Below are 55,904 nucleotides of genomic sequence, written 5' to 3'. Positions count from 1 at the left end.
CTGCCCTTCCCCGAGGAGTACGGCGGCATGGGCGGGGACTACCTCGCCCTCGGCATCGCCCTGGAGGAGCTGGCCCGGGTCGACTCCTCGGTCGCCATCACCCTGGAGGCGGGCGTCTCGCTGGGCGCGATGCCGCTCTACCTCTTCGGTACGGACGAGCAGAAGCAGCAGTGGCTGCCGAAGCTGTGCGCGGGCGAGATGCTGGGCGCGTTCGGCCTGACCGAGCCGGGCGCCGGCTCGGACGCCGGCGGCACCCGCACCACGGCCGTCCGCGACGGCGACGAGTGGGTCATCAACGGCTCGAAGTGCTTCATCACCAACTCGGGCACGGACATCACGGGCCTGGTCACGGTCACCGCGGTCACCGGCCGCAAGGCGGACGGCCGCCCGGAGATCTCCAGCATCATCGTGCCCTCCGGCACTCCCGGCTTCACCGTGGCGGCCCCGTACTCCAAGGTCGGGTGGAACGCCTCGGACACCCGTGAGCTGTCATTCGACAACGTGCGCGTGCCGGTGGCGAACCTGGTGGGCCAGGAGGGTCGCGGGTACGCCCAGTTCCTGCGCATCCTCGACGAGGGCCGCATCGCGATCGCGGCGCTGGCCACCGGTCTGGCGCAGGGCTGCGTGGACGAGTCGGTGAAGTACGCCAAGGAGCGGGAGGCCTTCGGCAGGCCGATCGGCTCCAACCAGGCCATCCAGTTCAAGCTGGCGGACATGGAGATGCGGGCGCACATGGCCCGGATCGGCTGGCGGGACGCGGCCTCGCGCCTGGTGGCGGGCGAGCCGTTCAAGAAGGAGGCGGCGATCGCGAAGCTGTACTCCTCCACGGTCGCGGTGGACAACGCCCGCGAGGCGACCCAGATCCACGGCGGGTACGGGTTCATGAACGAGTACCCGGTGGCCCGCATGTGGCGCGACTCGAAGATCCTGGAGATCGGCGAGGGCACGAGCGAGGTCCAGCGGATGCTGATCGCCCGGGAACTCGGCTTCACCGCTTAGACGTTGCCCTGGCGTTCAGGGGAAGTCGAAGCCCCCGCGACCTGACCGCGGGGGCTTCGGCGCTTTTTCGTCTCTGCAGCACGTCGATGCCGCGGGCGACCGTCCCATGCTCACCAATATGCCTATATCGCCTTTCCACCCATTCAGGAGTGTTGCGTGATTTGACCGTTTTTGCGGTGCTACGTTGCGGCCCCCAGCCCCCTTAGCAATGGAGCATCCGCAGTGATCAGATCCGTGCAGTCGCCCCGCTCGTCGCGCGGGCGCCGCCTGCGGGCCGCGCTCGCGACCGCCGTGCTCTCGGCGTCCTTCACCGCCCCCCTGGCACTGGCCACCGCGACGACGGCGGCCGCCCAGACGTGCACGACGGCGAACGTGCTGTCGGGCAGCCACTTCGAGATCGACGTCAACGCCAACCTCATCGTCAACGGCAACGCGGACTGCATCGACTGGCTCACCGGCGGCACCAACACCCCGTTCCGCGACCAGCAGGGCGTCAAGAACGACCGGCCGAGCGGCTCCAGCGACGACGCCTTCGGCCAGGGCTCGAAGGAGGACGACCCCAACCCGACGATCGTCTTCGGTTCGATCCCGCCGAACAAGAGCGACCTGCTGAACTTCGGCGTGTTCACGGAGACGAACACGACGCCGAAGTTCCTGGAGCTCTTCTGGCGCCGCAGGAACAACCCCTCGGGCACCACGAACATGGACTTCGAGCTGAACCAGAAGTTCTGCGACGTGACCGCGATCCCGACGAACTGCGCCAACAACGGCTCGAACGCCACGGAGACCCCGGTCCGCACCCCGGGCGACAAGCTGATCACGTACGACCTCTCCAACGGCGGCACCGTACCGATCATCTCCATCCGCACCTGGAGCGGCTCGGTCTGGGGCGGCCCGACGATCATCAGCGGCGGCGTGAACGCGCAGGCGCTGGGCTCGGTCAACACCAGCACGATCCCGGCCAACCAGGCCGGCTCCCTCGGCCCACTGGACCCGTTCACCTTCGGTGAGGCGGCGGTCTCGTTCAACGCGATCTTCCCGCCCGGCAGCGGCTGCCGTACCTTCGGCTCCGCCTACGTGAAGAGCCGCTCCTCGGACTCCTTCCCCGCCGAGCTGAAGGACTTCATCGCCCCGGAGCGCGTACAGATCACCAACTGCTCGTCCCTCATCACGACCGCCACGGACACGGTGACGATCGGCAGTCCGATCCATGACACCGCCACCCTCGGCGGCGCCACCTCCAACGCGGGCGGCACCATCAGCTTCCACCTGTTCAGCAACGCCACCTGCACGGCGGAGATCAACACCGGTCTCCCCCCGGTCGCGGTGAACGGCAACGGCACGTACACCTCGGGCGAGTACACCCCGACGACCGTGGGCTCGTACTACTGGACCGCCGTGTACAGCGGCGACGCCAACAACCAAGGAAGTTCGACCGCCTGCGGGGACGCCAACGAGACGTCTGTGGTCACTTTGGCGGGGACCACGACCACGACCGCCCAGAAGGTCCGCCCGCAGGACTCGGCCACGGTCAGCGCCGGCGACGGCGGCATCCCGCAGGGCAGCGTCCTGTTCCAGCTCTACGGGCCCGGCATCGGCTGCCCCGCCGGCAACCTGGTCTACAGCGAGACGGTGCAGCTCGTGAACGGCGCGGCCGCCACGAACAACACCACGTTCGCCGTCGACAAGGGCACCGAGGGCGACTACAAGTGGGTCGCGACCTACACGCCCGGCAACGGCGACACCACCCACACCGGCTCCGCCAGCCAGTGCGGCGCCGAGCACACGAACATCGACATCACGGAGTAACGACCCGGCGCAGGAACTGACGGCCGACCCTGAACGGCCGCCGGAGGAGAGGGCCTTCCGTCCCACGGAGGGCCCTCTCCGCATGCTGACGGGTAAAAAGTTAGGCCCTCCTTACCCGGAGGCAATGAGGTTAGGCTAACCTACGTTCCGAATCGGCCCGCGTGGCCGGACCGGATCGTACGAAAGCGGACACCGACATGCCCAAGTCCCGTGCTGCCCACCTCTCCCGCCGCGGCGTCCTCGCCGCCGGCGGCGTCCTCGGCCTCGGGGCCGTGCTCGCCGCCTGCGGGGACGGCGACACGAAAAAGGACTCCGGCAACGGATCCGCGGACAACGCCAAGAAGGGCCCCTGGACCTTCAAGGACGACCGCGGCACCACGGTGAGCACCAAGGCCGTCCCCAAGAACATCGTGGCCTTCACCGGAACCGCCGCCGCGCTCCACGACTTCGGCGTCCCGGTCAAGGGCGTGTTCGGCCCGACGAAGCTGCCCGACGGCAAGCCCGACGTCCAGGCCGGCTCGCTGGACATCTCCAAGGTGGAGATCCTGGGCAACGTCTGGGGCGAGTTCAACGTCGAGAAGTACGCGGCCCTCAGGCCCGAGGTGCTCATCACCAACATGTGGATCAAGGACCAGCTCTGGTTCGTGCCGGACGAGTCCAAGGACAAGATCCTCAAGCTGGCCCCGAGCGTCGCCCTGTGGGCCGCCGACACCACGATCCCCAAGGTGATCCAGCGTCACGCCGAGCTGGCCGAGTCCCTCGGCGCGGACCCCAAGGCCAAGAACGTCGCCGACGCCAAGGCCCGCTTCGAGAAGGCCGCCGCCCGGCTGCGCTCGGCCGCCAAGGCCAACCCGGGCCTGAAGGTGCTCATCGGTTCCGGCAGCGCCGACCTGTTCTACGTCTCGGCCGCCAAGCCCGGCGCGGACACCCGCTACTTCCAGGAGCTGGGCCTGACCTTCGTGGAGCCGAAGGTCAACGCGCAGGGCTTCTTCGAGGAGCTGTCCTGGGAGAACGTCGGCAAGTACAAGGCCGACATCATCATGCTCGACAACCGCACGGGCACCCTCCAGGCGAACGACCTCAAGGGGAAGCCGACCTGGAACCAGCTGCCCGCCGTCAAGGCCGGCCAGGTCATCCCGCGCGTGACCGAACCGATCTTCTCGTACGACAAGTGCGCCCCGATCCTCGAGGACCTCGCCGCCGCGGTCGAGAAGGCCAAGAAGGTCAGCTGACCACACGACCAGGGGGATCCACACCATGACCACGAGCACGAGCACTGGCACGACCACGACCACCGACGCCGACCAGGCGGCCCTGCACTTCGGCTTCTTCGAGCTGGAGGTGCTGCGCACCCGCCGCGTCGGACACTCCTTCCTGCGCGCCACGTTCGGCGGTGAGTCCCTCAAGGACTTCCGCTCCGGGGGCTTCGACCAGAGCCTGTCGCTGTTCCTGCCGCAGCCGCACGTCGAGCACACCGTGCTCCCGTCGACCGACGAGGACACCTGGTTCGCCGCCTGGCGCGGGATGCCGGCCGACGAGATGCCGGTGATGCGCTCCTACACCGTGCGCGAGCAACGCACCGCGCCCGGCGGCGCGGTCGAGGTCGACATCGACTTCGTGCTGCACGGGGACGCCTCGCCCGCCTCCCACTGGGCCGGCCGGGCCCGCGAGGGCAGCCGCATCATGGCGATCGGCCCGCGCGTGGCGGAGAACAAGTCGGTCCGCTTCCAGGTCCGCCCGGACGCCGACCTGCTCGTCATGTACGCCGACGAGACCGCGTTGCCGGCCGCGGCCGCGATCCTGGCGGCCCTGCCCGCGGGCCACCGCGTCCGGGCCGTCTTCGAGGTCCCGCACGAGGACGACCGGCTCACGCTGGAGACCGCGGCCGAGGCCGAGTTCACCTGGCTGGTCCGGGACCCGGGGACGGGTCCCGGGCGCGCCGACGCGGTGGTCGCGGCGCTGCGGGCCGCCGAGCTGTCCGGGATCGCGGACGGGGCGGCGTACGCCTGGCTCGCGGGCGAGGCCGGCACCGTACGGGCGGCCCGCCGCCACCTCGTCCAGGAGCGCGCCCTCGACCGCCGGGCGGTGCGCTTCACCGGCTACTGGCGGCTCGGCGCCAGCGAGGAGGAGCTCCTCGCCGAGGCGTACTCCGGCCGCGCCCCCAGCGAGGACCCCGAGTCCGCGCTCTAAGAGGGCCCCCGCTCTGAGGGCCCGCGCCCCGAAGGCGCGCTGACGCGTGCACCCCTCGCGTCAGCAGCCCCGGAAGACCTCCGCGCGCGGGTCCCCCGGCTCGCGCGCGGAGCCCCCAACTCCCTTGTTCTGTAAGTCAGTTATCGAGTCAGGCCCCACCCTCTCCGGCTGGGGCCTGACTTGTGTTTCGATTAACTTAGGTTAGGCTAACCTTATCTGGAATAGCCCCCTGCACTTCCCTGCCTGCCCCGGAGGACCACTGATGCGTTCGCATCTGCTCAACGAGACGACCGCGGACCACTACCGTCGATCCGTCACCGAGGGCGTCGAACGCGTGGCCGCCAAACTCGCCGCCACCACCCGCCCCCACACCGGAATCCCGGTCGACGAGCTCGCCCCGGTCATCGCGGGCATCGACCTCGACCAGCCGCTCGCGGACCCCGCCGCCGCGCTCGACGAGCTGGAGGAGGTCTACCTGCGCGACGCGGTGTACTTCCACTCCCCGCGCTACCTGGGCCACCTGAACTGCCCCGTGGTCATCCCCGCCGTACTCGGCGAGGCCGTCCTCTCCGCGGTCAACTCCTCCCTGGACACCTGGGACCAGTCCATCGGCGGCACGCTCATCGAGCGCCGCCTGGTCGACTGGACCGCCGGACGCATCGGCTTCGGGCCCGGCGCCGACGGCGTGTTCACCTCCGGCGGCAGCCAGTCCAACTTCCACGCCCTCCTGCTCGCCCGCGACGAGGCCTGCCGGCTCGTCATGAAGAACAGCGAGCGCGAGCTGTCGAAGGCCGAGCTGCTGCCGAAACTGCGCATCTTCACCTCGGAGTGCAGCCACTTCAGCGTGCAGAAGTCCGCCGCCATGCTCGGCCTGGGCTACGAGGCCGTCGTCTCGGTCCCCTGCGACCAGAACAAGCGCATGCAGACCCTGGCCCTGGCCCACGAGCTGGAGGAGTGCGAGCGCGAGGGGCTCTTCCCGATGGCGATCGTCGCCACCGCCGGCACCACCGACTTCGGGTCCATCGACCCGCTCCCCGAGATCGCCCGACTGGCCGCCGCGCACAGCGCCTGGATGCACGTGGACGCCGCCTACGGCTGCGGGCTGCTGGTCTCCCCCACCCGCCGGCAGCTGCTCGCCGGCATCGAGCTGGCCGACTCGGTCACCGTGGACTTCCACAAGTCCTTCTTCCAGCCCGTCAGTTCCAGCGCGGTACTGGTCCGCGACCGGGACACCCTCAAGCACGCCACCTACCACGCGGACTACCTCAACCCGCGCCGGATGGCCGAGGAGCGCATCCCCAACCAGGTCGACAAGTCCATCCAGACCACCCGCCGCTTCGACGCCCTCAAGCTGTGGATGACCCTGCGCGTCATGGGTGCCGACGGCGTCGGCCAGCTCTTCGACGAGGTCTGCGACCTCGCCGCGGCCGGCCACGCGCTGCTCACCGCCGACCCGCGCTTCGAGGTCGTGGTCGCACCGCAGCTGTCCACCCTCGTCTTCCGCTACGTGCCCGAGGGCGTGACCCACCCCGACCTCGTGGACCGCGCCAACCTGCACGCCCGCAAGGCGCTGTTCGCCTCGGGCGAGGCCGTGGTCGCCGGCACCAAGGTCGCCGGCTCCCACTACCTCAAGTTCACCCTCCTCAACCCGCAGACCACGACGGCCGACATCTCCGCCGTCCTCGACCTCCTCGCCGCACACGCCGAGCAGTACCTGGGAGAATCCCTTGTCCACGCCTCGTGAGACCCGCCAGCCGTACGACTTCATCGGGATCGGCCTGGGCCCCTTCAACCTGGGCCTGGCCTGCCTGACCGCTCCCATCGACGAGCTCAGCGGCCTGTTCATCGAGTCGAAGCCGCACTTCGAGTGGCACGCCGGGATGTTCCTCGACGGCGCCCACCTGCAGACGCCCTTCATGTCGGACCTGGTCACCCTCGCCGACCCCACCTCGCCCTTCTCCTTCCTCAACTACCTGAAGGACAAGGACCGGCTCTACTCCTTCTACATCCGCGAGAACTTCTACCCGCTGCGCGCCGAGTACAACGACTACTGCCGCTGGGCCGCCGACCGGCTCGACAGCGTCCTGTACTCGACCACGGTCACCGAGGTCAGCTACGACGCGGCCGCCGGGCTGTACGAGGTCACCACCGACGGCGGCGGGACGTACCGCGCCCGCACGCTCGTGCTCGGCACCGGCACCCCCGCGTACGTCCCCGAGGCCTGCGCCGACCTGGGCGGCGACTTCATCCACAACTCCACCTACATGGAAGCCAAGGCGGAGCTGCAGAAGAAGAGGTCCATCACCCTCGTCGGCTCCGGCCAGAGCGCGGCGGAGATCTACTACGACCTGCTGAGCGAGATCGACGTCCACGGCTACCGGCTCGACTGGGTCACCCGCTCGCCGCGGTTCTTCCCCCTGGAGTACACCAAGCTCACCCTGGAGATGACCTCGCCGGAGTACGTGGACTACTTCCACGGCCTGCCCGAGGACACCCGCTACCGCCTGGAGATGCAGCAGAAGGGCCTGTTCAAGGGCATCGACGGCGAGCTGATCAACGCCATCTTCGACCTGCTCTACCAGAAGGACGTCGAGGCCGGCGACCGCCCGGTCCCGACCTCCCTGCTGACCAACACCGCCCTGAACGCGGCCGCGTACGACACCACCACCGGTACGTACACCCTGGGCCTGCGCCAGGAGGAGCAGGAGCGCGACTTCACCCTCACCACCGAGGGGCTGGTCCTGGCCACCGGATACAAGTACGCCGAGCCGGCCTTCCTCGCGGGCATCCGCGACCGGCTGCGCTACGACGGCCGCGGCCGCTTCGACGTGGCCCGCAACTACTCCGTCGACACCACCGGCCGCGGGGTGTTCCTGCAGAACGCCGGCGTCCACACCCACTCGATCACCTCGCCCGACCTGGGCATGGGGCCGTACCGCAACGCGTACATCATCCGCGAGCTGCTCGGCCGCGAGTACTACAAGGTCGAGAAGTCCATCGCGTTCCAGCAGTTCGCCGCCCCGGAAGGCACCCTGGCATGAGCACCACCCTCTTCTCCCGCACCGACGCGGCCCTCGGCGCCTTCGCCGTCCGCCCGCTCGACCCGCTGACGGACGCCGAGCTGCTGCACGGCTGGGTCACCCACCCCAAGGCGTCCTTCTGGATGATGCAGGACCACTCGCTGACCGACGTCGAGCGCGAGTACATGGCGATCGCCGCGTCCCCGCACCACCACGCGTTCCTCGGCCTGCACGACGGCCGGCCGGCCTTCCTGATGGAGTCGTACGACCCGGCGCACGTCGAACTCGTGGACCTGTACGAGCCCGAGCCGGGCGACGTCGGCATGCACTTCCTCGTCGCCCCCACGGACACGCCGGTCAGCGGCTTCACCCGGGCCGTCATCACCACCGTGATGGCCGCCCTGTTCGCCGACCCGGCCGTCCGGCGGGTCGTCGTCGAGCCGGACGTGCGCAACACCGCGGTGCACGCGCTGAACGAGGCCGTGGGCTTCGTCCCGGAGCGGGAGATCGCGAAGCCGGAGAAGACCGCCCTGCTCAGCTTCTGCACCCGCGAGCAGTTCGAGGCGGCCGTGGCGGGCGCGGGGGTGTCGATATGAGCACCAGCACCAGCACGAGCGCCAGCACCAGCACCAGCACCAGCACCAGCACCAGCACCAGCCTGAGCACAAGCGGTACGAACGCCCCGCAGTCGCCCTACGCCGGGGACCCGGCCGGCGCCGTGGCACACCTGACCCCCGAGCTGTGGGCGCGCGCCAACCGGGCCCTGGTCCGCAAGGCCCTGGCCGAGTTCGCCCACGAGCGCCTGCTGACCCCGGCACCGGCCGAGGACGGCACGTGGTCCGTGCGCAGCGACGACGGCACGGTCGAGTACCGGTTCCGGGCCGTCCGCCGGGCCCTGGACCACTGGGCCGTGGACGAAGAAACGATCACTCGCCACCGGGACGGGGCGGAGCTCCCCCTGGACGCCGTCGACTTCCACATCGAGCTGCGCGAGTCCCTGGGCCTGAGCGCGGCGGTCCTGCCCGTGTACCTGGAGGAGATCTCCTCCACGCTGGCCGGTACGGCGTACAAGCACACCAAGGAGCAGGTGCCGGCGTCCGTCCTCGCGAAGGGCTCCTTCCAGGACATCGAGACCGGCATGACCGAGGGCCACCCCTGCTTCGTGGCCAACAACGGCCGGCTCGGCTTCGGCGTCCACGAGTACCGCGCCTTCGCCCCCGAGGCCGCGGCCCCGGTCCGCCTGGTGTGGGTGGCCGCGCACCGGGAGGTGGCGGCCTTCAGCGCGGGCGCGGACCTGTCGTACGACTCCTTCATCCGCGCGGAGCTGGGCGAGGCCGCCCTGGACCGGTTCGGGGCGGTGCTGTCCGGGCTGGGCCTGGACCCGGCGGACTACCTGCTGCTGCCGGTCCACCCCTGGCAGTGGTGGAACAAGACCACGGTCACCTTCGCCGCGGAGATCGCCGAACGGCGGCTGGTGCTGCTGGGCGAGGGCGACGACGCCTACCTCCCGCAGCAGTCCATCCGGACCTTCTTCAACACGACCGCGCCCGAGAAGCACTACGTGAAGACCGCCATCTCGGTCCTCAACATGGGCTTCATGCGGGGCCTGTCGGCCGCCTACATGGAGGCCACGCCGGCCATCAACGACTGGCTGCACCAGCTCATCGAGGGCGACGAGGTGCTGCGGTCGGTCGACTTCTCGATCATCCGCGAGCGCGCCGCGGTCGGCTACCGCCACCGCCAGTACGAGCGCGCCACCGACCGCTACTCCCCGTACCGCAAGATGCTGGCGGCCCTGTGGCGCGAGTCGCCGGTGCCCACGCTCCAGGACGGCGAGCGGCTGACGACGATGGCGGCCCTGCTGCACGTCGACGCGGAGGGGCGGTCGTTCGTCGGCGCCCTCGTCGAGGAGTCGGGCCTGCCGGTCGCGGAGTGGATGCGGGCCTACCTGCGGGCGTACCTGCTGCCCCTGCTGCACTGCTTCTACGCGTACGACCTGGCGTACATGCCGCACGGCGAGAACACCATCCTCGTCATCAAGGACGGCGTCGTACAGCGGGCGATCTTCAAGGACATCGCCGAGGAGATCGTCGTCATGGACCCGGACGCGGTGCTGCCGCCGGCGGTGGAGCGCATCCGTGCCGAGGTCCCGGAGGACATGAAGCTGCTGTCGGTCTTCACCGACGTCTTCGACTGCTTCTTCCGCTTCCTGGGCTCGATCCTGGAGGACGACGGGGTCTGCTCGGAGTCCGAGTTCTGGCGGGCCGTGGCGGACTGCGCGCACGAGTACCAGGAGTCGGTGCCGCAGCTCGCCGAGCGGTTCGCCCAGTACGACCTGTTCGCGCCGGAGTTCCAGCTCTCCTGCCTGAACCGCCTCCAGCTGCGCAACAACGAGCAGATGGTCGACCTCTCCGACCCGTCGGCCGCCCTCCAGCTGGTGGGCACCCTGGCGAACCCCCTGGCGCCCTTCGCGCGCCGCTGAGGACCGCCGGCCGGCGCGCGAACGAACGGCCCGCGCCGGCCGGCCCCGCCCGGGGCGGGCGCACCCTTCCGTACGACGGTCCCTCGGGAGGTGTGCCCGCCCCGGCGCCTTCCCGGGACGTCGGGCGCCGTGTCCCTGGGACGGGCGGGACACCCGTGGTGCCGGTGGGACGGCCTACGTTCGATCCGGGCCGACCCGGGGCGCCGACAGGACCCGGTGGACGGCCCGTCACCACAGCCACCGTCGAAACGGAAGGTCCCATGCGCAAGCCACTGGTCGCACTCGGCACCACGGCCCTGCTCCTCGCGTCGTCCCTGACCCTGACCCTCGGGTCGGCCTCCGACGCCGCGGCCGACGGCCGCGCGTACTGCAAGGCCATGTTCGGCAGCTACGAGCCGCTGCTCTACCAGGGCATCCAGGGCTACACCCTGGAGGTCCAGGAGCTCCAGTGCGAGCTGAACTACTGGAAGCCGAGCCTGAACCTCGCCGTGGACGGCAAGTTCGGCCCCGCCACGCTCGCCGCCGTCGTGACGTTCCAGAAGTTCGCCGGGCTGGAGCCGGACGGCAAGGTGGGCTGGTACACCTGGACCAAGCTCGACGCCTGGTGCAACTACCTGGAGACCTGACCGGGCCGAGGGCCTCCTGCCCTCAGGCTGCGGCCTTGGCGGTGCATTCGGCGCAGCGAGGTTCGGGGTCGTACGTGCGGAAGGCCTTCTCGCAGTCCTCGCAGGACCGCAGCGGGGCCGGGCGGGGCGGGGGCGGGGCGGCCGCCGGGAGCGGGGGCGGGAGCAGCGCGGTGAGCCGGTACTCCAGGAAGCGCGGCGGGTGGTGGATCGGCGTCGAGGCCGGTGGCAGGTTCGCCGTGAGGGTACGGAGCACCTGCTCGGGCGTCGCGTCCCGGGCCAGCCAGTCGTCGACCGCGGGCGCCAGCCGGTTCACGTCCCGTACGGACAGCAGCAGGCGGGGGTCCGCGACGCGCAGCCGGGCGAGGATCTCCGCCGCGAGCCCGGTGGCGGGCGGGCCACCGGGGGCCGCCGGAGTACGTGCGTGGCCGGGAGCCGCGGGTGTCGGGGGTGTCGGGAACTCGATCGCGGCCGGGGGCTCGACCACCGCGGGGGGCACGGCCGGGGGCTGCGGTTCCGCCGGGGTCGGCCGAGCCGGCGGCGGCGGAGCCGGTGCCGGGGCGGCCAGAGGCGGCTGGGCCGGCGGCGGCGGAGCCGGTGCCGGGGCGGCCGGAGGCGGCTGGGCCGCGTCACCGCAGCCGGGCTTCTCGTAGTAGATCGTTCGGGTGGCGAAGCGGCCGGCGCCCAGTGACACCCGGCGCCGCTCCAGGTACCCGGCCGCGACCAGCTCGTTCAGTGCCCGCCGGATGGCGATCTCGCCTTCTCGGTAGCGCCGGGTGAGGGCCTTGACGGACACGTCGGTCCCGTCCGGGACGGACTGGATGTACAGCGCCAGCCCCACCGCGGCCGCCGAGAGCTCGGCGTGCTGGGCCAGGTGGTTGCCGACCACGGTGAACCGGCTCTCGTGGCGGTGGGACCTGTGGATCACCCCGGCGCGGGGAGCGTCCTCGGGGAGCGGATTCACGGGGTGCGCGGACGCGGCCGCGCTAGACTGCGTGCAAGCCATCGGGAAGGTCTGCTTCCTGATCGGTCAGGCCCTCGCCGGGATTGCCGTCCTGCCGGGGGCCGAAGTCTTTTCGGGGTTGTTGCGGCAGACCGTATCCCACCCGGCCGTGCCGCTGTCATATCCGTCACCCGATCGTGTGAGCGGGTGAGTTGAGGACGGCGGAGGTCGGGTTCGGTGGGTAATTCCCCGGGCTTTTCCAGGACCACCCGCATCACCGCATCGCGCCCCACCACACCCCGGTGCGACCCGTCACCCCTTGAGGTGCGCCACGAACGCCGCCCACGCGGGCGCGGCAACGATGACCACCAGCCCAGCAACGTTCTTGCTGTCGCGTACCGGGACGACCCCGGGCACGCTGTCCGCAACCTCCACGCAGTCGCCACCTCCCGCTGAGCTGTAACTGCTCTTGCGCCAGTGGGCCCGGATCCGCAACTTGCGCAGCTTCGCCGACGACGAGGAGCGCGCAGCATGGGAACGGACGGGATCGGGGAGGCCGAGGCGGCCCGGGACGAGTTGCGGGCGGCCCTCGCGGGGGTGGACGTCGTACTGCCGTCCCTCGGAGTGGACCTCGTATCACTGACCAGCGCGTACCTGCCGCCGCTCGTCGAACTCGGCTGCTGCCGGGCGGACGTGGCGCGCAAGCTGGCCGCCGCGCTCCGCCGGTGCGCCGCCCCGTGAGGGACCGCGAGGAACTGGCTGCCCGGGTGCGGGAGGCGAACCGGCTGAGCGTCGCGTTCCACGTCGCGTCGTCGTCGGGCCTCATCCCCGCCGGCGTCACGCATATGCCGTTGGCAGGTGACGGAGTCAACTCCGCTGCATGGTTCACACGTGCGGTCGGCGTTCCGGTACTCCCCGGCGATGCGCCCGGCGCGCGGGTGAGGATGCGGGCCATGGGACCCTCCCCGACGCACGTCGCCCCCGAGCCGCCCGAGCCTGAACCCTGGTTCCGCTGGCCCGTCCCCCCTCCCGGCGGCTGGGCCGCCGACGACCTCGACCGGCTTCGGGGCCTTCCTCCGCACACCGAGTTGATCGACGGGCAGCTCGTCTTCGCGCGGACGCGGACGCTGTTCCACGTGCGGGCCGTCGACTTCCTCCGCGGCGGGCTCCAGTCCGCGGTCCTCACGGGGCTTGAGGTCGTCCGCGAGTTCACCGTCGACATCGACCGGCAGAACCGGCCCGAGCCCGACGTCGTCGTCGCCACCGGGGACGTCCTCGCCGATCCGGACCTGACCAGACTCCCCGCGTCCGCCGTCCGACTCGCCGTCGAGGTCGTCTCCCCCGAGTCCGTCGGCCCGGACCGGGACACCAAGCCCCTGAAGTACGCCCGCGCCCGCATCCCGCACTTCTGGCGGGTGGAGAACGCCGAGGGCCGGGCCGTCGTCTACGTCTACGAGCTCGACCCCGCCACCCGCGCCTACGTCGCCACCGGGATCTTCCACGACCGGCTGAAGGTCCCGGTGCCGTTCCCGATCGACCTCGACCTCGGGGCGATCACTCTCAGGCGGAGCTCCGCCGGGTAGCGCCGGGCAACACCGGCCCGCCGACAAGTCGGTGGAAGGGGCGCGCGGCGGCCGGTCCACGCCTACGATCACGGCATGCAGAAGCGCTGCGCGGCCTCGTCCCTGTCCCTCTGGTCACGGAACTCGATCCTGTCGATCGGGTCCGTGGACTCGGTCCTCTCCATCGGCTCGGCCGGATCCGTGCTGTCCGTCGGCTCGGTGGGCAGCGCGCTCTCGTTCGGTTCGATCGGCTCGGCCGCCTCCGCCCTCTCGGCCGGCTCGTGGCTGAGCCTCGGCTCGGTGCTGTCCGCCCAGTCGTGCTGGTCGACCCTCTCCTGGCGGTCCCGCGGCGGCATCATGGCCGCCGGCGCGGCGGCCGCGGCCGTCACCGTGGTGGCCGGCGCGGCCTTCGCGACCGGCCGACGCCCCGCCCACTGACGCCACCGCTGCAGGGGGCCCTCAGGCCGTAGGCGCGCCCCGTCCGTACCAGAGCTTGCCGCGCACGGCGACGCCGGGCGTACCAGCCCTCCCCCTACGCCCAAGGCACCTCCGGCGCCCGGTAGTACCCCACCCCCAGTGCCGTCAGCCGGGGCCCCTGCGCGGCCAGTCGCAGCCGGTACGCGTCCCACGACAGCGCCGAGGCGGGCGACCAGCCCAGCTCGGCGATGCCGAGCGCGCGCGGGAAGGCCATCAGGTCGGCGTCCGCCGTGGTCGCGACGGTCTCGGTCCACAGCGCGGCCTCCACGCCCAGCACCGCCGCCTCCTCGACGCCGGCCAGGTACGCGCCCGGGTCCCACTCGTACGCCCGCCGCACCGGCACGTACCCGGCCCAGCTCAGCCCCGGCCGGGTCGCCGCGTCGTACTTCATGTCGAGGTACGCCCGGTCCGCCGGGGACAGCACCACCTTCGCCCCCGCCCGCACCGCCCCGGCGACCTTCGCCTTCTCCGCGGCCGGCGTGCGGTCCAGGCCCCAGTACTGCAGTGCGGTGCCCGAGACCGGTCCGGCGCCCGCCAGCTGGTGCCAGGCCAGCACCGTCTTCCCCTGCGCCACCACCGCCTGCTGGGCCCGCCCCATGAAGGTGGCGTAGTCGGCGTGCGGGGTGGCGTACGCCTCGTCCCCGCCGATGTGGAGGTAGCGGCCGGGGGTCAGCTCCGCCACCTCCCGCAGCACGTCCGCCACGAACTCGTACGTCCGCTCCTTCGCGACGCACAGCGAGCTGAAGCCGACCTTGGTGCCGGTGTACCGGGCCGGGGCGACGCCGTCGCAGTTCAGCTCGGCGTACGAGGCCAGGGCCGCGTTCACGTGGCCCGGCATGTCGATCTCCGGGACCACCTCCACGTACCGCTCCCCCGCGTACCGCACCAGGTCCCGGTACTGCGCCTTCGTCCAGTACCCGCCGGGGCCGCCGCCGACCTCGGTGCCGCCGCCGTGCTCGGCCAGCCGCGGCCAGGAGTCGACCGCCAGGCGCCAGCCCTGGTCGTCGGTGAGGTGCAGGTGCAGGACGTTGACCTTGTAGAGGGCGAGCCGGTCGAGGTAGCGCTTGACCTGCTCGACGGTGAAGAAGTGGCGGGCGATGTCGATCATGGCGCCCCGGTACGGGAAGCGCGGGGCGTCCGCGACGGTGCCTCCCGCCACCACCGGCCGGCCGGTCACCGGCACCAGCTGCCGCAGCGTCTGCGCGCCCCGGAAGAGGCCGGCGGGACGGTACGCGGTGATCACGACTCCGGTGCCGTCGGCCCGGAGGCGGTAGCCCTCCTCCCCCTGGTCGGCCGCGCGCGCGTCCAGGCGCAGCCGGATCCCGTCGGCGGCGGACCCGCCCGCGTCCGTGCCGGACACCCGCAGCGCCAGCCCGGTCGCGGGGCGCAGCGCGCGGGCGAGCAGCTCCCCGACCCCGCGGGCCGCGGCCGACCCGGCGGTGGTGCGGATCACCGTGCGGGCGTCGAGCCGGTAGCCGGGGCCGCCGGGGGCGGTGTGCGCCGGGGCCGGCACGATCCGGTCGTACGCCGTCGGGTCCGCGGCCCGCGCCCGCTGGCCGGCACCCGCCGCCGACACCGGTACGAGCAGCGCCGCGCACACCGCCAGGGCCAGGAGCCCCAGCGGTCCGGACGGTCGCCGCGGGCCCCGCGGCCCGTTCAGCCCACTCAGCAGTCGCATTCCCTACATATAGGGGCGCTCCGGCGCCGGAACCGGCATGCGCAGCCGGGCGGGGCGGGAGTCCATCCGTAAGGGGGTCGTCACCAGGAGCCATCACGGAGGGGCGATTTGCCCGGACTTTAGCGGAATCTCGGATTCCATTGGTCCGTACCTTGTGATTCCTGCCCGGAATCGGGCAGGAATGTTGCATTCCACGGCGTCGAGACCTCAATATCTACGAGTGCTCGATCGCCGCCCGTCACATGACGACCTCGTCGACCACCTGGTGCGCAGCACCGCGCTACAGCGCGGCGAGGCCTCCCGGGTGGTGCTCGACGTGCTGGCGTACTTCGACGAGACGACCGAGGAGTTCGTCCGCCGTCGCCACCGGGAGCTCCAGGCCGGCGGCTCGGTGAACGCGGAGATCTTCGAGCGGATCGCGGCCGAGCTGCCGCACCGCGCCGTGGCGCCGCCGGAACTGTCCCTCCGGCAGCTGCGCCGCATCGTCTACGGCTGAAGCGGCCGAACACAGCACACCCAAGACTTCGGAGGACTTTCACCCATATGTGCGGAATCGTCGGTTACATCGGCAAGCGCGACGTGGCTCCGCTGCTGCTCGAAGGCCTGCAGCGCCTCGAGTACCGCGGCTACGACTCGGCGGGCATCGTCGTCAACAGCCCCAAGACGCCGGCCCTGAAGGTCGTCAAGGCCAAGGGCCGCGTCCGCGAGCTGGAGTCCCGGGTCCCCAAGCGCTTCGCCGGCACCACCGGCATCGCGCACACCCGCTGGGCCACCCACGGCGCGCCGAGCGACACCAACTCGCACCCGCACCTGGACCCCGAGAACAAGGTCGCCGTCGTCCACAACGGCATCGTCGACAACGCCGCCGAGCTGCGCGCCAAGCTCGAGGCCGACGGCGTCGTCTTCGCCTCCGAGACCGACACCGAGGTCATCACCCACCTCGTCGCCCGCTCCCAGGCCGACTCCCTGGAGGAGAAGGTCCGCGACGCGCTGAAGCTGATCGAGGGCACGTACGGCATCGCCGTCATGCACCAGGACTTCCCGGACCGCATCGTCGTGGCCCGCAACGGCTCGCCGGTCGTCCTCGGCATCGGCGAGAAGGAGATGTTCGTCGCCTCCGACGTCGCCGCGCTGATCTCCCACACCCGCCAGGTCGTCACCCTCGACGACGGCGAGATGGCCACCCTCAAGGCCGACGACTTCCGCACGTACACCACCTCGGGCACCCGCACCACCGCCACGCCCGAGACCGTGGAGTGGGAGGCCGCCTCCTACGACATGGGCGGCCACGACACGTACATGCACAAGGAGATCTGCGAGCAGCCCGACGCGGTCGACCGCGTGCTGCGCGGCCGCATCGACGAGAAGTTCTCCACCGTCCACCTGGGCGGCCTGAACCTCGACGCCCGCGAGGCCCGCGGCATCCGCCGCGTGAAGATCCTCGGCTGCGGCACCTCGTACCACGCGGGCATGATCGGCGCCTCGCTCATCGAGGGCCTGGCCCGCATCCCGGCCGACTCCGAGCCGGCCTCCGAGTTCCGCTACCGCAACCCGGTCGTGGACCCCGACACCCTGTACATCGCCGTCTCGCAGTCGGGCGAGACGTACGACGTGCTGGCCGCCGTCCAGGAGCTCAAGCGCAAGGGCGCCCGCGTCCTCGGCGTGGTCAACGTGGTCGGCTCGGCCATCGCCCGCGAGGCCGACGGCGGCGTGTACGTGCACGCCGGCCCCGAGGTCTGCGTCGTCTCCACCAAGTGCTTCACCAACACCGTCGTCGCCTTCGCGCTGCTCGCCCTGCACCTGGGCCGCATCCGCGACCTGTCGGTGGCCGACGGCAAGCGGATCATCGAGGGCCTGCGCAAGCTGCCCGCGCAGATCCAGGAGATCCTCGAGGGCGAAGAGGACATCAAGAAGCTGGCCGCCGAGTACGCGGAGGCCAAGTCGATGATGTTCATCGGCCGTGTCCGCGGCTACCCGGTCGCGCTGGAGGCCTCCCTCAAGCTGAAGGAGATCTCCTACATCCACGCCGAGGCGTACCCGGCCTCCGAGCTCAAGCACGGCCCGCTGGCCCTGATCGAGCCGGCCATGCCGACCGTCGCGATCGTGCCGAGCGACTCGCTGCTGGAGAAGAACCGCGCGGCGCTGGAGGAGATCAAGGCCCGCAGCGGCCGGATCCTCGCGGTCGCGCACACCGAGCAGGAGAAGGCGGACCACACCATCCTCGTCCCGAAGAACGAGGACGAGCTGGACCCGATCCTGATGGGCATCCCGCTGCAGCTGCTGGCGTACCACACCGCACTGGCCCTGGGCCGGGACATCGACAAGCCGCGCAACCTGGCGAAGTCCGTCACCGTCGAGTAGTCGCGACGGTGGACGCGGAAGGCCCCTCGTGCTCCTGCACGAGGGGCCTTCCCATGTGCGCGTCGCGTCGCGCGTTGCGCCGTCGGACGGTCGGCGGTACGAGCGCTCAGCCCGCGGCCACCGCCCCGCTGCCGGAGGCGCGGCGGACCGAGACCGGCCAGCCGGTGAGCGCGGCCGTAGCGCCGTACCAGGCCAGCAGGCCGCCGACGGCGGCGACCCAGCCGCCCGCCTTGGCCAGGGAGCCGGCGTCCGCGAAGGCGGATACGGCCAGCAGGAGGAGGGAGAGGAACTGCAGGGCGTAGACTCCCTGACTGAAGAGCCCGCCCGGCGCGGCTGCCGCAAGGGTCAGCGCGAGCAGGGCGAACAGGACCAGAAACGTTCCGGCAGCGTCCTCGGAGACCTTCCCGCCGGCCGCGTTGGCCCACGTGAACCAGAGGGCGCCGAGGCCGGCGAAGGCGGTGCCGTTGAAGCCGTTGCCGCCGCGGTACTCGAGGACACCGAGGACGAACAGCGTGAGTCCGCCGACGTACGTGGCGAGCGAGACGGAGTCGGCCGCGGTCACGCCGTCGATGACGCCGGTGTGGCCGATACCGAACGCGAGAAGGGTGAGACCCAGGGCGATGTGCCCGAGGGTGGAAGTCGTGGCCTTGCTCCCCGCGGAGACGTCATTGTCCACGGCGGGCTCCCTTCGATCTGCACTTTTCTGCTGCTACCCAGCGACTTTTATGTTCCCTTCACAAAGGAACAATGCACCCGTTCGTGGTCACGGAATGACAACGACCGGTCGCTGAGCGCGCTTGGCCAGCCGGCCCGCCACGGAGCCGAAGAGCTTGCCGACGATGCCGTGGGTGGAGCCCACCACGATGGCGTCGGCGGAGTACTCCCGGCCGACCTCCTCCAGCTCGTGGCAGATGTCGCCGCCGCGCTCGACCAGGATCCAGGGGACCTCGGCGAGGTAGTCGGCACAGGCGAGTTCGAGCCCGAGGACCTCGGTGCGGTGGTCGGGCACGTCGACGAAGACGGGCGGCTCGCAGCCGGCCCAGACGGTGGTGGGCAGCCGGTTGGCCACGTGCACGATGATCAGACCGGAGCCGGAGCGCTTGGCCATGCCGATGGCGTAGGCGAGGGCACGCTCGCTGGAGGTCGACCCGTCGAAACCGACCACGACACCGTGCCGGAAGGCGGGATCGCACGGATGGCGCGGCTCTTCGACCGCTCGGAGGTCCGCCGCGGGATCGGCTACCCGCCTGCGCTTGCGGCTCGCGGGTTCGGGGAATTCGTGACCGGCCATGGGTGTCTCGGCGAAGAAAGTCCTAGTGGAGGCAACAGAGGGTGACGAAGCTGTGTCCGGGAATCATCTTCCCAAGCCCATACCCCCAAGGGTACGGCGACACTCCTCCCCTGCACAGGGCCGTCCGTCCCTTGGGAAAGCATCCCGTGGAGCATGCCGGAGCCGGGGGGAGTTGGCAATGCCCCGTCCTGCCTACCGTCCGTGACGAGACACCCTGGCGGAGAGTGACCGAGACCTCGCGCGGCGCGTTGATCAAAGGTCAGACCGTCCCCGAAGAGCCCGCAGGGAGCGCTCCGTGCCCGGTCCTGGAGTCCACCACTCCGCCCATTCCGCCCGCCCCGGCCCCCCGTCACCCGTGCCGCAGTCGGTTCACCCGTCCGGGGACGCCGCCGGGGATGTCGTACGGTGGGCCGCCTTCAGTTGCGTCCTGGTTCCGGTGGTCCTCGTGGTGTACGGGACCACCTTCGGCGGGGCCGCGGTCGCCACGCTCGGGCTGGTCGTCGTCACGGCCGTGTGCCGGGTCATGCTGCGCGCCTCCGAGAAGAACGCGCGGGCGGCGGCGCGCGTACCGGCCGCGGCCGAGCCGGGCCACGGCCACCCGGGCCACCGGGGCCGGCACTCGCGCACCGGGGCCGGGGTGCACCGCGGATGTCACGGTGGCGCCAACCCGCCCCCGCACGACTGACCGGTTCGCACACCCGCCCAGCGATTGATTTCAGCCAACTTCGGTTTCGGGCACAACCCTTGGCGGAATGTCCACCCAACCCCCCCACCACCAGCGACGACACCCCAGTAGGGGGCGCGACACCCTACCGGTACAGGCCACCGCCGCCAGGCGCGCTTCCCACCAAGGTCGCAGAGTGGAACGCTTCCTGATCGAATGCTTTACGCCAAGTTGCCAAGTCGACATAGCGCTGCGTGCTGAACTTGTCACGCCGACACCACGCGACGCAGTAGATTCGATCATGTATTTACGGCGGGGGAACACGTGCAAGGCCGAGGGGAAACGTGCCAGTGCGACCAGACCAAGGAGTCGCGACACCCAAGGGGGGCTTAGCGCCATGAGCCAGGACTCCACCGTCGTCACCATCGACGCGGGGCGGAAGCTCGCGGGGCGCCGCCGCAGGGAGATCGTCGCGGTGCTGCTGTTCAGCGGCGGACCGATTTTCGAAAGTTCCATCCCACTCTCCGTGTTCGGCATTGACCGGCAGGACGCGGGAGTGCCTCGATACCGACTGCTCGTCTGCGCGGGCGAGGAAGGCCCCCTGCGGACCACGGGCGGCCTCGAACTCACCGCGCCGTACGGCCTGGAGGCGATCGCCCGTGCGGGCACCGTCGTCGTCCCGGCCTGGCGGTCCATCACTTCACCACCACCTCCCGAGGCGCTCGACGCACTGCGTCTGGCGCACGAGGAGGGAGCCCGGATCGTCGGGCTGTGCACGGGGGCCTTCGTGCTCGCCGCGGCCGGCCTGCTCGACGGGCGTCCGGCGACGACGCACTGGATGTACGCGCCGACGCTGGCCAAGCGGTACCCGTCCGTCCACGTCGATCCGCGCGAGCTGTTCGTCGACGACGGCGACGTGCTGACGTCGGCGGGCACGGCGGCCGGGATCGACCTGTGCCTCCACATCGTGCGCACCGACCACGGCAGTGAGGCGGCCGGGGCCCTGGCCCGCAGGCTCGTCGTACCGCCGCGCCGCACGGGCGGCCAGGAGCGCTACCTCGACCGGTCGCTGCCGGAGGAGATCGGCGCCGACCCGCTGGCCGAGGTGGTCGCGTGGGCGCTGGAGCACCTCCACGAGCAGTTCGACGTGGAGACGCTGGCGGCCCGCGCGTACATGAGCCGGCGGACCTTCGACCGCCGCTTCCGGTCCCTGACCGGCAGCGCGCCGCTGCAGTGGCTGATCACCCAGCGGGTGCTCCAGGCGCAGCGGCTGCTGGAGACCTCCGACTACTCGGTCGACGAGGTCGCCGGGCGCTGCGGGTTCCGGTCGCCGGTCGCGCTGCGCGGGCACTTCCGGCGGCAGCTGGGGTCCTCCCCGGCCGCCTACCGGTCCGCGTACCGGGCGCGCCGGCCGCAGGCCGACGCCGTCGCGGTGGCGGACCTGCAGGCGGGTCCGGTGCCGCACCAGCGCACTCCGCAGCCCCAGCGGGCGGCGGCGGCCCTGGCCGCCAGCGGCCCGTCGGTCACGGAGCTGTACGCCCCGGGCCGGGCGGCGCACGCCTAGCGGGCACGAGCCCCGGCACCACGGCCCCGGCGCACCCCTGACGCGTGCGCCGGGGCCCTGCCGGGCGCCTTGTGAGCCGAGGTCCCGCGGATCTGTCCACCTACGATCCGCGGGACCTCCCATAAGGTAAGAGGCATGAACGATCGCATGGTGTGGATCGACTGCGAGATGACCGGGCTCTCGCTGACGGACGACGCACTTATCGAGGTGGCCGCGCTGGTCACCGACTCGGAGCTGAACGTGCTCGGCGACGGCGTGGACATCGTGATCCGTCCGCCGGAGTCCGCACTCGAGACCATGCCCGACGTGGTGCGCCAGATGCACACCGCTTCCGGCCTGCTCGACGAGCTGGCCGGCGGCACGACCCTGGCCGACGCGGAGGCGCAGGTCCTGGCGTACGTGCGCGAGCACGTGAAGGAGCCCGGCAAGGCTCCGCTGTGCGGGAACTCGGTCTCCACCGACCGCGGCTTCCTGCTGCGCGACATGCCGGACCTGGAGGGCCACCTGCACTACCGCATCGTGGACGTCTCCTCCGTCAAGGAGCTGGCCCGCCGCTGGTACCCGCGCGCGTACTTCAACAGCCCGCCGAAGAACGGCAACCACCGGGCGCTGGCGGACATCAAGGAGTCGATCGCGGAGCTGCGCTACTACCGCGAGGCCGTCTTCGTACCGCAGCCGGGGCCGGACAGCGAGCGGGCCAAGACCATCGCGGCGAAGTACGTGCTGCCGGCCGAGTAGGCCGCCGAGCGGGGTCCGGAGCGTCAGCGGCGCGATATGGCGAAGCGAGCACCCCTCCGGACCCTGTACTCTTTTCTTCGGCCGGTCGGAATTCCGACCGGACATGGTGGGTGTAGCTCAGTTGGTAGAGCACCTGGTTGTGGTCCAGGTGGCCGCGGGTTCGAGTCCCGTCACTCACCCTGATCGAGGGCCCCGGTAGCGCGCGAGCGCACCGGGGCCCTCGCCGTTTTCCGGGAACGGTCCCGGCGGGCGGTCCCGGGCGCCGGGGGGCGCGAGCCGGCGTCACGGGCGGAACTCGGCCGCGTGGTCGGCCGCCCAGGTCTCGAAGGGCCGGGCCGGACGGCCGGTCAGCCGCTCCACGCCGTCGGTGACCGGGACGGGCCGGCCGTCGGTGGCGCGCCACCAGCCGAGCAGGGCGTCGGCGTACTCACCCTTCAGCCACGCGGCGGCGTCGGCCTTCCACTCCTCGGGCGTGACGGTCTCGACCGGGATCGTGCGGCCCAGCGCACGTCCGAGGACGGCGAGCTGGGTGGCGAAGGTCAGCGACTGCGGCCCGCCCAGGGTGTACGGGCGGCCGCCGAGACGGTCGGGGTCGGTCAGGGCGGCGAGGGCCGCCTCGGCGATGTCGGCCTCGTGCACGGGATCGCTGTGGCTGCCGGGGAACGGCAGGCGGACCGGGCTCCCCGAGCGGATGGCGCGGGACCAGCCGCGGGCGTTCCCGGCGAAGGCGCCGGGGCGCAGCACCGTGGTGCGGACCGGGGAGGCCAGCAGGGCGCGCTCCACGGCCAGATGGGCGGCGGCGAGCGGCTGGGCCGCGGCGTCGGGGGCGAGGACGGCGGAGGAGGACAGCAGCACGATGTGCTGCACTCCCGCGGCCGCGGCCTGCGCGGCGAAGGCCTCGGCCCCGGCCGCCTCGGCGTAGAGGAAGACGGCGCTCGCGCCGTCGAGGGCGGCCGCGAAGGTGGCCGGGTCCGCGAGGTCGAGGCGGTGGGTCCCCGGCCGCTCCGGGGTGCGGGAGGCGAGCCGGTGGGGCAGGTCGCGGGCGGCGAGGAGGGTGGTGAGGCGGCGGGCGACGGCGCCCCGGGCGCCGGTGACGAGGATCGTCAAGGGAAACTCCTGGGTAGCATGTGATATGCGGCGCAGACTCTGCGCTCCGCATTTACTGTGCCACACAATCATTGTGTGGCACAGAGATTTTTCGAAGATCGGGACGATCGGAAAGAGGTGTCCGGTGTCGACGCGCAAGGAATCCGACAAGGAATCCCGCGAGGAGCTGCTGGGGCGGATCGGCGCGGACAGCCAGCGCCACTACGCCGACTACGCGCTGCTCAACCAGGCCATGGCCGACCGCCTCGGGCTGCACCCCACCGACCTCCAGTGCATCGCGATGCTGGACCTGGAGAGCGAGCCGGTGAGCACCGGCGAGGTGGCCCGGCTGACCGGCCTGACCTCGGGCTCCGCAACCCGGCTCGTGGACCGGATGGCCAAGGCCGGGCTGGTCGAGCGGCACGCCGACCCGCAGGACCGGCGCCGCCAGCTCGTCGCCCTCGCACCGGCCGCCCGCGAACGCATCGGAGCCGCCTGGGACGTCCCCGGCGCGGCCTTCCGCGCGCTGCTGGAGAGCTACTCGGACGCCGAGCTGGCCGTGATCGCGGACTACCTGCGGCGGGCCTCGGAGGTCGGCCGCGAGCAGGCCCGGCGCCTCAACTCGGAGCCCCCGCAAGCCCGCTGAACCGCTTCCGGCCGGAGTGCCGGTCGGCTACGGTCGCCGCAACGGGCAACCACAGCGCGCCGGAGACACGGGCGGGTCGGCGTGCGGATGGAGGCTGCCCGCCATGTCCCGACCCGACGCGCCCAGACCGGACGCGCCCCGATCCGTCACGCCCCACCCGACTACGCCCCCACCCGACGCGCCCCGATCCGTCACGCCCCGGCCAGACGCCCGCCCGGGGTTCCGCGGGGTGTTCCGGCTCGGCGGGGCCGCACTGCCCTGGCTCGCGTTCCTCGCCCGGCTGCCCGCCGCGCTCTGCCCCGTCGGCACCCTGCTGCTGATCAACCAGCGCGACGGCATCGGGGACGCCGGCACCCTCGCCGGCGCGCTCTGGCTCGGCCAGGCCCTCGGCGGCCCCCTCATCGGCCGCCTCGCCGACCGGCACGGCCACCGCCCGGTCCTGCTCGTCTCCTGCACCGCCAACGCGGCCGTGCTGGCCGGCCTCGTGGCCGCCGTGCTCGGCGGGCTCCCACCCGCCGCCCGGATCGCCCTGGCCTGCGCGGCCGGGCTGACCGTGCCGCAGATCGGGCCCCTGGCCCGGACCCGCTGGGTCCGGCTGGCCGGACCGGACCGCGCGCTCGTGGGCACGGCCCTGTCCTTCGACACCACCCTGGACGAAGCGAGCTTCATGGTCGGCCCGGCCCTCGCCGGGCTACTGGCCGTCACCGTGCACCCGGCCGCCGCACTGGTCCTCGCGGCGGCGCTGATCCTCGTCTTCGGCACCCTGTTCGCCCTGCACCCGACCGCGCCGCGCGGCACGACCGCGGCCCCCGGGCCGGGGACGGGGACGGGGACGGGGACGGAGGTCGGGACGGAGACGGGGCCAGTCGGCCATACGGCAACGGCACCGGCACCGGCACCGGCAGCAGCCGAACCAGAAGCAGCCCCAGCCCTAGCCCCAGCCCCAGCCCCAGCCCCAGCCACGACCACAATCACAACCCCAACCCCAACCCCAACCCCAACCCCAACCACGGCAACGACAGCCGAGGACCGAACCGGTGGCGAGACGGACGCACGACTCCGGTCTCCCGGACTGACCGTGCTGACCACCATGGCCGTGCTCCAGGGTGCCGCCTGGAGCAGCGCCAACACCGGCGTCAACGCCCTCGCCCGGGAGGTCGGCAGCCCGGGTGCCGCCGGGCTGGTCTGGGCGGCCATGGCGGTCACCAGCTCGGCGGCGGGCTTCGCGACCGTCGCCCGACCCGGCCGCGTCGGTCTCGTCACCCGGCTGCGGCGCACCGTGGCCGCCCAGGCCCTGCTGACCCTGCCCCTGCTCGCGGTCGGCGGGTCGGCCGGGGCCGCGCTAGGCGGCGCCGCGCTCGCCGTGGCCGGGATCGGACTGGCGGTCGCCCCGCACCTGATCGCCCTGTTCGGGCTCGCCGAGCGGGTCGCGCCGGCCCGGCGGATGGCCGAGGCCATGACCCTGCTCGGCAGCGCCCTGATCATCGGCCAGGCGCTGGCCGCCGCCGCCGCGGGACGACTGGCGGCGGCCTACGGGCCCCGGGCCGCCTTCGTGCTGGCCTGCGCCGCCATGGCCGTATCGGCGCTGGTGGCACTACGCGGCGGCGGGCTGCTCCGGGACCCGGGCACAGTCCAACTCAGCGCTGCCCCGACTTCAGCCGGGAGAACCCCTTCATCAGGTCCTCCTGGTTCATCACGGGCGTGATCTCGATCTCCGCGTGGAGGTCCACGAACAGGTCCTCGAACAGCGCCGGGAACTGGGACGGGTCGTCGAGGTCACACACGATGAACCAGGACCGGACGCCTTCCGAGAGGCCGAAATAGGCGCATTCGGGGTTGAGCTTGCCCAGGAGGTCCTTGAGGACGCCCGGCATCCTTCCGTCCTTGAACGCCTCGTTGGTGGCTCCGGTGTCGAGGTGGGTCCGGATCATGCACCTCATGCGTGACTCCTTTCGTCACGCCCACACTCGGGCGCCCCGGAGGGGGCGGCAACACGGCCGCCTCCGTCCGGGCGTCGGCCTTCCGGGGGGCGGCCGCCCGGGCACCGTCAGGGCGGGACGCCCAGGTCGTACGGGAGCTGGTACCGCGTGGGGTCGTCCGGCAGGTACCAGTGGAAGCCCTCCTCGAAGAGGACCGCGACGATGTTGACGGCGATGACCGTGCCGAGGAAGCCGAGCGCCAGCTGCCCCGCCATCCGGTACGGGCCCTCCTCCGGGATCGTCCGGGCCGAGGTGGAGTGCGCCAGCGCCAGGACGACGCCCACCGCGACCACCGAGGCCTGGAAGAGGATCCACGCCCAGACGTAGAGGTGCAGCCCGAACGCCTCGCTGCCGTAGCCCTTGTCGCCCGGAAGGACGTGCAGCATCGTCTGCCGCCACGAGGCGAACGAGCCGGCGATCACCGCGATCAGGGCCATCCCCCAGCCCATCATGTAGTCGCGTCCGGTGATCGACCCGGCCATGCCCCGGCGCACGATCACCCCCGCCCCGATGGCCGCCAGCAGCATGCACATCCGCTGCACGATGCACAGCGGGCACGGGTACTCCCACCTGACGAACTGGTAGTAGAGCCCGCCGCAGACGACACCCGTCCACCCGACGACGAAGAAGCACGCGAACCAGTACTGGACCTTGCCCAGGAGGCCGCTCTCGGCGGGCGCCTCCGGCAGGATGCTGCTCATCGCCACCATGGTCAGTAGCTCAGCTTCAGGCCGAGGCCGCCGGTGATGTGGTGGGCCATCAGCAGGATGACCGCGGCCAGCATGACGAACCAGGCCCCGAGCACCACCATCCGGGACGACAGCCGGTACACGGCCAGCATGGTGGCGAGCAGGCCGCCGAAGATCAAGGTGTCCATGGCACCGGACGGTACCCAGAACCGGACATGCCGGACACGAGGCGCGCCCTGCCCGCCCCGCGCGGGGCGGGTGTCTGCGCCATGCCGCCTCGCGTGGGGCGGGTGTGCCCCGCAGAGGGGCCACCGGTCAGGGACGACCCGGCTCGCCGGACCCTTGGCGGTGCCTGGTGGGTCCCGTGGTGTGTGGGGGAGGCGCTTGACAGGGGTGGCAGGCTGGACCGGAGGCAGGCCCGGGCCAGGGGTGGCCGTAGGCCAGGGCGAAGCCCCGAAGCCCCTGGGGTGGGCCTGCCGCAGGGCCTGCAGGCCGCCCCTGTCAAGCGCCGAGGGGACCCACACACCACGGGACCCACCCCGAAGCGAGAGGCAGCGGTACGCCCTACCCCTCCCCACCCGCCTGCCGCCGCCGACGGACCCGCCAGCGCCGCCAGCGCCGCCAGCGCTGCCCCCGCTGCCCGCGCTGCCCCCGCCGCCCCCGGCGCCCGCGACGCCCCGGGCCCGTGGCGCGCCCGTCGCCGCCGATCCAGATGCGCACCTCGGTACCGCCCAGCACCGAGCGCCCGATCCGCACGTCGCCCCCGGTGGCCTCCGCGACCCGGCGGACGATGTCCAGTCCCAGCCCGGTCGACCCGTCCCTCGCCCCGTCGTTGCCGCGCTGCAGCGCCGCGTCCGGGTCGTCGATGCCCGGGCCCGCGTCGGAGACCAGCACGATCACCGCGTCGCCGGCGTCGTGCACGTCCACCGCGAAGCGCGTGCCCTCGGGGGTGTGCCGGAAGACGTTGCCGAGCAGGGCGTCCAGGGCGGCGGCGAACTCGGGCCGCGCGACGGGGATCCGTACCGTCCGGTCCACGCCCGCCAGCCGTACCTCGCGCCCCTCGTCCTCGGCCAGCGCCGACCAGAAGGCCATCCGCTCGCGGATCACCTCCGAGGCGTCGCAGCCGGCCCCCGCGCCCGCGACGCCGACCGGGCCGGTCTGCGGCCGCTGCTCGCGCGCGGTGCGGATGATCGTGTCGACCTCGCGCTCCAACTGCTCGACCGCGGACCGGGTCTGGTCCGCGGCCGGGCCCTCGCCGAGCGAGGCGGCGTTCAGTCGGAGCACGGTCAGCGGGGTGCGCAGCCGGTGGGAGAGGTCCGCCGCCAGCTCCCGCTCGTTGGCGAGCAGGCCGACGACCTGGTCGGCCATGGAGTTGAACGCGACGGCGGCCGAACGGAGTTCGGCCGGACCCTCCTCCGGCACCCGGGTGCCCAGCCGGCCCTCGCCCAGCTGCTGGGCGGCGTCCGCGAGGCGCTGAGCGGGCTGGACCATCCGTACGCCGAGCCGGTCGGCGACGGCCACCGAGCCGACCACCAGCGCCAGGCCCACGCCGGCCAGGACCAGCCAGGCGGTCCCGACTCCGTTGCTGACCTCGCCCTCGGGGACGTAGATCTCCACGATCGCGATACCGCCCGAGCCGATGGCCGTGGGCTGGAGCAGCACGGAGCCGCCGCTCTTCAGGGCCATCGTGCTGGCCCGGCCGAGCCGCCGGGTGTCCTCGATCTGGCCGGCGCCCGCCCAGCCGGGGCCCAGGTCGACGGCGCCGCTGCCGGGCACGCCGGCGACCGGGTCGGCGGGGACGGCCGGGACGTGGACCGCCATCCGGTTGGCGGCCCCCATCTGGGTGGAGGCCACGGCCCGCGCGAGCTGGTTGCGGTCGGTGGTGATGGACAGCGTCGGGCCGATCGCGGCGGCCTGCCGCTCGGCGTTGGAGAACGCCCGGTCGCGGGCCATCTCCTGGACGACGAGCCCGAGCGGCACCGCGAAGGCCACGACCACCATCGCGGTGACCGCGAGGCACACCTTGACCAGGGCCCACCTCATGCGGGGGGCTCCAGCTTGACCCCGACTCCCCTCAGGGTGTGCAGGTAGCGCGGCTTGGCGGCGGTCTCGCCCAACTTCCGCCGCAGCCACGACAGGTGCACGTCGATCGTCTGGTCGTCGCCGTACGACTGCTGCCACACCTCTGCCAGGAGCTCCTTGCGGGCCACGACCACCCCCGGCCTGCCGGCGAGGAAGGCCAGCAGGTCGAACTCCCGCCGGGTCAGGTCCAGCACCGCCCCGTCCAGCTCCGCCGAGCGGCGCAGCGGGTCGATGGCCAGCCCGCCGACCCGGAGCACCCGTGAGGGCGGCTCGCCGCCGGCCACGGCGCGCGAGCGGCGCAGCACGGCGGCCATGCGGGCCGAGAGGTGTTCGACGGAGAAGGGTTTGGTGAGGTAGTCGTCGGCGCCCGCGTTGAGCAGCCGTACGATCTCGGCCTCGTCGTCCCGGGCCGTCGCGATGATCACGGGTACGTCCGTGATGCCGCGCAGCATCTTCAGCGCCTCGGAGCCGTCGAGGTCGGGCAGCCCGAGGTCCAGGATCACCACGTCGAAGCGGAAGTGGGCGACTTCGCGCAGGGCCTCCAGGGCCGTGCCGACACTGCGCACCACGTGCGCGGCCTCGGAGAGGTGCCGGATCAGGGCGGAACGTACGAACTGGTCGTCCTCGACCACGAGCACACTTGCCATGGCCATGCACCGTACGCCATACGGGGGAAAACGGAGGACACTCGGGGGTGTCGGGTCGCGCCTGGGACCCGTGGTGCAGTATGTGCCGTGATGCGCAGAGGACTTGTACACGGAATGGCGTGGACACTCGCCACCGGCGCGGCGGTGACGCTGTCGTGGTGGGGCGTGCACACCGTGATGGCCGGTACGGCCTACGACCCGCCGCGCGCGCTCCCGCTGACCGCGCAGGCGCTGTCCTCGTCGACGCACGGGGCGGGGGCACGGGGGGCCTCGCCTTCGGGAGGGGCGTCGGGGGGTGCGTCTCCGTCCGCGTCCGCGTCTGCGTCTGCGTCCCCGTCTGCGTCTGCGTCCGCGTCTGCGTCTGGATCTGCGTCTCCGTCCGCCTCCGCGTCCGCTTCGGCAGGAGCGGGTGGGGGTGGGTCCGGCTCGTCGGGTTCGGGGTCCGGTTCGGGTTCGGGGTCGGGTTCGGGGTCCGGTTCGGGGTCCGGTTCGGGGAGCGTGAAGGGCTACACCGTCGCGGGTGGGCGGGCGGTCTTTGACCTGGGCGGTAAGGCCGGGGAGTTGGTGAGCGCGACCCCTGCGTCCGGCTGGCGCATGCAGGTCTGGAAGACCGACACCTGGATCCGGGTCGCCTTCACCCGCGACGGCCGCGAGGTCTCCCTCTTCTGCACCTGGCACGACCACCCGCCGCAGGTGGAGGTCTACGAGCCGTAAGGCGGGGCGGGCCGAGCCGGGGCGGGGCTGAGGGTGGCTTCGGGAAGTGGCCGGTGTCGGGGTGGGGTGGCTTCGGGGCTTGCTCGCTTCGGCACCGCCAAGGCTCCGGCGGCTCGAGTTCGGGGGGCGGCGGCATCCGGGACGGCCCGCGTGCGGCCGGCTCAGGGGGGACGGAGGCGGAAGGTCCTGCGCAGTGCCACGGAGCCGCCGACGTGGACCCATGGGGCCCGTGACCCGGTCCGGGTGGTCGGCGGGGCGGGGTCGTCCTCCGTCCGCACCTCGGCGGTGATGGTCGAGGGGGTGCCGAGCGAGTCGCCCATGTCGACGCTGATGGTCCGCCTCCCGGTACCTGCCAGCAGCGCGGCGAGGCACGCGGTGCTGTTGGCGTTGGCCACGTCTTCGGGGACCCCGATGGACGGGGCGAACATGCGGGCCGTGACGCGGCTGCCGTCCGGCGGCGCATGGAACACGTAGCAGCCCAGCAGGGCGAGCCGGTCGCAGGCCTCCTGCAGGTGTGCCGGGTTCGGGGACAGCGTGGCGAGCCGGGAGCGGTCGGACACCGGGACGAGCAGTCGCGGCCGGCCCAGGGCGGCGATCCGGCTGCCGGCGGCGGCGAGCGGGTCTGCCGCCAGGCCCAGTGCGTGCAGGACTCGGTCGAGTCGGCCGGGGGCGGGCCGCCGGTCGGGGTCCCGTACCTCCACCGGGCCGGTCTCGAAGGCCGCGGCCCACTCCGCCCCGCGCCGTACGGCCCGCCCGTGGAACTCGCCGGCCGCGGTGCGCAGGACGGCCCGGAAGTCCGCTGCGCCGCTGCGGCCGGCCAGGAAGCCCAGCGCCGCCACGGTCCCGTGCCCGCACGCCGGCAGCTCACCGGCCCCGGTGAAGAAGCGCAGCCTCACCGCGGAGTCCCCGAGGGCCGAGACGAAGACGGCGTGCGAGGTCCCGGCCAGCCCGGCCACCGCCCGGCGTTGCTCGTCCCGCAGAGCCGTCCCGCCCGGCCGCGTCTCGTCCACCACGGCGGTCGGACTGCCCCCGCGCCCGTCCCGCCGGCACGCGTCCATCACCGCGACGACCGGACCGCCCCCGCCCAGCCCCGCACCCCGAGACCCCACCGCACCGGACATCCCCCGACCGTAGGCCCCGACCACGGGCCGACGGAGCGCCCCCGGGCGTCCTACCAGTGCGCGGGGTAGGCCTTGAGGCCGCTGGTGTCGAGGGTCCAGCGGCCGGCGACCACCGTGTCGCCGAACGCGTACGGCACGGTCTTGCGGTAGCGGAGCCCGTCGGGCCCCGGGGCGGGATCGCTGTGCACGGTCACCGTCTGCTTGCCGTGACGGGGATCGACGACGACGTAGACGGGGATGCCCATCCTCGGATAGTCCCCGGCCTTCTCCCTGATGTCGTCGAGGGAATTGCTCGGCGACACGACCTCGACCGTCATGAGGACGTCGTGCGGGTCGACCGTCTTCGCCGTGTCGTCGGCGTCCTCCTCGGTAATGACCATCAGGTCGGGGATCTTGGTGAGCCCCGTCGCGGGGTCGTGCATGTTCGTGTCGTTGAGGGCCACGACCTCGGGGGCCTGGGCTTCGATCTGGCGGCGCAGGCGCACCACGTTGAGCCCGTGGGGTGCGGTGGGGCTCATCATCGCGACGAGGATCCGGCTGTCGCTCGTCTGCACCTTCCACTGGCCCTCGTGGTGCTCGGCCAGCCGTGCGATCTCCTCGGCGAAGTCGTGCAGTCGCTGCTTCTCGTCGGGGGTGAGGTCGGCCATGGGGGTCCTCCGGGTGACGGTCCTGCCAAGCGTAGCCAGCCGGGGCAGGGAGGGCACTGTCAGTGGAAGGCGCCGGGGGGTGGGGGCGGGGAGGGGGTGGCGGCGGCGTCGGAGACGGGGGTGGCGCCGCCGGTGAAGTCGACCAGGGCGCGGCCGTGTTCGACGCGGCCGGGGTGCGGGTCGCCGGCGACGCGGCGGGTGAGTTCCGCGACCGGCAGGGGCTGGTCGGCGGCCACCAGCACGGCGTTGCCGAAGCGCTTGCCGCGCAGGACCACGGGGTCGGCGGCCAGGGCCAGTTCGGCGAAGCGGGTGGCGGCCGTCGCGATCTGGGCGCGCAGGTGGGCCAGCGGCGGACCGTCGGCGAGGTTGGCGACGTACCAGCCGGTGGGTGCGAGGGCGCGGCGCACCTCGTCGAGGAACTCGGCGCTGGTGAGGTGGGCGGGGGTGCGGGCGCCGTGGAACACGTCGGCGATCACGAGGTCGGCCCAGCCGTCGGGCACCTTGGCCAGACCCGCGCGGGCGTCGACCGCGCGGACCCGGACCCGGGCCTGCGGGTCGAGGGGGAGGTGGGTACGGACCAACTGCACGAGGCGCGCGTCGATCTCGACGATCTGCTGGCTGGAGCGCGGGCGGGTCGCCGCGACGTAGCGGGCCAGGGTGAACGCCCCGCCGCCGAGGTGCACGACGTTGAGCGGCTTGCGGGCGGGGCCGGCGAGGTCGGCGACGTGGCCGATGCGGCGCTGGTACGAGAAGTCGAGGTGGGTGGGGTCGGCGAGGTCGACGTGGGACTGCGGGGCGCCGTCGATGAGCAGGGTCCAGGCGTCGGGCCGCTCCCGGTCCGGGGACAGCTCGGCGAGTCCGCCGTCCACCTGCTCGACGACGGCTTCGGGGGTGCGGGCGCGCCCGCCGCGCCGGTCTCGGGCCATCCGTCCATTATGGCTGGTCAGGGGGTGGGCGGGAGGGCGGTGGGCGGCAGGGCGTGCGGTGGGGTGGTCGCGGTGGCGGGTCGGGCGGTGGGTCGGACCCGGCGGGTGATCAGCGGGGGATCAGCGGGGGATCAGCGGGTCAGCTGGTCGGCCGCCTCGATCAGGCGGGCCGCCTCGCCGAGGGCGGCGCGCAGCACCTCGGGGTCGGTGACCTGGTCGGCGGTGTCCGGGGGCAGCAGCCATTCGGGGCCCTCGGCGGGGCCGGGGTCGTCGATCCGCAGCCCGCGGCCCGCCGTGTGCGTACATGCGCTGCCCGGCAGGTCCCAGCCGTCGGCGGTGCCCGGCGGGACGAGGAAGCCCAGGGTGTCGTCCGAGCCGTCGTGCAGGACGGGGCCGACGGCGGTGGGGGCGGCCGCCCTGCGGATGATGTCCACGGCCTCCAGTCCCTGGCGCGCGGGGACGGTCACCAGGTCGGGGGCGGTCCCGGTGCCGTCGGTCTCGATGTGGTCGGTCTCCATGCCGTCGGTCTCCATGGCCGCCTCCAACACAGCGCACCCCTCCTCATGCGAGTCCACGTACGAGCGGGCGGTGTCGCGGGGCTGCCGCGCCTCCCGCTCCTCGACGGTTCAACGCGCGGAAACGTCAACGGGTGCGCGGGGAGGCCGCCGCAAAGGATGGCAGTTCATGGCGGATCGCGGGTGAGATATCCGGTTTGTAGCTAAACACCGCCCGCGGTCCCTCCCCCGGCCGGTACGTTTTTGCGCGCCGGACCCCCGCGTCCCGGCGGCGACAGCGCACCCCTCGCCACTGTCGCCCGAGTTCGTTCCAGAGAGGGCCCGGGCAATGGCGTCGTCATCAGCCTCCTCCGCGTCACCCACCCCACCGGGCTCCGCCGACGCAGACGGCTCCCCACCAGCCGTCCCGGCCGTCGGTCCGCCCCGCGCGCACCCCGCCGCCGTCCCCGCCCCCAACCTCGCCTTCCGCGGGTTGCGCGGGCAGCGGTCCGCCGGGGAGTTCGCGGCGGCGGTGCGCCGGGCCGGGCGCGAGATCGGCGAGACGGTGTCGTGCGACGCGCGCTACATCGGCCGGGTGGAGGCGGGCGAGATCCGCTGTCCCAACTACGCCTACGAGCGGGTCTTCCTGCACATGTTCCCCGGGCGGACGCTGGCCGACCTCGGCTTCTCGGCGCGCGAGACGGTACGCGGCCGGGGAGCGCGGCCGCCGGCGCCCACCGCCCCCGTCCCCACTGAGGAGAGCGACGTGTTGCGTCGCGCGTTCATGACCGGCGGGTCCGCCACCGTGGCGGCCGTCACCCTGGGGTTCGGCCCCGCCGCTCCCGCGAGTGCCGCGGCTCCCGTCCCGGAGCCCTGCTTCGGGTCCGCCCTGGGCCGCCGCCCGCTGCCCAGACGGGCCGGGGTGGCCGAGGCCGAGGCCGTCGAGGACGCCGTACGGCAGATCCGGCTGCTGGACGACCGGCACGGCGCGGACGGGCTCTACCGGCGGGCCGCCGAGCCGCTGCGGGCCACGTACGCCCTGCTCGACGCGGGCGCCACCCGGCAGTCCACGGAGGACCGGCTGCACGCGGGAGCGGGCGAACTGGCCCTCTCGGTCGGCTGGTTGGCGCACGACTCGGGCCGGCTGGACGACGCCCGCTCGCACTACGCCGAGGCGCTGGCCACCGCCCGGCTGTCGGGGGACCCGGGACTGGAGGCGCACGCCTTCTCGAACATGGCGTTCCTGGCGCGGGACGCGGGCCGGCCGCGCGAGGCGATCCGGGCCGCCGAGGCCGGCCAGCGGGCCGCCCGGAGCCTGGCCTCGCCGCGCCTGATGTCCCTGCTCACGCTGCGCGAGGCGGGCGGCTGGGCGCTGCTCGGCGACCGGCGCGGCTGCGAGGAGTCCCTGAGCCAGGCGCACTCCCACTTCGGTCAGGGCGCCTCGGCCCTGGACCCGGAGTGGATGTCCTTCTTCGGCGAGGCCGAACTCGAACTCCTCGAGGCGCAGTGCTGGTCGGCACTGGAGGAGTGGACCCGGGCCGCCCGGCACGCCCGGCGCGCCGTCGACCTCCAGGACGCGCACTTCGCCCGCAACGTCGCGCTCTGCACGGCCCAGCTCGCCGAGGACCTGGCGCGTGCGGGCGCCCCCGACGAGGCCGCCGCCGCAGGCCACCGCGTCCTGGACCTCCTCGCCGAGGTCCGGTCCACGCGCGTGCAGGCCATGCTCTCCGACACCGCCCGTGCCCTCGTGCCCCACCAGCGCTCCCCCCGCGTGGCCTCGTTCCTGACCCGTCGCCACCTCAACTGACCGGCCGGCCGGCACGTTTCGGGAGTCCCCCTCAGCGGGTGAAACCCGCGAGGCGGGTGTGGACGGTGACGGGGGCGCCACCGAGGAGGTCGGCCAGGCCGTGGAGGCGGTCGAGGGCGTGGGGGCCGGGGTTGCCGTACACGTCGACGGAGCGCATCCGGGCGAGGGGGACGAAGGCGCGGAACTTCGGCCCGCCCAGTTCGAGGTGGAGCTCCAGCGAGGCCGCGTCGGGGTGCAGGGCCAGCACGGTCATCGTGGCACCGGCCTGGTCGACGTAGAAGTGGTAGACGAGCAGCTGCGGTTCGACCACCTCGACGAAGGCCGCGAGCTCGCGCATCGCCTGCTCCGCGTCGGCACGGCGGCCCGGGAGGATGTCGAGGCGGGCGACGTAGTAGATCTTGTCGAGGATCGCCATGCCCCCCGACGCTAGCGCGCCGGGTCCCCACGGGCCCGTGCGACGCGCTCCGCGCGGCCGCCGGGTCGGGGGGCGGGAGGCGTCCACGCGGGAGCCGGGCGGCCGGCCGGAGCCCGCGACGCCCCGGCCTACGGCGACCAGGCGACGCGGTGTTCCGCCAGGTGGGAGAGGACTGCGTGGTTGGCCTCCCAGCCGTCCGGGAAGCGGACCGCGACGCCCAACTGCACCGGCTCCGTGGCGGGATGGTCGTCCAGCACCTCCGCGATGCCGGCGCGCGCCACGACCACGCACGCGTGCCGGTGCCGCGAGGCCAGCACGCACAGCCGACCCGTCTCCAGGTGGAACTCCGTCGCGTCCGGCCGCCCCGACAGCGGGTGCAGGACGACGGTCAGGTCGTACTCGCGGCCCTGGAGCCGGTTGGCGGTGTCCACCGTGACCCCGGCGACGCCCAGCGAGGCCAGCGCGGCCCGGACCGCGGCCGCCTGGTCGCGGTGCGCCGTGCCGACCGCGATGCGGTCGGCCGTCAGCGGTACGGGCCCCTCGGAGCGCTCGCTGACCGCGGCCGCGCCTCGGTCCAGCACCCGCCGGACCACGAGCGCCACAGCCCGGACCGCCTCGGGATCGGTGCGCGGGGTGTGCCGGGCGGGCAGCTCCAGCAGCCCCCACCCCGACTCGGCGGCCTCGTCGAGGACCCGGTCCGGGCCCGAGCCGTCGGAGGCGGTCCCGAAGGTCAGCCGCCGGTCCTCGGGGCCGGTGCCGCTGCGGAAGGGGGTGTAGGGGTAGAAGGCCCCGGACACCAGCGGGGCCGCCGAGGCCGGCAGCCGCCAGGACACCGGCAACCGGTGCTGCGGCAGCTGCGGGTTGTGGGCCAGGAGCGTGGCGACCGCGCTCGCCGAGGGGTCGTACGACAGCCCGGCCCACTGCTCCGCGCCGACGACGCTGAACGGGTCCAGCTGCCCCGGGTCGCCCACGAACAGCGCCCGCTCGAACAGGCCGGCCACGGCCAGCAGCGCGTCGGAGCGCATCTGGTACGCCTCGTCGACGATCGCGTGCTCCCACGGCTCGACCCCCTGGGTGTGGGCCCACTTCGCCGCCGTGGACAGCACGACGGGCAGGTCGGCCAGCTCCCCCGGCTTGGCGGACAGCGACACCGACTCCAGCTCCGCGAGCGCCGGGTCGAAGGCGTCCGCGTCGCTGCTGTGCAGGCGGCCGACGCGCAGCTCGGGCTCCGCCTCGTGCAGCCGCAGCACCAGGTCGTCGACCTGGGCGTTGGTCTGCGCGACGACCATCAACCGGCGTCCGGCGGCCGCCAGTTCGCGGGCGGCGCGCACGACGAGGGTGGACTTGCCGGCGCCGGGCGGGGAGTCGACGACCACGCCGCGGTACCGGGCCTCCATGGTGTCGCGGAGGATCGCCGCGGTGGCCGCCGCCGCGGCCGCGCCCGGGTCGAAGTCCTTCTCGGTCCCGCTCAGTTCATGCACCGTCACAGCACGTCCTCGCTCGTCACCGCGTCCGGGGCCTCGCCGGCCGCCGCCGCCGCGCCGGGCGGTCCGCCGTGGGTCCACGGCGTGTCCTCCGGCTCCGGCAGCCGCGGCCCAGTGCGGCTGTCGTGCTCGAACAGGGTCCAGCAGACCCGGTCGCCCTTCTCCGGCACCGAGCCGGGCTCGGGGTCCTTCGTCCGGCCCATCTTGTCCAGCAGGCGCAGCACCACCAGGGTCGCGCCGCCCGGCTCCGTCTCGTACCGGACCAGTCGGGCGCTCTGGGTGCGCCGGTCCGCCAGGGAGCGGTACGCCTTGCCGCTCGCGGCCCCGGAGTCGTCGCCGCCGGCGTCGGCGGCGAGCTGCGGGCGGTCGTCGGTGCGTACGGTCACCAGCGGGCGCGGGCTGGGCCGCCTGGACTCGGTCCACTCCATGACGACCTCGGTGACCTCGCCCGCGAACGCCTCGCCCGCCAGCCGCCGTTCGGCCATCACCAGCGGGTCGTCCAGCGCCTCGTGCGCCTCCAGCCGGGTCTGCTCGGCCTCCCGCCGGGCGAGCTTGCGGGCCGCCGTCACGGCGTCGTCCGTGCGCGGCTGCGGGGGCTCGCCGGCCCGTACCCGGTCGCGGTGGCCGGTGTACGACCAGCGGTCGCCGGTCCAGCGGTCCTCCGTCCGGGCGCCGGGCGGGAGGGCGCGCAGCAGGTCGAGGGCGCGCCAGACGGCCCACCAGGTGGGCTCCATCTGGGTCAGCACCAGCCGCCGCAGCTCCTGTTCGGCGCGCCGGGTCGCGGCGGCGGCCGCCTCGTCGTACGGCAGCACCGTTCGGGCCGCGTCGTAGCGGGCCATGGCCGGGGCGAGCAGGCGGTTGTCGAAGGCGGGGTCGGTGGCGGGACCGGCCGGTGGGCACTCCAGCAGCCCGTCGGCGTCCCGGGCGAGTTCGGCGCGCCGCGCGTGCGCGGCGCCCGACGCGCCCTCCGGGGGGTCGATCCAGCCGAGCAGCGCGCCCAGGTGCTGGTCCTCCAGGGTGCTCTGGCCAGTGGCCCAGTGCCGGGCCAGCAGGTCGGTGGCGGAGAGCAGGAGGCCGGCACCGGGGACCCGGGCACGTTCACCCAGATGGGTGAACCAGCGGCCGAGGAGCGGGACGTGCGGGGGCGCCGGGTGCGGGGTGTCGGGGTCCTGTTCGGCGGTGCGGCGGAAGCGCATGGAGCGGCCGAGCAGGCGGACGTAGTCCACACCCGCCCGGTTGGGCACGACCAGCTGCGGCGCGTCCACGCACAGCTCGGCCGTGACCTTGACCTTCTTCTTGGTCTCGGGGTCGGTCTCGGTGCGCTCGACGGGCTCGGTGGCGTCCGCGTAGCCGTCCAGGTACGGCAGCACGACGTCGGCGAGCCGGGCGAGGAACGCCCAGCGCAGGTCGCGGTCACGCGGCTGGGGCACGACGAGGACGTGCGGGTCGTGCCGGTCCGTGCCGACCATGACGCCGAGCGGCGCACCGGCCTCGCCGGCCGTGGTCAGCGGTACGAGGACCAGCGGGCGCGGGGCCAGGTGGCGGTGCCGGACGGTGGCGAGCGGGACGGCCCGGCCCGTGCGCACGGCTTCCAGCCGGGCGAGGGTGCTCATCAGGGGCATGCGGGGGCCTCCGGTGGGTGCGGGCCGGCGGAGCGCCCGGCGGCCTCGGCGAGGGCCTCGGCGCGCAGCCGCGCGGCGCGGCGCAGCGCCGCGGCGGTGGGGTCCTCGGGGGTGTGCGGGTCCGCGGGAGCGTGTTCGTCCGCGGGGTCGCGCTGGTCCGCGGGGGCGTCTCCGTGCGCCGGGGCGGGGGGCGAGGCCGGGGGCGGCGTGCCGTGGGCCGCTTCGAGAGCTGCCGTGACCGTGGTCAGGGCGCCGAGCTCGCTCCGTGCGCCGCGGCCCAGCGCGGTGACGGAGTCGGCGGCGCGGGCGTGGTCGCGGCAGTGGAAGGCCAGCTCGCAGGCGGCCAGGCACTCGGGCGCGTACGCGGCCTCGACGGACTCGACGGCCGCGGTGAGCTCCTCGCGCGGCAGGCTCGTGTCGAAGGTGGTGTCCGCGGGCAGGGCGTCGGCGAGTTCCTCGACGCGGGTCAGCCGGTCGAGCTGGCGCCGGGTCACGGAGCGCTGCTTGCGGATGTCGACGGGCGCGGCGGTGGGGAGATTGGAGAAGTCCTTGGGGCAGACCAGCAGCGCCCGGTGGTCCACGGACGCACCCTCGGTGACGGCGGCGATCCGCTCCAGGGCGAGGGCGTAGACGGCGGCCTGGCGGGCGGCGGCGCCGACCTTCGCCGGGTCGGCCGAGCCGTCGACCATCGGGAACGACTTGATCTCCACGACGGCCCAGCGGCCGTCGGGGCGCACCACGACGGCGTCCGGCTCCAGGAAGGCCGGCGTCCCGGCCACTTCCAGCGCGAGCATCGGGTGGTCGAGCAGCGCCCAGGCCCGGGCCGCGGTGGCCTCGCGCAGGGCCAGGGCGGTACGGGCGGCCCGGCCCTCGGGGCCCACGGCGGTCAGGTCGGGGACGAGGGCGGTGCCGGGGTCGGGGGCCGCGGGGCCGCCGAGCCGCTCGTACAGCAGGCGCAGCAGTTCGTGGCCGCCGTCGGCCTTGACCTTGGCCTCGAACGAGTTGCCGCGGACTATCGCGAACTGGGACTGGCCGAAGCCGGAGGGGGCGCCGAGCGCGGTCGCGAGCGCGGTCTTGTCGACGCCGGCGCCGTCGAGGAGGGCGCGGCGGGAGCAGCCCGGGTTGGCGGCGAGGGCCGCCAGGGCCCGGGCGTCGAGCGGGCGCGGCGGCACGGCGGGCCCCCGGAGCGCGGCCAGGCGCTGTCGGAGCGGGGCGGGGGCCGCGGCCCGGGTCGGGGCCCCGCCCCGGGCGACGGGATCCCGGGCCGGGTCAGGGGCATTCGAGGAGGCTGCGGGTCCCGGGGCGCTCTGGCGACCGCGGGGGTTCGGCGGTCCGGGCGGGGCCGCGGTCCGGGTGTCGTCGGGCGGGTAGGCGCTCACCCGCGGAAGTCTCCCATCCGCCAGTGACAATCGTGGGCTCCACCGGGAATCAACCCCCTCCGAGGGCATCCCCGAGGCGCACGGCGGGGGCCTGAGGGCGGGTCGCGGGAGGTCGCGCGGGAGGCCCGGAAGGCTGCGGGCCCGCGCCGGGAGCCGACGGCCGGGGCGCGGGAGGCCGCGGGGTGCCGACGGGGACCGCGGAGCGGGGAGCGGGGGCCTGCGGGCGGGCGAAGGGAGCGTCCGGGCGGGGGGCGGGGGCCTGCGGGCGGGCGAAGGGAGCGTCCGGGCGGGGGGCGCGTGCCCACGCACCGGGAGCGGGAGCCTCCGGACGGGCGGTGCGGGACACCGGCCCGGTCGCGGGCGCCTGCGGGCGGGCGGCGGGAGTCTCCGAGCGGGGGGCGCGGATCGTCGCGCTGCGGCCGGTACGACCCGTGGAGCGGTGGCCGCCCGCGGCAGCCCGCGGCCCCTCGGCGACGGCGGCCCGCGGCCCCTCGGCGACGGCGGCCCGCGGCCCCTCGGCGACGGCGGCCCGCGCGCCCGGCACGGAGCCGACCGGCACCGGGCCGGAGTCGCCGGCCCGCCGTCGCGCGACCGCGCGCGTCAGCGCGTCCGCACCGACGACGCCCACCAGGTAGCCCAGCCCCATCACCGCGCAGCCGGCGGCCGCGTCGAGGAAGTAGTGGTTCGCCGTGCCCATGACCACGAGCGCGGTGAGCACCGGGTACGCCGCGCCGGCCGCCCGTACCAGGGGCGTCCGGCCGTGGCGCCAGAGGAGGATCCCGCACCACAGGGCCCAGCCGACGTGCAGGCTCGGCATGGCGGCGTACTGGTTGGTCAGACTCCCGAGACCGCGCGGGGCGCTGGCCTCGGCGCCCCACCACCCGTACGTGCTGAAGCGCGCCATCGTGTCGGCGAAGCCGGACCCGGCGCCCAGCAGCCGGGGCGGGCTGGTCGGCAGCAGCGCGAAGCCGACGAGGCCCATCAGGGTGGAGGCCATGAGCCAGCGGCGGGCAGCGCGGTAGTGGGCGGGGCGGCGCAGGTAGAGCCAGACCAGGACGGCCGGGGTGACGAGGTAGTGCAGGGACGCGTACGCGAAGTCCGCCGGTACGCCGAGCCACGCGTGGTCGGTGAACACGGGGTTGAGCAGGCGCTCGAGATCGAGCCCGAGCGGTTCTTCGAGGCCGAGTATCGCCCGGCCGTGGGAGACGGCGGCGGCCACGTCGCCCCGGGCGAGCAGCCGGCCGCCGGAGTACGCCGCGTAGACGAGGGCGATGAGCAGCAGCTCCGCCCACCAGCGGGAGGCCGCCCGCCCGCTCCGGGGCCGGACCGCCGCCCCCGCCCGCTCCGCACCCCCGGCCGGCCCGGTCGCGACCTCGACGCCCCTGCGTATCCCCGTAGTCATGCTCTACATGATGCCTCAGGCAACTAAAGGGTCGGTCGTCGTTCACTCGACGTGCAGCCGTACGAGATGATGAAGGGGTTGTCCCATTTACCCACATGTCTTTGCTCACACGTCGCTCACACGTCCCATCGGCCCCGCAGTGGGCCCGCCCCCAGGAGACCCCCATGGCACCCCGCATCCTGCTGGCCCGGCACGGCCAGACCGCCTGGTCGCTCTCCGGCAAGCACACGGGGCGGACGGACGTCCCCCTGCTGGAGGAGGGGCGCCGCGGCGCGAAGCTGCTGGGTGCACGGCTGGCCCGCGGGACCTGGGCCGGACTGCCCGACGTCGAGGTCCGCACCAGCCCCCTGGTGCGCGCGAGCGAGAGCTGCGAGCTGGCGGGCTTCGGCGACCGCGCCGAGCCGTGGGACGTCCTGATGGAGTGGGACTACGGCGCCTACGAGGGCATGACCCCGGCCGAGATCCAGGCCGTCCGGCCCGGCTGGCTGATCTGGCGCGACGGGGTGCCGGAGGGCGAGGCCGTGGCGGAGATATCGGCGCGCGCCGACGAGGTCGTGGAGTGGGCCCGCTCGGCGGACCGGGACGTGCTGGTGTTCGCCCACGGGCACTTCCTGCGCACGCTGGGCGCGCGCTGGCTGGGCGAGCCGGCCTCCTTCGGAGCCCGGATGCGGCTGGAGCCGACGTCGCTGTCGGTCCTGGGCTGGGCGTACGGCATGCCGGCCCTGGAGCGCTGGAACGACACCGGCCACCTCGACGCCTGACCCGCACACCGGCTCCTGCCGCCCCCCACCCCCTCACCCCCGCGCAACCCGACCGCCATGCCCACCCGCCCCGCCCGCCCCAGGGGGCCCGGGAGCGCACCGGGGTGCTCTTGCGGGGCGTTGGACAATGGAGGGTGGCCCGGAAAGCGCGGGCTCGATCCCGGAACGACGCACAGGAGGACACGCATGGCTGAGGCCGAGCGCACTGAGCGGAGGCTGCGGCCCGCGCAGTTGCTCTTCGAGCCCGCGGAAGCGGTCGCGGACCCCGAGCACTTCTTCGACCTGGAATCGATCGAGGACCCTCGTGAGCTGCTGAGCCGCGCGACCGAGCTGACGCTGGCGTTCCGGGCCGCGCACGACCGGGCCACGGAGTTCCAGGCGGTGGCGGCCGCCCAGCTCGCCGACCCGCGCCGGTTCGACCGGCTGACGCCGGCCGCGATCGCGGAGCGCGCGGAGTGGACCGAGGACTACGCGCGCAAGATGATCGAGTTCGGGCAGGGTCTGCTGAGGGGCGAGCCCGAGGCCCGCTGACCGGCGCCTGCACACCCGCCACGCGTCCGTACGCCGACGGCCCCCGGGAACGGCTCCCGGGGGCCGTCGGCGTGCCCCGCGCCGCCGCCGGGCCGCCGCTCGCCGACCCGCGGCCGACCGCCCTCCGCCATCCGCCCGGGACCGGCGCGGGCGGCGGTCAGAGGGCCATGAGGCCGGCGGCGGTCGGGCGGAAGCCGCACCGCTCGTAGAAGGGCGCGAGTTCGGGCTCGTAGTCGACGTGCAGCCACTCCGCGCCCCGGGCGCGGGCCGCGTCGGCCGCGGTCCGCACGAGCCGTACGCCGACGCCGTGGCGGCGCTCCGCCGGGTGGACGGTCGTGTCGAGGACGAAGGCGTGGGCGCCGCCGTCGCCGACCACGTTCACGTACCCGACCAGGCGGTCCCCGCGGTGGGCCGCGACCCAGAGGAGACTCCGGGCCAGTTTGGGGGCGAAGGGGGTGGGCGCGTGGCCCGGCCACGCCGCAGCGAACAGCCGGTTGAGTTCGTCGTCCCGGAGCGGAGGGCTGAGGCTGAGGGTGAGGCCGGCCGCCTCGTCCGTAGTGTGCATACCGCACCCTCCCACGTCACGTACGCCCCTGGGGCTCCGCCCCGACCCGCGCCCCGAACGCCCGCGAGGCCGGAGTTGCCGCGACCGGCCCCTCCAGCCCGCGCGACGTCCAAGACGAGCCGACACATCCAGCCCGCGCGGTGTCGGAGGGCGGGCATATCCAGCCCGCGCGGTGTGGGAGGGCGGGCATATCCAGCCCGCGCGGCGTTTGAGCGCACCCGGCGCGCAGCGCCCGGGTTTCCCGGGCGGAGCCCGGCGGGGCGGCGTCCGTGGTCGCAAGCCACGGTGCGGGAAGGGGCGGGGAGGGGACATCGCCCCGCAGGGCCCACCGGCCCGCAGCCGGGCCACCGAAAGGAACCCGGCCCGCCCCCACCCCGACAACCGGCACCCGGCATATGCCGGAGGGGCAAGGTACTCCCCCGACCACCCCCACGTCCCGATTTCCGGCAACTCTGCGGAACCGACCCACCATAGCCGGTACTCCTGGACCCATGGACTCCTGGCTGCACGAGAAGACGACGAGCACCGCCAAGGGCGGCGGCTGCGACACCGCCGAGCTCCACGAGACCGACCGCCCCGGCGGGCCCCACCCCCCGCGCGCGGCCCGCGAGCGCCTGGAGACCCGCCCGGCACCCGGCACACCCCGCGCGCTGAACGTCTTCGAGCTGGTCGCCGGTGCCCCCGGCCCCGCGGCCGAGCCGCACCGGGCCGCGTGCGTCACCCCCGAGGGCGCCGCCTGGCTGGCGTCCGCGAGCCCGTACCCGCACAGCACCCTCACCCTGTGGCAGGAGCGCCCGGCCGCACCCGCCGTGCTCCCCTGCGGAACGGCCTTCGACGTGGTCAACGTGCCCGTCGTCTTCGGCCGCCGGATGCTCGGCCGACTGTGGGAGGACGGGCCCGGCTCCGGGCCCGTCGCCGTGCACCGCGGGCGGATGCTCCTGTTCGCGGCCCCCGGCACCGCCCAGCGACTGCCGTCGCTGCTCCACTGGGAGGAGTGGGGCGGGGCCGTTCCGACGCCCCTCTGCCACGGCCGCGGCGACGCCGTCACCGTTCCCGCACTGACCCCGGCGGACCCGGCCGGGCCCTCCCGGTGGCTGGTGGCCCCGGACGCGCGGGAGCCGCAGGCGCCGCTAGCTCAGTTGGTTAGAGCAGCTGACTCTTAATCAGCGGGTCCGGGGTTCGAGTCCCTGGCGGCGCACAGACGGAAGAAGCCCCTCGCGCAAGCGGGGGGCTTCTTCGTTGCGCCTCCGGGTCACGGACGGCCGTGTCACAGGCCACCGCCGAGCGGCACCGGACTCAGGTCGTGATCTTCACCGTGTACGCCCCCGACGGCGTCCGGTCCGCCACCTCGATCCGGATGCCCTCCCCCGGCACCGTGTACGCCTCCCCCGCCTGCAGCGGCGCGTCCGCCAGCGGCGGGTACACCGAGCGGTCCCAGCAGGCCTCCGTGTCGGGGTGCCCGTCCAGCACCTCGACGGGCCCGCCGCCCGAGGCCGCCTCGTTGCGCACCTTGTAGACCAGCACGCCCTCCGAGCACGTCTCGTCGTCGTTGCCGGCCGCGCCGCGCGCCTCGACCGCGACCGCGCTCCCCGGGCCCGTACGCACCACGGCGAGCCGGGTCCCGCCGATCGCCCCGGTCGGGCTGGGCTGGCCCACGGGCTGGAGGGTGTGCAGGGTCGAGCCGTGCTGCACGCAGTCCACCTGGCCCGGGCCCAGCCAGCCCAGCTTCCACTTCTGCCAGGCGAACAGGTCCGGGGCCATGCCGAACTGGCTGCCCATGACGTCCCAGTCGCCCACGTACGTGTCCCAGTCGCCCTTGCCGTCCGACGGGCGGTGGTAGAGGTCGGGCAGGTCGAAGACGTGCCCGGTCTCGTGCGCGAGCACGTTGCGGTCCGGCGGGTGCCGCTCGAAGACCGTGACGATGCGGCGCAGGTCCGAGCCGTCGGCGCGCAGCGGCCGGTCGAAGTTGACGACCTTGGTGGCGTCCGAGTCCACGCCGGGGGCGTTCGGGTCGGCCACGAAGTAGACGATGTCGTACCGGCTGAAGTCCACCACGGGATCGGCCGCCGCGACGGCGTCCCGGAGGTAGGCCGCCCGGTCCCGGGCCTCCCAGTCGCGCTTTATCCCGTAGGCGGTGGACGGCTTGGGCATCCGGATCCAGCGCTGCTGCGGGTGCGGCACCAGGTGGAACTTCCCGTACGAGGCCCGGGCGAAGAAGTCGCTGGTCGCGGGGAAGTAGTCGGCGGTCAGGGCCTGCGGCGAGACCGCGGGCGCGGCGTCGGGGAAGGACAGGAAGACCATGACCGCGTCCAGCGTGCGCAGCGGCTTCGGGTAGGCGCCGTTCCAGGTGTCCAGTCCGAGCGAGTGGTGGGCCGAGGTGCGCTCCAGTGCGCAGGGTCCGGGACCGCGCTGCTGGGCCACGGCGGGGCCCGCGACGAGCGACATGGCGGCCAGTGCCGTCAGGGACGTGAAGGCCGCCGCGGTACTGCGCACGCGGTAGCGCTCCACTCCCCCGGGTGTCTGCTGTCGCGGCACGTCGACCTCCGGTGAGGGGTTCGGAACATCCCACCCACCTTGTGCCGATTCACTCTCGTATGTCCTGTTCCAGTGCCCCACACGAGTGAGGAGCGTCACGCGAGGCTGCCTTACGGAGCGTCACAGCCGATCAATCGACGGCGTGTCGTGTTCAGAGTTGTTCAGGCTCGCGCAGAGTCACGCAGAAACGATCGATCGCGGAAGCGGTATCGCCCATCGGGGTAAGGCATCCGCGCGGCGGCGGCGCTGGATGCGCTTCCGCGGCAGCCTCTATGATCGGCACACTTTCCAGCACGGACAGCACAATTCCAGTACGGACACCGCCTCCCGGCGGTCTCCCCTCATCCGGCCGCACCAGGCCGACGCATCCGGCCGGCGGTCGCGCACCGCCTCCCGGACCGCCCTGTACGAGACAACTGCACTGCGGGAGCGAGCGGTGAGCGGAACCTCAGAAGGACCCGGTTCGGCAGCCGACAGCACCCGGCCCACGGTCACGGAGCGTCATTCCACCCTTCCCGTCGGTCGGTCCGCTGCCGAACTGCACGACTACCGGGCCGCGTTCGACGCGGCCCATCTCGCCATGGCCGTCGTCGACCGCACCGGCCTGGTCGTCGCCGCCAACCACGCGCTCGCCCTGCTCCTGGGCGGCGAGCCGGCGGAGCTGGCCGGCCGGCCCGCCGCCGAGCTGGTCGACCTCGCGGCGGAGACCCGCACCTGGCAGGCGTACCTGGAGGTGCTGCGCGGCCGCCAGGCGCGGCTGCGCTGCACCCGCCGCCTCAAGCACCCCGACGGCCACTCCCTGTGGACCGAGGTGACCCTGGGCCCGGTGCCGGGTACCCAGGACGTCCTGCTGTCGGTCGCGGACATCAGCGACCGGCGCGACCTGCAGGCCCGGCTGCGCCACCTCCAGATGCACGATCCGGTCACCCGCCTGCCCAACCGGGCGCTGTTCTTCGAGCGGCTCTCCGCCGCGCTGGAGGCCTCCTCGTACGAGCACGGGGGCACCGGTCGGATCGGCCTGTGCTACCTCGACCTGGACGGCTTCAAGGCCGTCAACGACACCCTCGGCCACCGGGTGGGCGACCGGCTCCTGACGGCCGTGGCCGCCCGACTGACCCACTGCGCCGACCAGTGCGGGTACGGGCGCAGCGGCGGGCACCTGGTGGCCCGGCTGGGCGGCGACGAGTTCGCGCTGCTCGTCGAGGACTCCACCGGCACCGAGCAACTGGCCGACCTGGCCAAGTCGGTGCTCGCCGCCCTCCAGGAGCCCTTCGACCTCGCCGGGCAGCGGCTGTCGGTGTCGGCCTCCATCGGCGTCGTCGAGCGGGCCTGCGAGGGCACCTCGGCCACCGGGCTGATGCAGGCCGCGGACACGACGCTGTTCTGGGCCAAGGCGGACGGCAAGGCGCGCTGGACCCTGTTCGACCCCGAGCGCAACGCCCACCGCATGACCCGTCAGGCGCTCTCCAGCACGCTCCGGCCGGCCGTGGACCGGGGCGAGTTCGCCCTGGAGTACCAGCCGTTGGTCGACCTGGAGAGCGGAGTCGTCCGCGGCGTCGAGGCCCTCGTCCGGTGGAACCACCCCCAGTTCGGCACACTGACGCCGAATCGGTTCATCGGAATTGCCGAAGAGGACGGCTCCATCGTGCAGCTGGGGCAGTGGGTGCTGCGCACCGCGTGCCGACAGGCGCGCCGCTGGCAGCTCGACCACCCGTCCGACGCCCCGGTGTTCGTGTCGGTCAACGTCGCGGTGCGGCAGGTGTGGGACTCCGACCTCGTCCGCGACGTCGCGGAGATCCTCGCCGACACCGGCCTCACGCCGCAGCTGCTCCAGCTGGAGCTCACCGAGTCCGCCGTCATGGGCTCGGCCGGCCGGCCGCTGCAGGCCCTGCAGGCGCTGTCCGACATGGGCGTGCGCATCGCCATCGACGACTTCGGCACCGGTTACTCGAACCTCGCCTACCTGAGCCGGCTGCCGGTATCGGTCCTGAAGCTGGACGGCTCCTTCGTCCGCGGCTTCCGCTACGAGGAGGGGGCGCACCCCAACCCGGCGGACGAGACCATCGTCGAGGCGCTGGTGCAGCTCGCGCACCGGCTCGGGCTGACCGTGACCGCGGAGTGCGTGGAGACCGCGGGCCAGGCGGCCCGGCTGCGCCGGGTGGGGTGCGACACCGGGCAGGGGTGGCTCTACTCGCGGGCGGTGGCGCCGGAGCGCATCGCGGAGATGATCGGCGGCCCGGCGTACGGCAGCGCCCCGGGGCACGGGAGCACGCCACCGCCGTTGATGTGAGGGGGTGGGGACGGTGGACGCCGCGGGCCGTCCCCACGAAGCGAGCCCCCGACGCCCCCGCCGCGACACAGGAGCGCCCCGCCCCCTCCTCAGAGGGGCCGGGGCGCTCCGTCGCTCGGCGCGGGGTGGGGGGATCAGCAGGCGCCGAGGTCCTGCCACACGCCCCACTCACCGGTGGTGCCGGGCTCCTCGTTCTGCGTCCACCACTTGGCCTTCCAGTTGCGGCCCTTGTGCGAGACCGTCTGGCCGCCGGTGTAGACCGTGCCGGCGACGTACGCGGGAGCCGTGCAGCCCGTGGTGGGCGGCGTGGTCGGCGGCGTCGTGGGCGGGGTGGTCGGCGGCGTGGTCGGCGGGGTGGTGGGAGGAGTCGTGGGCGGCGTGGTCGGGGAGCTGCCGACGGCGGCCACGATCTGGTTCAGCAGCGTGGTGTTGTCGTCCAGGCCGAGGAGCGAGTACATCATCGCGCCGGCCAGTCCGCGCTGGTGGGCGTAGTCGGCCCGGGCCTGGACCGACTTCTGGTTCAGGCCGGTGAACCACTCGCCGTCCTTGTAGAAGTACGAGGCCTTGGCCTTGTCGTCCCAGAAGGTGGTGGCGGGGTTGTCGACGATGCCGCCGAGCTCCTTGTAGTGCGCGATGCCGGCCTGCTGGCTGACCGGGCGGACGCCGGAGGCGCCGGTCGCGGGCTGGGCGAGGCCGTTGTCGGCGCCCGCGGGGACGCCCTTCCAGCCGCGGTAGTAGAACTCGTAGCCCAGGGTCAGCTTGTTGGCGGGGAAGCCGCCGGCGATGCCGTACGTCGGGTTGCCGTCGAGCCAGGCGTTGATCGCGCTGTCGATGCTGTACTTCTCGGTGCCCGGGGCGATCGGGTCGGTCGGGTCGGCCGCGGACGGGTACAGCGGGGACTGGTGGTACGTCGGCCCGTCGCCGTCCCAGGCGCCGTGCATGTCGTACGTCATGATGTTCGCGTAGTCGAGGTACGCGCCGATCTTGTCCGTCTCGATGTACTTGATCTTGTCCTGGCCCGCCGGCAGGGCAGCCGTCAGCAGGTACTTCTTCCCGCCGTTGGCCGCGCCGTAGGCGTCGAGCTGGTCGCGGAACTCCTTGAGCAGGAGCGTGAAGTTCTGCTTGTCCTCGGGGCCGTAGTGGTTGCCCAGGTGGCCGCCGGACGAGCCCGGGTACTCCCAGTCGATGTCGATGCCGTCGAAGATCCCGGCGGCGGAGCCGGCGCCGCCGTAGCCGCCCTCGACCGGCAGGTTGCCCTTGATGTACTGGTCGACGCAGGAGCTGACGAACTTCTTGCGGCTGGCGTCCGTGAGTGCGGCGTCGTGGAAGTACTTGGAGTACGTCCAGCCGCCGATCGAGATGTTGATCTTCAGCTTGGGGTACTTGGCCTTGAGCTGCTTGAACTGGTTGAACACGCCGACGATGGGCTGGTCCCACTTGTCGGCGACCCCGCTCACGCTGTCCGCGGCCCCGAAGGACTTCTGGTAGTCGGCGTACGAGTCGCCCGCGCCGTCACCGGCGCTGGCGTTGTTGTCGTCACCGGCCGCCTTGTTGGCCTCGAAACAGGTGAGGTTGGTGGGGTGGATGTTGCCGAACGAGTAGTTGATGACGTCCAGCTTGCCCGCGATGCCGCGGGTGTCGAGGTGCTTGGGGTAGAACGCGTTGCCGTAGACGCTCCACTGGTCGTAGTACGCGATCTTCACCCCGCCGGAGCCGGGGGTGGCGGTGGTGGCGGCCTGGGCGGTGGTCAGGCCCGCGAAGCCGGCCAGGGCTCCGGAAGCGAGGGCGGCGGTGGCGGCCGCGGCCAGAAGCGGTTTACGGATGTGCATGAACAGCCCCCGGGGAGGTGGGAGGGACGGGGAGGAGGCACGCGCGTCGGGATGAAGAGATAGCCCTCGCGGAATGATCGCGTCAATGGTTTGGACCAAAGAAGGACTAGACCACTCGCGAGACAAAACCGCTCGTCAGAGGGGTGGAAGGGCAGCGAAAACCGCCCGCCACCCATGGTGACGAGCGGTTTAAGGCTCTCTTGAGGGAACCGCGCGCAAGGTTCCGGCGAGGAACCAGCCGAACCCCTTTCAGCCGGGGTTCGCGGGGCTCAGGGCTCCCGCACCGGCGCCGCGCCGGCCGCCACCGCCGCCCGGTCCGGCATCCCGTACGCGTCCGCCACGAGCTCGTACGACCGCCTCCGGGCCTCCCCCGCATGGGCGTTGGAGGTCAGCATCAGCTCGTCCGCGCCGGTGCGCGCGACCAGCGCGTCCAACCCCGCCCGCACCTCGTCCGCCGTGCCGTGCACGACGTTCCGCGTCCAGTCGGTGACGAACTCGCGCTCCGCGGCGCTGTACGGGTACGACTCCGCCTCCTCCGGCGTCGGGACGAGCCCGGGCCGCCCGGTGCGCAGCCGCAGCATCGACAGCGCGGCGGCGCGGACCTGGCGCACCGCCTCGCCCCCGGTGTCCGCGGCGAGCGCGGAGACGCCGATGAGCGCGTACGGCTCGTCCAGGACGGCGGAGGGCCGGAAGGAGGAGCGGTAGAGGTCGAGGGCCGGGAGGGTGTTGGCGGCGGAGAAGTGGTGGGCGAAGGCGAACGGCAGTCCGAGCTCGGCGGCCAGCCGCGCGCTGTAGCCGGAGGAGCCCAGCAGCCAGATCGGCGGCCGGGCGGCGGGCCCCTGCACGGGTCCGGGTACGGCGTGCACGCGGGCGTACGGATGCCCGGAGGGGAAGTCGTCGTCGAGGAAGCGGGTCAGGTCGGCGAGGGCGCGCGGGAACTCCTCGGCCTGCTCGTCGAAGCGGCCGGGGCCGCGCAGCGCCCGGGCGGTGGCCCCGTCGGTACCGGGGGCGCGGCCGAGGCCCAGGTCGACGCGGCCCGGGGCGAGGGCTTCGAGGGTGCCGAACTGCTCGGCGACGACGAGGGGAGCGTGGTTGGGGAGCATGACGCCGCCGGATCCGAGGCGGATGCGGGAGGTGTGTGCGGCGAGGTGCGCCAGGATCACGGCGGGGGCGGAGCTGGCCACGCCCGGCATGGAGTGGTGCTCGGCCACCCAGTGCCGGTGGTAGCCGCGTCGCTCGGCGAGCCGGGAGATCTCGACGGACGTGCGCAGCGACGCGCCCGCGGTCGAGCCGGCCCCGACCGTCACGAGGTCGAGCACCGACAGCGGCACCGGGGCCGCGCCCTGCGCAATCCCCCGAATGGCGTCTTCCATTTCCACTGCGCCAGCCTTTCCGGTAATCCCGCGGGCCCGCCCGGGTCGGTCTCCGGACTTTCCGGGACGGTTCCGGGCCCTGCCGCAGCCTGATCGAATCTGTACGAAGAGGTCGAACAGGGACCGGCCGGCACGCATTCCCGGCGCCCCGACCGCGGATCCGCCGGGAATCGGCGGCGCACCGTCGGCTGGCCCGTGACCTTGGCATATGCCATCGATATAGGTCCCGCTGAAACGGCGTGAATGAGCCATCAAACTCTTCAACAGACGCTCCACGTGGGCCTCTTGGTGGCTATCGTGGTAAGGCAAGCGGTAACAACCTGCTAGGGGGAAACCGTGGCGCTGAAGCCCGAGCCGACCGCGCCGTTCCACTCGGTGCAGTACGCCCTGCGCGTACTCGAAACGATCTCCCGGCACGCCGGGGGCGTGACCGACGTGCAGATCGCGCGCGAGACCGGCCTGCCCGCCGTCCACCTCGCCCCCATGCTCTTGATGCTGCGCCGCGAGGGATACGTCCTACAGGTCTCCGACGGCGCGTACGCGATAGGCGACTCGATGGTCCTGCTCGGCTCGGGCATGGACCGCCAGCAGGCGCTGCAGCTCAAGCTCCAGGAGACCCTCGACCAGCTCCGCGACACGGTGGGCGCGGCGGTCTACATCAGCCGGTACGTCGACGGCGAGGTGAAGATCACGCAGTTCGCCGACAGCCCGCGGACGCCGAAGGTGCACGAGTGGGTCGACTTCCGCTCGGCGGCGCACGCGAGCGTGGTGGGCAAGTGCCTGCTGACCCAGCTGGACCTGAACAGTCGCCGCGACCACCTCTCGCGGCACAAGATCGCGCGGTTGACGTCGCGGACGATCACGAACGAGCGGGTGCTGTTCTCGAAGCTCGACGCCCAGCCGGCCACGGTGCCGACGCTGGACCTCCAGGAGTACGCGGTCGGCACGGTGTGCGCCGCGGTCCCGATCACGGCGGGCTCCGCGGTCGGCTGCCTGGCCCTCTCGATGCCGGTGGAACACGCCCACCGCCTCCGCGCGGCAGCCGACACCCTGAACCGCAGGGCGGCCCCCGTGCTGCTGTCACTGGCCATCTGAGGCGCGGGACCCGGAATCCCCGGGGCCGTGCACCTGCCAGGGCCGTGCGCCCGCCTGGCTGAGCGCCCGCCGGGCGGCCGTCGAGCACCCTGGGGCGTTCGAGCACCCGGGGCTCGCGAGGGTCTCGGGCCGGGGGATCCAGGCCGGATGCCGGAAACCCGCACCGTAACCGGCCGAACCGACCGGACCGGACCGGAAAACACTTCGGGCGGTTCCCGGTGAACCGGAAACCGCCCGAAGATCAGGTGCGCCGCCAGGGACTCGAACCCCGGACCCGCTGATTAAGAGTCAGCTGCTCTAACCAACTGAGCTAGCGGCGCCTGCTGACAGAGAAAATACTACCTGGTCCGGAGGGGTGCTCGTGACCACCCCCGTCGCGGCCCCGCCGACCCCCGTTCCGGAGCCCGCCACCAGGGCATCAGGGGGCCGGCACGGCGCCGGGCCCGCCCTGGCCGAGCTGCCCCAGCAGGGCGGCCCGGCCCTGGGCGGCGTACCGGGCGAGCAGGGCGGTGCGGTCGGCCGGCGTGAAGGGCCGGTACCCGGCCGCGCCGGGCGGACGCCACCAGACCGGGTCGGGGCAGCAGAACCCCGCTCGTCGCAGTTCGACCCGGTGGACCTTGTTCGTGGCCGTGACCGGCATCGCGGCCACCAGCCGGACGAACCGGGGAGCCATCTTGGTCCCCAGGTCAGGCTGCGCGGCGAGGAAGCCCTCGAACTCCGACGGCGAGAACGCCGCCCCCGCCCGCATCGCCAGCGCGGCCATCACCTGGTCCCCCGCCACCGGGTCCGGCACGGCGTAGACCGCCGCCCCCGCGGCGGACTCCCAGCGCGCGAGGATGTTCTCGATCACCGCCGCGGCCAGGTTCTCGCTGTCCACCCGCAGCCGGTCGTCCGCCCGTCCCGCGAAGTAGAGGAACCCCGCCTCGTCGCGGTAGAAGAGGTCCCCGGTCCAGTACCAGCCCCCGCGCAGCCGGGCGGCGTCCGCCTCCGGGTTGCGCCAGTAGCCCTCGAAGGGGTTCCGGCCGCGGTTGACCAGCTCCCCGATCGCCTCGGCCACCCCCGTCGGCGCCCCCGACGGGCCGGTCCCGGCAGGGGGGCGTTCCACGCCCGTCTCGGGGTCCACCACCGCCAGGTCGTCCCCGGGGGCGGCGCGCCCGACGGCCCCCGGGGGCGTGTCGGGGGTGCGCCGGATCGCGGCCCCGCCCTCGGAGGACCCGTACCCCTCCACCAGCGGCGCACCGAAGCGCTCGGCGAACCGGGCCGCGTCCACCGCCCCCGCCTCGGTGCCGAAGCCGAGCCGCAGCCGGTGCGCGCGGTCGTCGGGGCGGGGCGGGGTCGCGAGGAGGTACTGCACGGCCCGGCCGACGTAGGTGAAGTAGGTCGCGTCGAAGCGGCGTACGTCGTCCAGGAAGCCCGAGGCGGAGAAGCGGCGGCGCAGCGCCACCCCGGCCCCGGCGACCAGGGCCGGTGCCCAGTCGGCGATCACGGCGTTGCCGTGGAACATCGGCATGCAGATGTAGTGGACGTCGTCCGGGCCCACCGCGAACTGGCGGGCCAACGAGGCGCCGGCGGCCGCGAGCCGACCCTGGCTGCAGATCGCCGCCTTGGGCGCGCCGGTGGAGCCGGAGGTGAAGTACAGCAGCAGCCGGTCGTCCGGCCCCGGGCCGCCGCGGCGCAGCACGGCCTCGCCCGGTCGGGCGTCCGCGTACGGGGCGAGGAGGTCGGCGTACCGGACCCCGCCGCCGAAGGCCCCGGCGACGAGCGCGCGAGCCGCGGCGTCCACGCCGTCGGGGTCGCCCGGGTCGCCCGGGTCGCCCGGGTCGCCCGGGTCGCCCGGGTCGCCCGGGTCGCCCGGGTCGTCCGGGTCGCCCGGGTCGTCGGCGTCGTCCGTCACGAGGACGCGTACGCCGCCCAGGTCCAGCCCGGCGAGCAGCGGGAGGTGGGCCCGCTCGGTGACCAGGAGGGCGCACTCGGTGTGCCGGATGTCGCGGGCGAGCTCGGGACCGCGGCGGGTGGGGTTGATCCCGGCGACGGCGGCCCCCGAGAGGGCCGCCGCGCTCAACCAGAGAGGGAACTCGGGGGTGTTGTCCAGCAGCACCCCCACGTGCGGCTCCGCGCCGCGCGGCAGCAGGTCGACCAGGAGCGCGGCGCGGGCCGCGGCCCCGGCGGCGACCTCGTGGTGGCCGAGCCGGGTGCCGTGGTCGACCAGGGCGTCGGACCGCTGGTCGCCCCACTGGCGCTGTACGAGTTCCGCGACGGTCTCCGTCCCCATGGCGCCGCACCATAGCTGACGCTACGTCAGAACTGAACGTCGGAGCAGGAGTAGAAGGCGTTCGCGGTGTCGTTGATGGTCCACACCCCGAGGATCACGTGCCGTCCCGTCTTGCCCGAGGGCATGGTGCCGGGGTGGACGACCGTGTAGGGCGGGCGGGTGCCGTTGTAGGTGACGGTGAGGAAGGGCTGGGGGTCGAGGGCGGCCCGGGTGAGGGGCTTGGTCCAGTCCCAGCCGTTGCGGGTGATGTAGTACTTGAAGTCGGTGGTCGAGTGCGGGGCGGTGAACTGCCAGCGGAAGTTGTACGCCTGGCCGCCGAAGACCTGGGTGGCCGGCCAGTTGCCGCCGCGCGGGTCGTCGAGCTGGGCGAACTCGCTGTGGTTGGCCGAACAGATGTGACCGTCGGCGGGACCGGCCGCCGGGAAGCCCTTGAGGCCCTCGACGGACTGCGGCTCCCACTGGATGGGCCCGCAGTCGGGGACGGTCTTGTTGGCGCACAGCTTCTGGCGGCTGAGGGGCTGGTCCGTGTAGCCGTGGCTGCTGGCGGTGGGGGCGCTCAGCAGGCTGAGCCCGCCGACGAGGGCGAGGCCCAGGGCGGCGGCGGGCAGGGCTGTCCTACGCATGATGCTCCTTGGACGTGGGGGGAGTTCCGTTGAGCGTGCGCACGCGTGTGGGGCTGACGGCCGGTGTCTGCGGTTCGATCCGGCACCGTTCGATTCAGGTCTAGACCAAGTCCCAGACTATTGACGGGAATTGGCCATGTCCAGACCAACGGCATGGGCGCCCCGCCCGCTCCCCTCCCCGTCCGCTCCCCTCCACGCCCCCTCCCCTCCCCGCCCGCTCCCCTCACTCCCTCCCACGCCCTCCCACGCCCTCCCACGCCCCCCACTCCCCCACTCCCTCCACGAACTCGACCCCGCAGTGGGTCGCGTGGTGTGTGGGGGAGGCGCTTGACAGGGGTGGCAGGCTGGACCGGAGGCAGGCCCGGGCCGAGGGTGGCCGCAGGCCAGGGTGAAGCCCCAAAGCCCTCGGGGTGGGCCTGCCGCTGGGGGTACCTCCCAGCGGTAGCTGGGGGAGGCCTGCAGGCCGCCCCTGTCAAGCGCCGAGGGGAC

The 55,904-nt window shown here is 73.4% G+C and carries 51 protein-coding genes, 3 tRNA genes and 1 pseudogene (1 of these 55 running past the window's edge); 28 read left to right on the top strand and 27 right to left on the bottom strand.

What is annotated here, in order from left to right; genetic code table 11:
* From IF43_RS0125775 to IF43_RS38300, 9 genes are all read left to right on the top strand, one after another.
* A protein-coding gene (locus IF43_RS0125775) for an acyl-CoA dehydrogenase family protein (RefSeq protein ID WP_030205109.1) crosses the window boundary here: on the top strand, positions 1 to 999 show its 3' portion. Its footprint begins 162 nt before the window's first position; 999 of the gene's 1,161 nt are visible here — the last part of the coding sequence; its start codon lies off the left edge, out of view; its stop codon occupies positions 997 to 999.
* 222 nt (positions 1,000 to 1,221) lie between these two features.
* Positions 1,222 to 2,808 (top strand): Ig-like domain-containing protein, encoded by a 1,587-nt coding sequence (locus tag IF43_RS41795; RefSeq protein WP_030205106.1) that lies wholly within the window; start codon positions 1,222 to 1,224, stop codon positions 2,806 to 2,808.
* A 197-nt stretch (positions 2,809 to 3,005) separates the two neighbouring features.
* A complete protein-coding gene (locus IF43_RS0125765; protein ID WP_030205104.1) occupies positions 3,006 to 4,040 on the top strand; it encodes an ABC transporter substrate-binding protein in 1,035 nt (344 codons plus the stop codon).
* Between the two features lie 25 nt (positions 4,041 to 4,065).
* Positions 4,066 to 4,998, top strand: coding sequence for a siderophore-interacting protein (locus IF43_RS0125760; protein ID WP_051796127.1), 933 nt, complete (start codon positions 4,066 to 4,068; stop codon positions 4,996 to 4,998).
* A 262-nt stretch (positions 4,999 to 5,260) separates the two neighbouring features.
* The gene (locus tag IF43_RS0125755; protein ID WP_030205098.1) at positions 5,261 to 6,742 is read left to right on the top strand and encodes an aspartate aminotransferase family protein; all 1,482 of its coding nucleotides are present in this window, start codon (positions 5,261 to 5,263) and stop codon (positions 6,740 to 6,742) included.
* Complete coding sequence (locus tag IF43_RS0125750; RefSeq protein WP_030205094.1) at positions 6,726 to 8,039, top strand: lysine N(6)-hydroxylase/L-ornithine N(5)-oxygenase family protein; 1,314 nt, start codon at positions 6,726 to 6,728, stop codon at positions 8,037 to 8,039. Before IF43_RS0125755 ends, IF43_RS0125750 begins: the two co-directional genes overlap by 17 nt.
* Entirely contained in the window at positions 8,036 to 8,614 is a 579-nt protein-coding gene (locus tag IF43_RS0125745; RefSeq protein ID WP_030205091.1) for a GNAT family N-acetyltransferase, read from the top strand. The genes IF43_RS0125750 and IF43_RS0125745 overlap by 4 nt, the downstream gene beginning before the upstream one ends.
* The gene (locus IF43_RS0125740; protein WP_078910448.1) at positions 8,611 to 10,500 is read left to right on the top strand and encodes an IucA/IucC family siderophore biosynthesis protein; all 1,890 of its coding nucleotides are present in this window, start codon (positions 8,611 to 8,613) and stop codon (positions 10,498 to 10,500) included. The genes IF43_RS0125745 and IF43_RS0125740 overlap by 4 nt, the downstream gene beginning before the upstream one ends.
* A 260-nt stretch (positions 10,501 to 10,760) precedes the next feature.
* On the top strand, positions 10,761 to 11,126 hold the full coding sequence (locus IF43_RS38300; RefSeq protein ID WP_051796124.1) for a peptidoglycan-binding protein: 366 nt from the start codon (positions 10,761 to 10,763) through the stop codon (positions 11,124 to 11,126).
* A gap of 22 nt (positions 11,127 to 11,148) precedes the next feature.
* On the opposite strand, the gene IF43_RS0125730 is transcribed toward IF43_RS38300, so the two are convergent.
* Positions 11,149 to 12,051: a helix-turn-helix domain-containing protein gene (locus tag IF43_RS0125730; RefSeq protein ID WP_234332539.1), complete on the bottom strand. Its 903-nt coding sequence runs from the start codon at positions 12,049 to 12,051 to the stop codon at positions 11,149 to 11,151.
* Positions 12,052 to 12,378: 327 nt separating this feature from the next.
* Complete coding sequence (locus tag IF43_RS0125725; RefSeq protein ID WP_324605128.1) at positions 12,379 to 12,561, bottom strand: DUF397 domain-containing protein; 183 nt, start codon at positions 12,559 to 12,561, stop codon at positions 12,379 to 12,381.
* Between the two features lie 36 nt (positions 12,562 to 12,597).
* Between IF43_RS0125725 and IF43_RS0125720 the strand changes: the two genes are divergently transcribed.
* The 3 genes from IF43_RS0125720 to IF43_RS0125710 all read left to right on the top strand — a co-directional run bounded on the left by IF43_RS0125720 (position 12,598) and on the right by IF43_RS0125710 (position 14,066).
* A complete protein-coding gene (locus IF43_RS0125720; RefSeq protein ID WP_030205077.1) occupies positions 12,598 to 12,807 on the top strand; it encodes a hypothetical protein in 210 nt (69 codons plus the stop codon).
* Positions 12,808 to 13,019: 212 nt separating this feature from the next.
* Positions 13,020 to 13,649, top strand: a complete 630-nt coding sequence (locus tag IF43_RS0125715; protein WP_030205076.1) for a Uma2 family endonuclease — start codon at positions 13,020 to 13,022, stop codon at positions 13,647 to 13,649.
* 75 nt (positions 13,650 to 13,724) lie between these two features.
* Positions 13,725 to 14,066 (top strand): hypothetical protein, encoded by a 342-nt coding sequence (locus tag IF43_RS0125710; protein ID WP_030205073.1) that lies wholly within the window; start codon positions 13,725 to 13,727, stop codon positions 14,064 to 14,066.
* Positions 14,067 to 14,160: 94 nt separating this feature from the next.
* Here IF43_RS0125710 and IF43_RS0125705 read toward each other — a convergent pair whose 3' ends face one another.
* Positions 14,161 to 15,783, bottom strand: coding sequence for a beta-N-acetylhexosaminidase (locus IF43_RS0125705; protein WP_051796122.1), 1,623 nt, complete (start codon positions 15,781 to 15,783; stop codon positions 14,161 to 14,163).
* A 220-nt stretch (positions 15,784 to 16,003) separates the two neighbouring features.
* Between IF43_RS0125705 and IF43_RS0125700 the strand changes: the two genes are divergently transcribed.
* Both IF43_RS0125700 and glmS read left to right on the top strand, forming a co-directional pair.
* Entirely contained in the window at positions 16,004 to 16,279 is a 276-nt protein-coding gene (locus tag IF43_RS0125700; protein ID WP_030205065.1) for a hypothetical protein, read from the top strand.
* Positions 16,280 to 16,326: 47 nt separating this feature from the next.
* Positions 16,327 to 18,144 (top strand): glutamine--fructose-6-phosphate transaminase (isomerizing), encoded by a 1,818-nt coding sequence (gene glmS / locus IF43_RS0125695; RefSeq protein WP_030205062.1) that lies wholly within the window; start codon positions 16,327 to 16,329, stop codon positions 18,142 to 18,144.
* A 106-nt stretch (positions 18,145 to 18,250) separates the two neighbouring features.
* Here glmS and IF43_RS0125690 read toward each other — a convergent pair whose 3' ends face one another.
* Complete coding sequence (locus IF43_RS0125690; protein ID WP_030205048.1) at positions 18,251 to 18,820, bottom strand: GPR1/FUN34/YaaH family transporter; 570 nt, start codon at positions 18,818 to 18,820, stop codon at positions 18,251 to 18,253.
* 87 nt (positions 18,821 to 18,907) lie between these two features.
* Positions 18,908 to 19,435 carry a universal stress protein gene (locus IF43_RS0125685; RefSeq protein WP_030205047.1) on the bottom strand — a complete coding sequence of 176 codons (528 nt, stop codon included), beginning with the start codon at positions 19,433 to 19,435 and terminating at the stop codon, positions 18,908 to 18,910.
* A gap of 445 nt (positions 19,436 to 19,880) precedes the next feature.
* Here IF43_RS0125685 and IF43_RS0125680 point away from each other — a divergent pair, with 445 nt between their 5' ends.
* From IF43_RS0125680 to IF43_RS0125665, 4 genes are all read left to right on the top strand, one after another.
* Positions 19,881 to 20,120 carry a hypothetical protein gene (locus tag IF43_RS0125680; RefSeq protein WP_324605127.1) on the top strand — a complete coding sequence of 80 codons (240 nt, stop codon included), beginning with the start codon at positions 19,881 to 19,883 and terminating at the stop codon, positions 20,118 to 20,120.
* A 376-nt stretch (positions 20,121 to 20,496) separates the two neighbouring features.
* Positions 20,497 to 21,663 (top strand): helix-turn-helix domain-containing protein, encoded by a 1,167-nt coding sequence (locus tag IF43_RS0125675; RefSeq protein WP_030205042.1) that lies wholly within the window; start codon positions 20,497 to 20,499, stop codon positions 21,661 to 21,663.
* 135 nt (positions 21,664 to 21,798) lie between these two features.
* Positions 21,799 to 22,401: an oligoribonuclease gene (gene orn / locus IF43_RS0125670; protein ID WP_030205031.1), complete on the top strand. Its 603-nt coding sequence runs from the start codon at positions 21,799 to 21,801 to the stop codon at positions 22,399 to 22,401.
* Positions 22,402 to 22,507: 106 nt separating this feature from the next.
* Positions 22,508 to 22,580: transfer RNA gene (locus IF43_RS0125665), tRNA-His, on the top strand.
* Positions 22,581 to 22,683: 103 nt separating this feature from the next.
* Here IF43_RS0125665 and IF43_RS0125660 read toward each other — a convergent pair.
* Positions 22,684 to 23,508 (bottom strand): SDR family oxidoreductase, encoded by an 825-nt coding sequence (locus IF43_RS0125660; protein ID WP_030205029.1) that lies wholly within the window; start codon positions 23,506 to 23,508, stop codon positions 22,684 to 22,686.
* Positions 23,509 to 23,632: 124 nt separating this feature from the next.
* On the opposite strand from IF43_RS0125660, the gene IF43_RS0125655 reads away from it, so the two are divergent.
* Both IF43_RS0125655 and IF43_RS43045 read left to right on the top strand, forming a co-directional pair.
* A complete protein-coding gene (locus tag IF43_RS0125655) occupies positions 23,633 to 24,133 on the top strand; it encodes a MarR family winged helix-turn-helix transcriptional regulator (protein WP_030205027.1) in 501 nt (166 codons plus the stop codon).
* A 229-nt stretch (positions 24,134 to 24,362) separates the two neighbouring features.
* Positions 24,363 to 25,838: an MFS transporter gene (locus IF43_RS43045; protein ID WP_037890036.1), complete on the top strand. Its 1,476-nt coding sequence runs from the start codon at positions 24,363 to 24,365 to the stop codon at positions 25,836 to 25,838.
* On the opposite strand, the gene IF43_RS0125640 is transcribed toward IF43_RS43045, so the two are convergent.
* From IF43_RS0125640 to IF43_RS0125620, 5 genes are all read right to left on the bottom strand, one after another.
* A complete protein-coding gene (locus IF43_RS0125640) occupies positions 25,771 to 26,073 on the bottom strand; it encodes a DUF3303 family protein (RefSeq protein WP_030205025.1) in 303 nt (100 codons plus the stop codon). The genes IF43_RS43045 and IF43_RS0125640 overlap by 68 nt on opposite strands.
* A 107-nt stretch (positions 26,074 to 26,180) precedes the next feature.
* Positions 26,181 to 26,813, bottom strand: coding sequence for a disulfide bond formation protein B (locus tag IF43_RS0125635; RefSeq protein ID WP_051796137.1), 633 nt, complete (start codon positions 26,811 to 26,813; stop codon positions 26,181 to 26,183).
* Positions 26,814 to 26,824: 11 nt separating this feature from the next.
* A complete protein-coding gene (locus IF43_RS42205) occupies positions 26,825 to 26,989 on the bottom strand; it encodes a DUF5993 family protein (RefSeq protein WP_199922784.1) in 165 nt (54 codons plus the stop codon).
* Between the two features lie 376 nt (positions 26,990 to 27,365).
* Entirely contained in the window at positions 27,366 to 28,844 is a 1,479-nt protein-coding gene (locus tag IF43_RS0125625) for a HAMP domain-containing sensor histidine kinase (protein WP_030205021.1), read from the bottom strand.
* On the bottom strand, positions 28,841 to 29,530 hold the full coding sequence (locus tag IF43_RS0125620) for a response regulator transcription factor (RefSeq protein WP_030205019.1): 690 nt from the start codon (positions 29,528 to 29,530) through the stop codon (positions 28,841 to 28,843). Before IF43_RS0125620 ends, IF43_RS0125625 begins: the two co-directional genes overlap by 4 nt.
* Positions 29,531 to 30,094: 564 nt before the next feature.
* On the opposite strand from IF43_RS0125620, the gene IF43_RS43750 reads away from it, so the two are divergent.
* Complete coding sequence (locus IF43_RS43750) at positions 30,095 to 30,244, top strand: hypothetical protein (protein WP_324605126.1); 150 nt, start codon at positions 30,095 to 30,097, stop codon at positions 30,242 to 30,244.
* A 161-nt stretch (positions 30,245 to 30,405) separates the two neighbouring features.
* On the opposite strand, the gene IF43_RS0125610 is transcribed toward IF43_RS43750, so the two are convergent.
* The 4 genes from IF43_RS0125610 to IF43_RS0125595 form a co-directional block, all read right to left on the bottom strand.
* Positions 30,406 to 31,365, bottom strand: a complete 960-nt coding sequence (locus IF43_RS0125610; protein WP_051796118.1) for a PhzF family phenazine biosynthesis protein — start codon at positions 31,363 to 31,365, stop codon at positions 30,406 to 30,408.
* Between the two features lie 50 nt (positions 31,366 to 31,415).
* Positions 31,416 to 32,012, bottom strand: coding sequence for a Uma2 family endonuclease (locus IF43_RS0125605; protein WP_030205007.1), 597 nt, complete (start codon positions 32,010 to 32,012; stop codon positions 31,416 to 31,418).
* Positions 32,013 to 32,071: 59 nt separating this feature from the next.
* Complete coding sequence (locus IF43_RS0125600; protein ID WP_030205002.1) at positions 32,072 to 32,938, bottom strand: spermidine synthase; 867 nt, start codon at positions 32,936 to 32,938, stop codon at positions 32,072 to 32,074.
* A gap of 131 nt (positions 32,939 to 33,069) precedes the next feature.
* Entirely contained in the window at positions 33,070 to 33,456 is a 387-nt protein-coding gene (locus IF43_RS0125595; protein WP_030204999.1) for a hypothetical protein, read from the bottom strand.
* Between the two features lie 325 nt (positions 33,457 to 33,781).
* On the opposite strand from IF43_RS0125595, the gene IF43_RS0125590 reads away from it, so the two are divergent.
* Positions 33,782 to 35,239 carry a tetratricopeptide repeat protein gene (locus tag IF43_RS0125590; RefSeq protein WP_234332536.1) on the top strand — a complete coding sequence of 486 codons (1,458 nt, stop codon included), beginning with the start codon at positions 33,782 to 33,784 and terminating at the stop codon, positions 35,237 to 35,239.
* A 31-nt stretch (positions 35,240 to 35,270) separates the two neighbouring features.
* Here IF43_RS0125590 and IF43_RS0125585 read toward each other — a convergent pair whose 3' ends face one another.
* From IF43_RS0125585 to IF43_RS39830, 5 genes and pseudogenes are all read right to left on the bottom strand, one after another.
* Positions 35,271 to 35,654 carry a putative quinol monooxygenase gene (locus IF43_RS0125585; protein ID WP_234332535.1) on the bottom strand — a complete coding sequence of 128 codons (384 nt, stop codon included), beginning with the start codon at positions 35,652 to 35,654 and terminating at the stop codon, positions 35,271 to 35,273.
* A 128-nt stretch (positions 35,655 to 35,782) separates the two neighbouring features.
* On the bottom strand, positions 35,783 to 37,126 hold the full coding sequence (locus IF43_RS0125580; protein ID WP_030204982.1) for an AAA domain-containing protein: 1,344 nt from the start codon (positions 37,124 to 37,126) through the stop codon (positions 35,783 to 35,785).
* An 11-nt stretch (positions 37,127 to 37,137) separates the two neighbouring features.
* Positions 37,138 to 38,760, bottom strand: a complete 1,623-nt coding sequence (locus IF43_RS0125575; protein WP_030204979.1) for a hypothetical protein — start codon at positions 38,758 to 38,760, stop codon at positions 37,138 to 37,140.
* A complete protein-coding gene (locus IF43_RS0125570; RefSeq protein WP_051796133.1) occupies positions 38,751 to 39,956 on the bottom strand; it encodes a hypothetical protein in 1,206 nt (401 codons plus the stop codon). Before IF43_RS0125570 ends, IF43_RS0125575 begins: the two co-directional genes overlap by 10 nt.
* 808 nt (positions 39,957 to 40,764) lie before the next feature.
* Positions 40,765 to 41,421: pseudogene (locus tag IF43_RS39830) on the bottom strand (phosphatase PAP2 family protein); the annotation flags it as partial.
* Between the two features lie 284 nt (positions 41,422 to 41,705).
* Here IF43_RS39830 and IF43_RS0125560 point away from each other — a divergent pair.
* Both IF43_RS0125560 and IF43_RS0125555 read left to right on the top strand, forming a co-directional pair.
* Positions 41,706 to 42,302 carry a histidine phosphatase family protein gene (locus tag IF43_RS0125560; RefSeq protein ID WP_030204970.1) on the top strand — a complete coding sequence of 199 codons (597 nt, stop codon included), beginning with the start codon at positions 41,706 to 41,708 and terminating at the stop codon, positions 42,300 to 42,302.
* 186 nt (positions 42,303 to 42,488) lie between these two features.
* Positions 42,489 to 42,833 carry a hypothetical protein gene (locus IF43_RS0125555; RefSeq protein WP_030204960.1) on the top strand — a complete coding sequence of 115 codons (345 nt, stop codon included), beginning with the start codon at positions 42,489 to 42,491 and terminating at the stop codon, positions 42,831 to 42,833.
* Positions 42,834 to 42,990: 157 nt separating this feature from the next.
* Here the strand turns inward: IF43_RS0125555 and IF43_RS0125545 are convergent, their stop codons facing one another.
* Positions 42,991 to 43,398, bottom strand: coding sequence for a GNAT family N-acetyltransferase (locus IF43_RS0125545; RefSeq protein WP_030204957.1), 408 nt, complete (start codon positions 43,396 to 43,398; stop codon positions 42,991 to 42,993).
* Positions 43,399 to 44,063: 665 nt separating this feature from the next.
* On the opposite strand from IF43_RS0125545, the gene IF43_RS43040 reads away from it, so the two are divergent.
* Positions 44,064 to 44,561, top strand: a complete 498-nt coding sequence (locus tag IF43_RS43040; RefSeq protein ID WP_234332537.1) for a bifunctional DNA primase/polymerase — start codon at positions 44,064 to 44,066, stop codon at positions 44,559 to 44,561.
* Positions 44,523 to 44,596, top strand: a tRNA-Lys gene (locus tag IF43_RS0125540). The genes IF43_RS43040 and IF43_RS0125540 overlap by 39 nt, the downstream gene beginning before the upstream one ends.
* Before the next feature lie 98 nt (positions 44,597 to 44,694).
* On the opposite strand, the gene IF43_RS0125535 is transcribed toward IF43_RS0125540, so the two are convergent.
* Complete coding sequence (locus IF43_RS0125535) at positions 44,695 to 45,933, bottom strand: M6 family metalloprotease domain-containing protein (protein WP_030204955.1); 1,239 nt, start codon at positions 45,931 to 45,933, stop codon at positions 44,695 to 44,697.
* A gap of 436 nt (positions 45,934 to 46,369) precedes the next feature.
* Between IF43_RS0125535 and IF43_RS0125530 the strand changes: the two genes are divergently transcribed.
* Positions 46,370 to 48,223: a bifunctional diguanylate cyclase/phosphodiesterase gene (locus IF43_RS0125530; protein WP_051796112.1), complete on the top strand. Its 1,854-nt coding sequence runs from the start codon at positions 46,370 to 46,372 to the stop codon at positions 48,221 to 48,223.
* Positions 48,224 to 48,357: 134 nt separating this feature from the next.
* On the opposite strand, the gene IF43_RS0125525 is transcribed toward IF43_RS0125530, so the two are convergent.
* Both IF43_RS0125525 and IF43_RS0125520 read right to left on the bottom strand, forming a co-directional pair.
* Positions 48,358 to 50,052 carry a glycosyl hydrolase family 18 protein gene (locus IF43_RS0125525; RefSeq protein WP_030204949.1) on the bottom strand — a complete coding sequence of 565 codons (1,695 nt, stop codon included), beginning with the start codon at positions 50,050 to 50,052 and terminating at the stop codon, positions 48,358 to 48,360.
* Positions 50,053 to 50,321: 269 nt separating this feature from the next.
* Positions 50,322 to 51,425: an LLM class flavin-dependent oxidoreductase gene (locus IF43_RS0125520; protein WP_037890027.1), complete on the bottom strand. Its 1,104-nt coding sequence runs from the start codon at positions 51,423 to 51,425 to the stop codon at positions 50,322 to 50,324.
* 336 nt (positions 51,426 to 51,761) lie between these two features.
* Here IF43_RS0125520 and IF43_RS0125515 point away from each other — a divergent pair, with 336 nt between their 5' ends.
* Positions 51,762 to 52,520: an IclR family transcriptional regulator gene (locus IF43_RS0125515; RefSeq protein ID WP_030204929.1), complete on the top strand. Its 759-nt coding sequence runs from the start codon at positions 51,762 to 51,764 to the stop codon at positions 52,518 to 52,520.
* 246 nt (positions 52,521 to 52,766) lie between these two features.
* Here IF43_RS0125515 and IF43_RS0125510 read toward each other — a convergent pair.
* The 3 genes from IF43_RS0125510 to IF43_RS0125500 form a co-directional block, all read right to left on the bottom strand.
* Positions 52,767 to 52,840, bottom strand: a tRNA-Lys gene (locus IF43_RS0125510).
* A 98-nt stretch (positions 52,841 to 52,938) separates the two neighbouring features.
* On the bottom strand, positions 52,939 to 54,792 hold the full coding sequence (locus IF43_RS36895; RefSeq protein ID WP_051796110.1) for an AMP-binding protein: 1,854 nt from the start codon (positions 54,790 to 54,792) through the stop codon (positions 52,939 to 52,941).
* Between the two features lie 26 nt (positions 54,793 to 54,818).
* The gene (locus IF43_RS0125500; RefSeq protein ID WP_030204923.1) at positions 54,819 to 55,415 is read right to left on the bottom strand and encodes a lytic polysaccharide monooxygenase; all 597 of its coding nucleotides are present in this window, start codon (positions 55,413 to 55,415) and stop codon (positions 54,819 to 54,821) included.
* Between the last annotated feature and the right edge of the window lie 489 nt (positions 55,416 to 55,904).

The sequence above is a fragment of the Streptomyces sp. NRRL S-87 genome (assembly GCF_000719335.1).
In the GTDB taxonomy this organism is placed as follows: Bacteria; Actinomycetota; Actinomycetes; order Streptomycetales; family Streptomycetaceae; genus Streptomyces.
Note: the sequence above shows the minus strand (reverse complement) of the source record. Positions and strands in the feature narration are given on the sequence as shown.

Bases quoted from the DNA above. Each gene is read 5' to 3' on its own strand.
- IF43_RS0125765 (WP_030205104.1), top strand. From the start codon at position 3,006: ATGCCCAAGTCCCGTGCTGCCCACCTCTCCCGCCGCGGCGTCCTCGCC.
- IF43_RS0125760 (WP_051796127.1), top strand. From the start codon at position 4,066: ATGACCACGAGCACGAGCACTGGCACGACCACGACCACCGACGCCGAC.
- IF43_RS0125755 (WP_030205098.1), top strand. From the start codon at position 5,261: ATGCGTTCGCATCTGCTCAACGAGACGACCGCGGACCACTACCGTCGA.
- IF43_RS0125745 (WP_030205091.1), top strand. From the start codon at position 8,036: ATGAGCACCACCCTCTTCTCCCGCACCGACGCGGCCCTCGGCGCCTTC.
- IF43_RS0125740 (WP_078910448.1), top strand. From the start codon at position 8,611: ATGAGCACCAGCACCAGCACGAGCGCCAGCACCAGCACCAGCACCAGC.
- IF43_RS38300 (WP_051796124.1), top strand. From the start codon at position 10,761: ATGCGCAAGCCACTGGTCGCACTCGGCACCACGGCCCTGCTCCTCGCG.
- IF43_RS0125720 (WP_030205077.1), top strand. From the start codon at position 12,598: ATGGGAACGGACGGGATCGGGGAGGCCGAGGCGGCCCGGGACGAGTTG.
- IF43_RS0125715 (WP_030205076.1), top strand. From the start codon at position 13,020: ATGGGACCCTCCCCGACGCACGTCGCCCCCGAGCCGCCCGAGCCTGAA.
- IF43_RS0125710 (WP_030205073.1), top strand. From the start codon at position 13,725: ATGCAGAAGCGCTGCGCGGCCTCGTCCCTGTCCCTCTGGTCACGGAAC.
- IF43_RS0125705 (WP_051796122.1), bottom strand. From the start codon at position 15,783: ATGCGACTGCTGAGTGGGCTGAACGGGCCGCGGGGCCCGCGGCGACCG.
- glmS (WP_030205062.1), top strand. From the start codon at position 16,327: ATGTGCGGAATCGTCGGTTACATCGGCAAGCGCGACGTGGCTCCGCTG.
- IF43_RS0125685 (WP_030205047.1), bottom strand. From the start codon at position 19,435: ATGGCCGGTCACGAATTCCCCGAACCCGCGAGCCGCAAGCGCAGGCGG.
- IF43_RS0125675 (WP_030205042.1), top strand. From the start codon at position 20,497: ATGAGCCAGGACTCCACCGTCGTCACCATCGACGCGGGGCGGAAGCTC.
- orn (WP_030205031.1), top strand. From the start codon at position 21,799: ATGAACGATCGCATGGTGTGGATCGACTGCGAGATGACCGGGCTCTCG.
- IF43_RS0125640 (WP_030205025.1), bottom strand. From the start codon at position 26,073: ATGAGGTGCATGATCCGGACCCACCTCGACACCGGAGCCACCAACGAG.
- IF43_RS0125635 (WP_051796137.1), bottom strand. From the start codon at position 26,813: ATGAGCAGCATCCTGCCGGAGGCGCCCGCCGAGAGCGGCCTCCTGGGC.
- IF43_RS42205 (WP_199922784.1), bottom strand. From the start codon at position 26,989: ATGGACACCTTGATCTTCGGCGGCCTGCTCGCCACCATGCTGGCCGTG.
- IF43_RS0125625 (WP_030205021.1), bottom strand. From the start codon at position 28,844: ATGAGGTGGGCCCTGGTCAAGGTGTGCCTCGCGGTCACCGCGATGGTG.
- IF43_RS0125620 (WP_030205019.1), bottom strand. From the start codon at position 29,530: ATGGCAAGTGTGCTCGTGGTCGAGGACGACCAGTTCGTACGTTCCGCC.
- IF43_RS0125610 (WP_051796118.1), bottom strand. From the start codon at position 31,365: ATGTCCGGTGCGGTGGGGTCTCGGGGTGCGGGGCTGGGCGGGGGCGGT.
- IF43_RS0125605 (WP_030205007.1), bottom strand. From the start codon at position 32,012: ATGGCCGACCTCACCCCCGACGAGAAGCAGCGACTGCACGACTTCGCC.
- IF43_RS0125600 (WP_030205002.1), bottom strand. From the start codon at position 32,938: ATGGCCCGAGACCGGCGCGGCGGGCGCGCCCGCACCCCCGAAGCCGTC.
- IF43_RS0125595 (WP_030204999.1), bottom strand. From the start codon at position 33,456: ATGGAGACCGACCACATCGAGACCGACGGCACCGGGACCGCCCCCGAC.
- IF43_RS0125590 (WP_234332536.1), top strand. From the start codon at position 33,782: ATGGCGTCGTCATCAGCCTCCTCCGCGTCACCCACCCCACCGGGCTCC.
- IF43_RS0125585 (WP_234332535.1), bottom strand. From the start codon at position 35,654: ATGGCGATCCTCGACAAGATCTACTACGTCGCCCGCCTCGACATCCTC.
- IF43_RS0125575 (WP_030204979.1), bottom strand. From the start codon at position 38,760: ATGCCCCTGATGAGCACCCTCGCCCGGCTGGAAGCCGTGCGCACGGGC.
- IF43_RS0125560 (WP_030204970.1), top strand. From the start codon at position 41,706: ATGGCACCCCGCATCCTGCTGGCCCGGCACGGCCAGACCGCCTGGTCG.
- IF43_RS0125555 (WP_030204960.1), top strand. From the start codon at position 42,489: ATGGCTGAGGCCGAGCGCACTGAGCGGAGGCTGCGGCCCGCGCAGTTG.
- IF43_RS0125545 (WP_030204957.1), bottom strand. From the start codon at position 43,398: ATGCACACTACGGACGAGGCGGCCGGCCTCACCCTCAGCCTCAGCCCT.
- IF43_RS0125525 (WP_030204949.1), bottom strand. From the start codon at position 50,052: ATGCACATCCGTAAACCGCTTCTGGCCGCGGCCGCCACCGCCGCCCTC.
- IF43_RS0125520 (WP_037890027.1), bottom strand. From the start codon at position 51,425: ATGGAAGACGCCATTCGGGGGATTGCGCAGGGCGCGGCCCCGGTGCCG.
- IF43_RS36895 (WP_051796110.1), bottom strand. From the start codon at position 54,792: ATGGGGACGGAGACCGTCGCGGAACTCGTACAGCGCCAGTGGGGCGAC.
- IF43_RS0125500 (WP_030204923.1), bottom strand. From the start codon at position 55,415: ATGCGTAGGACAGCCCTGCCCGCCGCCGCCCTGGGCCTCGCCCTCGTC.